This window comes from uncultured Winogradskyella sp. (genome assembly GCF_947498005.1).
Taxonomy (GTDB): domain Bacteria; phylum Bacteroidota; class Bacteroidia; order Flavobacteriales; family Flavobacteriaceae; genus Winogradskyella.
On record NZ_CANMIW010000002.1, the window covers coordinates 115,344 to 173,014 of the forward strand.

At 32.2% G+C, this 57,671-nt stretch carries 53 protein-coding genes (2 of these 53 cut by a window edge); 45 read left to right on the forward strand and 8 right to left on the reverse strand.

Annotation, left to right across the window (positions count from 1 at the left end; all coding sequences use genetic code 11):
• The 10 genes from Q0891_RS03865 to Q0891_RS03910 all read left to right on the forward strand — a co-directional run.
• Positions 1 to 948 carry the 3' portion of a HEPN domain-containing protein gene (locus Q0891_RS03865; RefSeq protein ID WP_299098916.1) on the forward strand. Its footprint begins 1,146 nt before the window's first position, so the window shows 948 of its 2,094 coding nt (coding positions 1,147–2,094); the start codon falls outside the window, past its left edge; its stop codon occupies positions 946 to 948.
• 4 nt (positions 949 to 952) lie between these two features.
• The gene (gene cobA / locus Q0891_RS03870) at positions 953 to 1,729 is read left to right on the forward strand and encodes a uroporphyrinogen-III C-methyltransferase (RefSeq protein ID WP_299098918.1); all 777 of its coding nucleotides are present in this window, start codon (positions 953 to 955) and stop codon (positions 1,727 to 1,729) included.
• A 53-nt stretch (positions 1,730 to 1,782) separates the two neighbouring features.
• On the forward strand, positions 1,783 to 2,832 hold the full coding sequence (locus Q0891_RS03875; RefSeq protein ID WP_299098920.1) for an NAD(P)/FAD-dependent oxidoreductase: 1,050 nt from the start codon (positions 1,783 to 1,785) through the stop codon (positions 2,830 to 2,832).
• Positions 2,832 to 3,161: a 2Fe-2S iron-sulfur cluster-binding protein gene (locus Q0891_RS03880; RefSeq protein WP_299098922.1), complete on the forward strand. Its 330-nt coding sequence runs from the start codon at positions 2,832 to 2,834 to the stop codon at positions 3,159 to 3,161. The genes Q0891_RS03875 and Q0891_RS03880 overlap by 1 nt, the downstream gene beginning before the upstream one ends.
• A 176-nt stretch (positions 3,162 to 3,337) precedes the next feature.
• On the forward strand, positions 3,338 to 4,075 hold the full coding sequence (gene epsC, locus Q0891_RS03885; protein ID WP_299098924.1) for a serine O-acetyltransferase EpsC: 738 nt from the start codon (positions 3,338 to 3,340) through the stop codon (positions 4,073 to 4,075).
• A 5-nt stretch (positions 4,076 to 4,080) separates the two neighbouring features.
• Entirely contained in the window at positions 4,081 to 4,962 is an 882-nt protein-coding gene (gene cysM / locus Q0891_RS03890; protein WP_299098926.1) for a cysteine synthase CysM, read from the forward strand.
• Positions 4,963 to 5,211: 249 nt separating this feature from the next.
• Positions 5,212 to 6,303 carry an acyloxyacyl hydrolase gene (locus tag Q0891_RS03895; RefSeq protein WP_299098928.1) on the forward strand — a complete coding sequence of 364 codons (1,092 nt, stop codon included), beginning with the start codon at positions 5,212 to 5,214 and terminating at the stop codon, positions 6,301 to 6,303.
• 2 nt (positions 6,304 to 6,305) lie between these two features.
• A complete protein-coding gene (locus Q0891_RS03900) occupies positions 6,306 to 7,049 on the forward strand; it encodes a head GIN domain-containing protein (RefSeq protein ID WP_299098930.1) in 744 nt (247 codons plus the stop codon).
• A 92-nt stretch (positions 7,050 to 7,141) separates the two neighbouring features.
• Positions 7,142 to 8,143, forward strand: coding sequence for a DNA cytosine methyltransferase (locus Q0891_RS03905; RefSeq protein ID WP_299098932.1), 1,002 nt, complete (start codon positions 7,142 to 7,144; stop codon positions 8,141 to 8,143).
• A gap of 44 nt (positions 8,144 to 8,187) precedes the next feature.
• Positions 8,188 to 8,682 (forward strand): hypothetical protein, encoded by a 495-nt coding sequence (locus tag Q0891_RS03910; RefSeq protein WP_299098934.1) that lies wholly within the window; start codon positions 8,188 to 8,190, stop codon positions 8,680 to 8,682.
• Here Q0891_RS03910 and gldA read toward each other — a convergent pair.
• Positions 8,679 to 9,572 (reverse strand): gliding motility-associated ABC transporter ATP-binding subunit GldA, encoded by an 894-nt coding sequence (gene gldA / locus Q0891_RS03915; protein ID WP_299099676.1) that lies wholly within the window; start codon positions 9,570 to 9,572, stop codon positions 8,679 to 8,681. The genes Q0891_RS03910 and gldA overlap by 4 nt on opposite strands.
• A 340-nt stretch (positions 9,573 to 9,912) precedes the next feature.
• On the opposite strand from gldA, the gene Q0891_RS03920 reads away from it, so the two are divergent.
• The 16 genes from Q0891_RS03920 (at position 9,913) to rlmN (ending at position 25,437) form a co-directional block, all read left to right on the forward strand.
• Positions 9,913 to 10,740 carry a prephenate dehydratase gene (locus Q0891_RS03920; protein ID WP_299098936.1) on the forward strand — a complete coding sequence of 276 codons (828 nt, stop codon included), beginning with the start codon at positions 9,913 to 9,915 and terminating at the stop codon, positions 10,738 to 10,740.
• On the forward strand, positions 10,737 to 11,879 hold the full coding sequence (locus tag Q0891_RS03925) for an aminotransferase class I/II-fold pyridoxal phosphate-dependent enzyme (protein ID WP_299098937.1): 1,143 nt from the start codon (positions 10,737 to 10,739) through the stop codon (positions 11,877 to 11,879). Before Q0891_RS03920 ends, Q0891_RS03925 begins: the two co-directional genes overlap by 4 nt.
• A gap of 5 nt (positions 11,880 to 11,884) precedes the next feature.
• Complete coding sequence (locus Q0891_RS03930; RefSeq protein ID WP_299098939.1) at positions 11,885 to 12,736, forward strand: prephenate dehydrogenase; 852 nt, start codon at positions 11,885 to 11,887, stop codon at positions 12,734 to 12,736.
• Positions 12,737 to 12,822: 86 nt separating this feature from the next.
• Positions 12,823 to 13,905, forward strand: coding sequence for a bifunctional 3-deoxy-7-phosphoheptulonate synthase/chorismate mutase type II (locus Q0891_RS03935; RefSeq protein ID WP_299098941.1), 1,083 nt, complete (start codon positions 12,823 to 12,825; stop codon positions 13,903 to 13,905).
• Between the two features lie 150 nt (positions 13,906 to 14,055).
• Positions 14,056 to 14,685, forward strand: coding sequence for a carboxypeptidase-like regulatory domain-containing protein (locus Q0891_RS03940; RefSeq protein ID WP_299098943.1), 630 nt, complete (start codon positions 14,056 to 14,058; stop codon positions 14,683 to 14,685).
• Between the two features lie 63 nt (positions 14,686 to 14,748).
• Positions 14,749 to 15,699, forward strand: a complete 951-nt coding sequence (rsgA, locus tag Q0891_RS03945; protein ID WP_299099678.1) for a ribosome small subunit-dependent GTPase A — start codon at positions 14,749 to 14,751, stop codon at positions 15,697 to 15,699.
• Positions 15,696 to 16,028 (forward strand): hypothetical protein, encoded by a 333-nt coding sequence (locus Q0891_RS03950; RefSeq protein WP_299098945.1) that lies wholly within the window; start codon positions 15,696 to 15,698, stop codon positions 16,026 to 16,028. Before rsgA ends, Q0891_RS03950 begins: the two co-directional genes overlap by 4 nt.
• A 5-nt stretch (positions 16,029 to 16,033) precedes the next feature.
• Complete coding sequence (gene dtd / locus Q0891_RS03955; protein WP_299098947.1) at positions 16,034 to 16,486, forward strand: D-aminoacyl-tRNA deacylase; 453 nt, start codon at positions 16,034 to 16,036, stop codon at positions 16,484 to 16,486.
• Positions 16,486 to 17,004, forward strand: a complete 519-nt coding sequence (locus Q0891_RS03960; RefSeq protein WP_299098949.1) for a metal-dependent hydrolase — start codon at positions 16,486 to 16,488, stop codon at positions 17,002 to 17,004. The genes dtd and Q0891_RS03960 overlap by 1 nt, the downstream gene beginning before the upstream one ends.
• A 128-nt stretch (positions 17,005 to 17,132) precedes the next feature.
• Positions 17,133 to 19,037 carry a DUF3857 domain-containing protein gene (locus tag Q0891_RS03965; protein WP_299098951.1) on the forward strand — a complete coding sequence of 635 codons (1,905 nt, stop codon included), beginning with the start codon at positions 17,133 to 17,135 and terminating at the stop codon, positions 19,035 to 19,037.
• A gap of 55 nt (positions 19,038 to 19,092) precedes the next feature.
• Entirely contained in the window at positions 19,093 to 21,042 is a 1,950-nt protein-coding gene (locus Q0891_RS03970; RefSeq protein WP_299098954.1) for a DUF3857 domain-containing protein, read from the forward strand.
• 2 nt (positions 21,043 to 21,044) lie between these two features.
• The gene (locus Q0891_RS03975; protein ID WP_299098956.1) at positions 21,045 to 21,371 is read left to right on the forward strand and encodes a nucleotide pyrophosphohydrolase; all 327 of its coding nucleotides are present in this window, start codon (positions 21,045 to 21,047) and stop codon (positions 21,369 to 21,371) included.
• Positions 21,372 to 21,383: 12 nt separating this feature from the next.
• Positions 21,384 to 21,701 carry a hypothetical protein gene (locus Q0891_RS03980; RefSeq protein WP_299098958.1) on the forward strand — a complete coding sequence of 106 codons (318 nt, stop codon included), beginning with the start codon at positions 21,384 to 21,386 and terminating at the stop codon, positions 21,699 to 21,701.
• A gap of 179 nt (positions 21,702 to 21,880) precedes the next feature.
• Positions 21,881 to 23,107: a 3-phosphoshikimate 1-carboxyvinyltransferase gene (locus Q0891_RS03985; protein ID WP_299098961.1), complete on the forward strand. Its 1,227-nt coding sequence runs from the start codon at positions 21,881 to 21,883 to the stop codon at positions 23,105 to 23,107.
• A 149-nt stretch (positions 23,108 to 23,256) separates the two neighbouring features.
• A complete protein-coding gene (queA, locus tag Q0891_RS03990; protein WP_299098963.1) occupies positions 23,257 to 24,306 on the forward strand; it encodes a tRNA preQ1(34) S-adenosylmethionine ribosyltransferase-isomerase QueA in 1,050 nt (349 codons plus the stop codon).
• A 90-nt stretch (positions 24,307 to 24,396) separates the two neighbouring features.
• Entirely contained in the window at positions 24,397 to 25,437 is a 1,041-nt protein-coding gene (gene rlmN, locus Q0891_RS03995; protein ID WP_299098965.1) for a 23S rRNA (adenine(2503)-C(2))-methyltransferase RlmN, read from the forward strand.
• Between the two features lie 93 nt (positions 25,438 to 25,530).
• On the opposite strand, the gene Q0891_RS04000 is transcribed toward rlmN, so the two are convergent.
• From Q0891_RS04000 to Q0891_RS04030, 7 genes are all read right to left on the reverse strand, one after another.
• Positions 25,531 to 26,106 (reverse strand): outer membrane beta-barrel protein, encoded by a 576-nt coding sequence (locus tag Q0891_RS04000; protein WP_299098967.1) that lies wholly within the window; start codon positions 26,104 to 26,106, stop codon positions 25,531 to 25,533.
• Positions 26,107 to 26,315: 209 nt separating this feature from the next.
• On the reverse strand, positions 26,316 to 27,353 hold the full coding sequence (locus tag Q0891_RS04005) for a nucleotidyltransferase family protein (RefSeq protein WP_299098969.1): 1,038 nt from the start codon (positions 27,351 to 27,353) through the stop codon (positions 26,316 to 26,318).
• Positions 27,354 to 27,389: 36 nt separating this feature from the next.
• Positions 27,390 to 28,520, reverse strand: coding sequence for a hypothetical protein (locus tag Q0891_RS04010; RefSeq protein WP_299098971.1), 1,131 nt, complete (start codon positions 28,518 to 28,520; stop codon positions 27,390 to 27,392).
• A gap of 15 nt (positions 28,521 to 28,535) precedes the next feature.
• Positions 28,536 to 28,700, reverse strand: coding sequence for a hypothetical protein (locus tag Q0891_RS04015; protein ID WP_299098973.1), 165 nt, complete (start codon positions 28,698 to 28,700; stop codon positions 28,536 to 28,538).
• Positions 28,701 to 28,997: 297 nt separating this feature from the next.
• Entirely contained in the window at positions 28,998 to 31,193 is a 2,196-nt protein-coding gene (locus Q0891_RS04020; RefSeq protein ID WP_299098975.1) for a T9SS type A sorting domain-containing protein, read from the reverse strand.
• Positions 31,194 to 31,359: 166 nt separating this feature from the next.
• Positions 31,360 to 35,019 (reverse strand): T9SS type A sorting domain-containing protein, encoded by a 3,660-nt coding sequence (locus Q0891_RS04025; protein ID WP_299098977.1) that lies wholly within the window; start codon positions 35,017 to 35,019, stop codon positions 31,360 to 31,362.
• Between the two features lie 427 nt (positions 35,020 to 35,446).
• Entirely contained in the window at positions 35,447 to 38,977 is a 3,531-nt protein-coding gene (locus Q0891_RS04030) for a T9SS type A sorting domain-containing protein (protein WP_299098979.1), read from the reverse strand.
• 518 nt (positions 38,978 to 39,495) lie between these two features.
• Between Q0891_RS04030 and Q0891_RS04035 the strand changes: the two genes are divergently transcribed.
• The 19 genes from Q0891_RS04035 to Q0891_RS04125 form a co-directional block, all read left to right on the forward strand.
• The gene (locus tag Q0891_RS04035; RefSeq protein WP_299098980.1) at positions 39,496 to 39,927 is read left to right on the forward strand and encodes a DUF2061 domain-containing protein; all 432 of its coding nucleotides are present in this window, start codon (positions 39,496 to 39,498) and stop codon (positions 39,925 to 39,927) included.
• A 6-nt stretch (positions 39,928 to 39,933) separates the two neighbouring features.
• Positions 39,934 to 40,524, forward strand: a complete 591-nt coding sequence (gene cysC / locus Q0891_RS04040; protein ID WP_299098983.1) for an adenylyl-sulfate kinase — start codon at positions 39,934 to 39,936, stop codon at positions 40,522 to 40,524.
• A gap of 5 nt (positions 40,525 to 40,529) precedes the next feature.
• Complete coding sequence (gene cysD, locus Q0891_RS04045; protein WP_299098985.1) at positions 40,530 to 41,435, forward strand: sulfate adenylyltransferase subunit CysD; 906 nt, start codon at positions 40,530 to 40,532, stop codon at positions 41,433 to 41,435.
• Positions 41,436 to 41,518: 83 nt separating this feature from the next.
• Positions 41,519 to 42,775 (forward strand): GTP-binding protein, encoded by a 1,257-nt coding sequence (locus Q0891_RS04050; RefSeq protein WP_299098987.1) that lies wholly within the window; start codon positions 41,519 to 41,521, stop codon positions 42,773 to 42,775.
• A 9-nt stretch (positions 42,776 to 42,784) separates the two neighbouring features.
• Positions 42,785 to 43,573 (forward strand): 3'(2'),5'-bisphosphate nucleotidase CysQ, encoded by a 789-nt coding sequence (cysQ, locus tag Q0891_RS04055; RefSeq protein WP_299098989.1) that lies wholly within the window; start codon positions 42,785 to 42,787, stop codon positions 43,571 to 43,573.
• A 143-nt stretch (positions 43,574 to 43,716) separates the two neighbouring features.
• Complete coding sequence (gene gmd / locus Q0891_RS04060; protein WP_299098991.1) at positions 43,717 to 44,832, forward strand: GDP-mannose 4,6-dehydratase; 1,116 nt, start codon at positions 43,717 to 43,719, stop codon at positions 44,830 to 44,832.
• 1 nt (position 44,833) lies between these two features.
• Entirely contained in the window at positions 44,834 to 45,781 is a 948-nt protein-coding gene (locus Q0891_RS04065; RefSeq protein ID WP_299098993.1) for a GDP-L-fucose synthase, read from the forward strand.
• A 63-nt stretch (positions 45,782 to 45,844) separates the two neighbouring features.
• Positions 45,845 to 46,897: a dTDP-glucose 4,6-dehydratase gene (rfbB, locus tag Q0891_RS04070; protein WP_299098995.1), complete on the forward strand. Its 1,053-nt coding sequence runs from the start codon at positions 45,845 to 45,847 to the stop codon at positions 46,895 to 46,897.
• 74 nt (positions 46,898 to 46,971) lie between these two features.
• Positions 46,972 to 47,847, forward strand: coding sequence for a glucose-1-phosphate thymidylyltransferase RfbA (gene rfbA, locus Q0891_RS04075; protein ID WP_299098997.1), 876 nt, complete (start codon positions 46,972 to 46,974; stop codon positions 47,845 to 47,847).
• Between the two features lie 154 nt (positions 47,848 to 48,001).
• On the forward strand, positions 48,002 to 49,480 hold the full coding sequence (locus Q0891_RS04080; RefSeq protein WP_299098999.1) for a lipopolysaccharide biosynthesis protein: 1,479 nt from the start codon (positions 48,002 to 48,004) through the stop codon (positions 49,478 to 49,480).
• Positions 49,480 to 50,325, forward strand: a complete 846-nt coding sequence (locus Q0891_RS04085) for a hypothetical protein (RefSeq protein ID WP_299099001.1) — start codon at positions 49,480 to 49,482, stop codon at positions 50,323 to 50,325. The genes Q0891_RS04080 and Q0891_RS04085 overlap by 1 nt, the downstream gene beginning before the upstream one ends.
• Positions 50,326 to 51,210, forward strand: coding sequence for an alpha-1,2-fucosyltransferase (locus Q0891_RS04090; protein WP_299099003.1), 885 nt, complete (start codon positions 50,326 to 50,328; stop codon positions 51,208 to 51,210).
• Positions 51,195 to 52,277, forward strand: coding sequence for a DegT/DnrJ/EryC1/StrS family aminotransferase (locus tag Q0891_RS04095; RefSeq protein ID WP_367179557.1), 1,083 nt, complete (start codon positions 51,195 to 51,197; stop codon positions 52,275 to 52,277). The genes Q0891_RS04090 and Q0891_RS04095 overlap by 16 nt, the downstream gene beginning before the upstream one ends.
• Complete coding sequence (locus tag Q0891_RS04100) at positions 52,274 to 52,945, forward strand: NeuD/PglB/VioB family sugar acetyltransferase (protein WP_299099005.1); 672 nt, start codon at positions 52,274 to 52,276, stop codon at positions 52,943 to 52,945. Before Q0891_RS04095 ends, Q0891_RS04100 begins: the two co-directional genes overlap by 4 nt.
• Positions 52,945 to 53,823 carry a glycosyltransferase gene (locus Q0891_RS04105; RefSeq protein ID WP_299099007.1) on the forward strand — a complete coding sequence of 293 codons (879 nt, stop codon included), beginning with the start codon at positions 52,945 to 52,947 and terminating at the stop codon, positions 53,821 to 53,823. The genes Q0891_RS04100 and Q0891_RS04105 overlap by 1 nt, the downstream gene beginning before the upstream one ends.
• Positions 53,820 to 55,004 (forward strand): SDR family oxidoreductase, encoded by a 1,185-nt coding sequence (locus Q0891_RS04110; RefSeq protein ID WP_299099009.1) that lies wholly within the window; start codon positions 53,820 to 53,822, stop codon positions 55,002 to 55,004. The genes Q0891_RS04105 and Q0891_RS04110 overlap by 4 nt, the downstream gene beginning before the upstream one ends.
• Positions 55,005 to 55,039: 35 nt before the next feature.
• The gene (locus Q0891_RS04115) at positions 55,040 to 56,770 is read left to right on the forward strand and encodes an HAD family hydrolase (protein WP_299099011.1); all 1,731 of its coding nucleotides are present in this window, start codon (positions 55,040 to 55,042) and stop codon (positions 56,768 to 56,770) included.
• Entirely contained in the window at positions 56,763 to 57,002 is a 240-nt protein-coding gene (locus tag Q0891_RS04120; RefSeq protein ID WP_299099013.1) for an acyl carrier protein, read from the forward strand. Before Q0891_RS04115 ends, Q0891_RS04120 begins: the two co-directional genes overlap by 8 nt.
• 94 nt (positions 57,003 to 57,096) lie before the next feature.
• Positions 57,097 to 57,671: the 5' portion of a hypothetical protein gene (locus tag Q0891_RS04125; protein ID WP_299099015.1), read on the forward strand. The gene runs 334 nt beyond the window's last position; only the first 575 of its 909 coding nucleotides appear in the window; its start codon is at positions 57,097 to 57,099; its stop codon lies beyond the right edge, outside the window.

The following is a 57,671-nucleotide window of genomic DNA, read 5'->3' on the forward strand; positions in this document are numbered from 1 at the left end:
GAGAAATTAGGTTTTGTAGAAGCTGGTTATAATAAGGCAGTAGATATCACAGCTTGTCCAGGAACAGATACGTGTAACTTAGGTATAGCAAGTAGTACAGGTATTTCTGTAGAATTAGAGAAAGTGATAAAAGCAGAATATCCTCAATATTTAAAAAATGAAGATCTTATTATAAAGATAAGTGGTTGTATGAACGCTTGTGGACAACACAACATGGCAAACATAGGTTTTCAAGGTATGACTGTGAGAACTCCAGAAAAATTAGTGGCACCAGCATTACAAGTATTATTAGGTGGAGGAAATTTAGGAAATGGTAATGGTGCATTTGCAGATAAGGTTGTAAAAGTGCCAAGTAAAAGAGCTCCTGAAGCTTTACGAAGAGTCTTAGATGATTTTGAAGCGAATGCAAATGGTAAACAGTTTGTTGACTATTATAAGGAAAAAGGAGAAAAATACTTTTACAATTTCTTAAGCGACTTACAAGACGTTACCAATTTAACTCAAGATGATTTTATTGATTGGGGAGAAGAAGAAAAATATGTAAAAGAGATTGGTATTGGTGAATGTGCAGGTGTTGTAATTGACTTAATCGCAACATTATTTTTAGAAAGTGATGAAAAAATAGATAATGCAAAAGAGGCTTTCGAGAACAAAGTATATTCTGGTGCTATTTATTATGCATATCAATCCATGGTCAATTCTGCAAAAGCATCATTGTTAGCAGAAAACAAGAAAACAAATACACATGCTAATATAATCTCTCAATTTGATGAATTATTTGTTGAAACAGGAGGTATAGATTTAGGAAGTTCTTTCGCAGATATTATCTATCAAATAAAAGAGTTTGCACCAAAGGAAGAATTTGCAAGTAGCTATATAAAAGCAGCAGAGCAATTTTTGAAAGCTGTTAGAGATTATAGAGAATCGCAAGTTGAAGTTAAAATTTAATAGTATGACACCAAGATTAACCATAGTTGGCGCAGGTCCAGGAGATATAGATCTAATTACAGTGAAAGCTATAAAAGTAATTAAGTCGGCAAATGTAATTTTATATGATGCATTAGTTAATGTAGAATTATTAGAATATGCAGCACCAAATGCTGAGTTAATCTTTGTAGGAAAACAAAAAGGATGCTACGCGTATCATCAAAATCAAATCAATGAATTAATTGTAGAGCGTGCACTTAAGTTCGGTCATGTGGTACGTTTAAAAGGAGGTGATCCATTTATTTTTGGTCGCGGTTCAGAAGAATTAGAGTATGCTAAAGAATATGCAATAGAAGTTGCATTTGTACCAGGTGTGTCATCTTCTGCAGCTGTACCTGCATCACAAGGAATTCCATTAACTAAACGACATGTATCTGAAAGTTTTTGGGTAATTACAGGAACTACACAATCTCATAAAATATCAGGAGATATTGCTTTGGCAGCGAAATCTACAGCAACAGTTGTTATTTTAATGGGAATGAGCAAACTCTCAGAAATTGTGCAGATCTTTTCAAATGAAGGGAAATCTGAAACAGCAATAGCTATTATTCAAAACGGAACAAGAGCAAATGAAAAAGTTGGTATAGGAACAATTTCAAATATTGAATCTATAGTTGAAGAAAAGCAATTAACAAATCCAGCAATAATTATTATTGGGGAAGTTGTAAACCAACGAGTAGATCTCTCAGACATATATTCTAGAGCAGATTTAGCGCAACAAAATGCAAAAAGAAGTGCTTAATTAAGCCAAAAAAATAAACAAATTCGAAATGAATTAGTTGAAAAATTAAGATTATGATTAAAACAGATATACTAATAATAGGAGCAGGACCAACAGGTTTATTTACAGTATTTGAAGCCGGTTTGTTAAAATTAAAGTGCCATTTAATTGATGCATTACCACAACCTGGTGGTCAATGTTCTGAATTATATCCCAAAAAACCAATTTATGATATACCTGGATTTCCAGAGATATTGGCTGGTGATTTAACTTCAAATTTATTAGAGCAAGGAAAACAATTTCAACCAGGTTTTACCTTGGGAGAACGAGCAGAAACTATTGATAAGCAAGAGGATGGTAGTTTTATAGTAACAACGAATAAAGGTACACAACACCATGCGCCAATTATTGCTATTGCAGGTGGATTAGGTAGTTTTGAGCCGAGAAAACCTAAGTTAGAAGGCATTGAAAAATACGAAGATAAAGGTGTTGCTTATTTCATTAAAGATCCAGAAGTGTATCGTGATAAAAAAGTAGTCATTGCTGGTGGAGGTGATTCTGCGTTAGATTGGAGTATTTTTTTAGCAGATGTAGCATCAGAAGTAACATTAGTTCATAGACGAAATGAATTTAGAGGTGCATTAGATTCTGTAGAAAAAGTACAAGAATTAAAATTGCTGAACAAAATAAATTTAATCACACCAGCAGAAATTACAGATTTACATGGAGAAGATCATTTAACAGGTGTTTCTGTAACTAAAGATGGCGAAACAGAAATTTTAGAAGCAGATGAGTTTATCCCATTGTTTGGTTTATCTCCTAAATTGGGTCCAATAGGAGATTGGGGACTTGAGATAGAAAAAAATGCCATAAAAGTAGATACTTTAGATTACCAGACTAACATTCCTGGTATATATGCTATTGGTGATGTAAATACATATGAAGGAAAACTAAAGTTAATTCTATGTGGTTTTCATGAAGCAACTTTAATGTGTCAATCGGCTTATAAATTATTAAATCCTGGAAAGAAATTTGTACTGAAATACACTACGGTAAGCGGTATAAATGGTTTTGATGGTACAAGAAAAGAATCGCCTAAAGCGGTTGTAAAAGCTATAGTATAATGCAAGATGTTACCATTCATATAACAGATAGAGAAGGTGAAAAACATACCGTTTTAGCTCCAACAGACATGGCCATGAATCTCATGGAAGTTGTTAGGTCTTATGAGTTAGCACCAGAAGGAACTATTGGTGTCTGTGGCGGAATGGCAATGTGCGCATCATGTCAGTGTTACGTCAATTCAGATAATGATATAAATGCTATGGAAGATGAAGAAGATGCCATGTTATCTGAGGCATTTAATGTAAAAGAAAACAGCAGACTAAGTTGTCAAATTCCTATTACCGAAGCTCTAAATGAGTTAGAAATAGAATTGGCTCCAGACGTTTAAGTTCATATAAATTAATTTAAATTTGCCAGTTGTCATATCTAAGTGAATAACTGGCTTTTTTAGTTTTACGGCATTACATTAATGATGAATCAGATAAAACTAAATTTTGTACAGTAATGTATGTTGCTAGATAGCGACAGAGTTAGCAAAACTTATTAAATTCAAGATTATAAAGTATGGATGTTTCTATGCATATACCAAATGGTTTTAAAGAACAGGTTGAGGAATTAGCTAAGGCATTATTCTATTGTGTTGTAGAAACTTCGGTTGATGAAGATGAACAATTAGAGTTATTAAAAGCTTCTTTTTTTGAAATTTCTAAGGGACTGCAATGTGGTGTTTGCGATACTAAATGGGCACAGTTTAAGGAAGGGCTAAAAACATTAAGACCAATTTTAAGGTTAGATGCGGAAGCTGCTTTTAATAATGATCCAGCAGCAAAAAGTTTAAGAGAAATTTACTTAGCATATCCTGGATTTTATGCCATCACAATGTATAGAATTAGCCATGTGTTATGGCATCTAAATATTCCTATTTTACCTAGAATGATTAGCGAGTATGCACATGGTGTTACAGGTACAGATATTCATCCAGGAGCTAAAATAGGGACATCCTTTTTTATTGATCATGCTACAGGTGTTGTTATTGGTGAGACTGCAATAATTCACAATAATGTTATTATTTATCAAGGTGTAACGTTAGGAGGAATTAAGGTTGAAAAAGAAATGAAAGGCGAAAAACGACATCCTACAATCATGGATAATGTTACCATTTATGCAAACGCAACAATTTTAGGTGGCGACGTGGTAATTGGGAAAAATAGTACGATAGGTGCCAACGTTTGGATTACGCAATCTATTCCGGAAGAATCATTAGTGACCTACAAATCAGATATACGAATTTCTAATAAATAAAAGTAATGAGCATTTTAAACCAAATAGGTAATACACCTTTAGTTGAGACTATTAATTTAGTGGCTAAACCCAATGTAAAATTACTTTTAAAGTTAGAAGGAAATAATCCTGGAGGAAGCGTAAAAGATAGACCAGCATATAATATGATATCTGAGGCCATAAAAAGAGGAGATATTAAAAAAGGTGATCGTTTAGTCGAGGCTACAAGCGGTAATACTGGGATTGCTTTAGCTTATGTTGCACAATCTTTTGGTTTAAAAATGTCATTGGTAATGCCAGAGAATTCAACAGAAGAGCGAGTAAAAACAATGCGAGCTTATGGCGCAGAAGTAATTTTAACGTCAGCAGATTTAGGTATTGAAGGCTCAAGAGATGTTGCATTTAATATGAGAGATAACGAAGGTTATACTTTGCTTAATCAATTTGAAAATAATGACAACTGGATGGCACATTATAAAACCACAGGACCAGAAATTTGGAGAGACACTGACGGTAAAATAACTCATTTTGTCTCTGCTATGGGAACGACAGGAACGATTATGGGAACCTCTACATTTTTAAAAGAACAGAACAAGGATATTCAGATTATTGGTGCTCAGCCAGAAGATGGATCTCGAATTCCTGGAATAAGAAAATGGTCTCCAGAATATGTGCCTAGTATTTTTAATAAATCTAAAGTAGATCGGGTTATAGAAGTTAGTGAACAAATTGCAAAAGCTACTACGAAAAGACTCGCCAAAGAAGAAGGCATTTTTGCAGGTATGAGTAGTGGAGGTTCTGTGGCAACAGCTTTAAAGTTGATAGAAACAATAGATGAAGGTATTGTTGTTGCTATTGTTTGTGATAGTGGTGATCGTTATTTGTCATCCACACTTTTTGATGACTAACTTTTAATAACAATTTGATTGATTTTACTTAACAATGAAGTCATTTTATAGTAAGTAATTTGCATCATAATTAAAACCCCAAAAAAATGAGATTGCTTAGAAAAAACAATAAAGAATTTAAATTTTTTGTTCAAATTTTAATGTTAGCAGTTGTATCTTTAATTGTAGCCTATTTTGTAAAATAGACTTCTTTTGTCTAAGTGCAATTAATTGTAATTATTGATTATTTTTACTCATCAATAATTACCAATGCAAAAACTAATTGTTTCATTTGTTATACTCTCATCTTTAGTGTTGAGTGCCCAACAAGAAGCAAACAACACATATATAGATTTCAATTATTTTGGAGGCAATATTGCCCTTCACAACAACGATATTCTACATTTAATAAAAGGCCATCCAGAAGGTTTTATCTTTAGTTGGAACAAGAAAACATTTGGTAACCAAGATTGGGAACAACGTTATGGCTATCCAGACTATGGTGTTTCTTTTTCATATCAAGATTTTAAAAATGAAGTTTTAGGCAACAATTACGCCTTATACGCTCATTATAATTTTTACTTTTTTAAACGTAATGTAATGTTACGGATAGCTCAAGGTTTAGCGTATAGCACTAATCCTTATGATAAGTATCAAAATCCAAAAAATATTGCATTTGGCTCAGATGTATTAAGTGCGACTTATTTAATGCTTAATTACAAAAAAGAGCGAATTTTTAATCGTTTTGGTTTACAGGTAGGCTTGTCCTTAACGCATTATTCTAATGCCAATACAAAAGCGCCAAATACTAGTGTTAACACTACTGTTTTTAATGCAGGTATAACCTATAATCTTGATACAGAAGAACCAGAATTTATAAAGGATTTGGATACTGATAAATTCAGTGAAAAAGTAAAATTTAATTTTGCATTTAGATCTGGCATAAATCAGAGTGATGTTATAGATACTAAACAATATCCGTTTTACATATTTTCTGGTTATGCAGATAAAAGATTAAGCCACATAAGTGCAATACAGTTTGGTACAGATGTCTTTTTCTCTAATTTTTTAAAAGAATTAATATATTATAAATCCATAGCGTTTCCAGAAGATAATATCTCTGGAGATGAAGATTATAAGCGTGTAGGTGTCTTTCTCGGTCATGAATTATTTATAAATAAGCTCTCTGTTATTTCCCAATTAGGCTACTATGTGTATTATCCTTACGATTTTGAAGGACGATCATATATCAGAGTAGGTTTAAAGCGCTATTTTGGTAAAAAATTATTTGGCGCTGTAACCTTAAAATCACATGGAGCTAAGGCTGAGGCTGTAGAATTAGGACTAGGCGTTAGACTTTAATTATGAAAAAAATAGTTTATATATTTCTTTTTACACTTTTTGCTTGTAATAGTGAAGATGGTAATGATTGTTTTCAAACGACTGGCACTATTGTTCAAGAAGAAATTTTAGTATCAAATTTTGAACGCATTTTAGTAAACAGAAATATTGAATTAGTTATTACTGAGGCTTCAGAATATAAAGTAATTATAGAAACTGGTGAGAATTTATTAAATGATATAAACGTTGAGGTTATAGCGAATCAATTAGTATTAAGCGATAATAACTCCTGTAATTTTGTGAGAGAATATGGTATCACAAAAATTTACGTAGATGCCCCTAATCTCAATGAAATAAGAACATCTTCACAATATGAAATCTCTTCTAACGGAGTCCTTAATTATAGTACGCTATCATTATTTTCTGAAGATTTTAATGAAGGTAGTGAGTTTACAGTAGGTGATTTTAGATTAAACGTCAACTCAAATAGTTTAAACATTGTATCTAATAATATTTCATTCTTTTATCTTGAAGGTGCAGTACAAAATTTATCTGTTGGTTTTTATTCTGGAGTAGGACGCGTTGAAGGGGAAAACCTAATTGCAGAAAATGTTTCAGTATATCATCGTGGTAGTAATGATATGGTTGTAAATCCGCAACAATCGTTGTCAGGTCAACTATTAGGAACAGGAGATTTAATTTCTGTAAACCAACCACCAAATATAGATGTAGAACAGATATACACGGGCGAGCTAATTTTTAATTGAATCATTTTCCCTTAAATTTGCTTAAAGAGGCACAAATTATTAATTTGCTTTTATTCAAACTTTATCAAAACGGAATAGTCTGAAATAGATTTATGAAGAAGAATTTAAAATATATTGACTTATTTTCTGGAGCAGGAGGATTCTCTCTAGGCTTTGATAATTTGGGTTTTCAGAATGTTTTTTCAGTTGATATAGAACCTAATTTTTGTAAAACCTACAAGCATAATTTTGCAGATCATCAACTCATAGAAAAAGATATTTGTGAAGTGTCTAATGCTGAAATAGAATACCTTAAAGAGGACAATGATATTGATGTCATTATAGGTGGACCACCTTGTCAAGGCTTTAGCATGGCAGGTAATATCGGTCGAAAGTTTATAGATGATCCTAGAAATAGATTATTCAAAGAGTTTGTTAGAGTTGTTAAAGTCGTAAAGCCAAAGTTCTTTGTGATGGAAAACGTCGCAAGATTATACACCTATAATAAAGGAACTATTAGAGAAGAGATTATCAATGATTTTGAAAAATTAGGTTACACTGTAGATTGTAAGATTCTTAATTCTGCAGATTATGGCGTGCCACAGGTTAGAAACCGAGTTATTTTTATTGGTTCAATAAAAAAGCAAGACATTCAATTTCCGCCTGCAGAAGTAGAAACATATATTTCGGTAAAAGAAGCACTATCCGTATATCCTAAATTGGCTTCTGGTGAGGAATCATCTAAAGTACCAAATCACATTGCGATGTCACATTCAGAACAAATGCTCACTAAAATGAGTTATGTTACTGATGGAGGTGATCGCAATGAAATACCAGAACATATTAGACCTAAGTCTGGTGATATTAGAAAATACATTAAATATGCTAGTGATAAACCTTCGGTTTGTGTCACTGGTGATATGCGTAAAATCTTTCATTACGATCAAAATAGAGCATTAACCGTTAGAGAGCTTGCTAAACTGCAGTCTTTCCCAGACGATTTTGTTTTTAAAGGCACAAGAATATCGCAACAACAACAAGTAGGAAATTCAGTGCCTCCAAAAATGGCGGAAGCCATTGCAAGAACCATTATTAAAATGAGCGATAAGGTTTAGTAAATGGATTAGAGTATTTTATACATTTTTTTAGCGTTCTATCTATGATAAAAATACAAGTAACAGAAAAGGACAAGGAATTTGCGAAACAGCAAATAGAAGCTTTTAAGAAAATAAAAGCAGGCAGTTGGCGCTATAAAAATGTTGAAGCTTGGCGAGGAATTGTTTGCGAAATGTTAGCAAGCAAATGGTTCGCAGAAAAATTTAGAATAGACAAGTTAGCAAAAGGACTTGATGATTCAGGTATTATTGATGATTGCGATATGATCATCAATTCTAAAAAGGTTGAAATAAAATCGGCAACTAAAAACTACTTTAAATACCTAATGCCAAAAATTCATGATGTTAGAGATCAGCCAAAAGACATTTATATTGGAGTAAAATACAATGAAACCGTTGAGCCTAATGAAATTCAAATTTTAGGTTCTATAAAACGATCAGAGATTTTAAATTTTCCTGTAAAACAAAACAAAGGAGCACCATATTATGAAGTGCCTTTAGCTAAATTATTACCAATAAGACCAAGCACATTTAATTAGCTAGTCATTTCTCTAAACAAGCTTTCTAAACTAGCGTTTTTCTGATTCAGTTGTAAAATCTTCAATTCGTTGTCATGTGCAAAATCAAAAACATGAGAACGCATATCTTCTTTAGTAGAGAAAGTAATTTCATATACAAAACTATGCGTGTTTTTTACAGTAACGACTTTTGGTAATTTTAAAAGAAAAGCATCTTCAACTCTGTAGTCAAACTCAACGATAACAATTTGTTCTTGTCCAGCTCTTAAATCTTTTAAATATTTATCGGCAACTACTTCTCCTTTGTTAATTATGATTACACGGTCGCACATAGCTTCAACCTCTTGCATAATGTGTGTAGATAGAAAAACCGTTTTTTCTTTACCAATAGTTTTAATAAGATTTCTAATATCAACTAATTGATTTGGGTCTAAACCTGTGGTTGGTTCATCTAATATTAAAACCTCAGGATTGTGCAACATAGCATTAGCTAAACCAACACGTTGTCTATACCCTTTAGAAAGTTGATTAATTTTTTTGTGAGCTTCAGGTGTTAAGCCTGTTAATTCTATTACTTCTTCAATACGAGATTTTGGCGTGCCATAAACATTAGCATTAAAATTTAAATACTCTTTTACATACAAATCTGTGTAAAGCGGATTGTGCTCTGGTAAATAACCAACACTACTTTGTACATTTTTTTTATCGGAAGCGACATCAAAACCATTGACTATAGCAGACCCTTCAGAGGCATCAACGTAAGTTGTTAAGATTTTCATCATCGTAGATTTTCCAGCACCATTTGGACCTAAAAAACCAACAATCTCAGCATCTTTTACTTTAAAGGACACGTCGTTAAGTGCCTTTTGATCTTTGTATATTTTTGTAATGTTTTGAACTTCAATAGCCATGTTAGAAGAGTTTTGTTCAAAAATAGGTAAATCAGAATATTGAACCACTTTTTTTGACAATTCTTTAAAATTTTAAAATATTCTTTAAAAAATCAATTCAACTATTTTGATTTGTAAAAATAATAATTACATTAGCGATATAATTACAATAATGAACATATCTAAAGCATATTATAACTGGTTTTATTTCTTTTTTAGCTAAAGGAACGAGACTGAATATGTATTATTTAAATATAAATTATAAAGTCTCGATTTAATCGAGACTTTTTTTTGTTTAACCATTAACAATGATTGTATTTTGAATTGATTCGAGATTTAAAAACAATTAAGATTATAAAATTTGAAAAAGCCAATTGCCATACAAGGAATAAAGGGATCATTTCATCATTTGGTGGTTCAGAATTATTTTAATGTAGATTCTGAAGTAGTAGAATGCATGTCTTTTGATAGTGTTGTAGACTCATTATTAGAAAAGAAAACTGATGAGGTTGTAATGGCATTAGAAAATTCTATTGCAGGTTCAATAATTCCTAATTATGCGCTTATTGATAGTCATAACTTAAGTATTGTTGGTGAATATTATTTGGGTATAGAACATTGTTTAATGGCTTTAAATGGTCAAACAATAGAAGATATAAAGGAAGTACATTCTCACCCAATGGCATTATTGCAATGCAAGGCATTTTTTAGAACGTATCCGCATATTAAATTGGTAGAAGCTAAAGATACAGCAGATGTTGCCAAGCAGATTTCGGAACAAAATATAAAAGGAATTGCAGCTATTGCGAGTAAAAACGCTGCTGAATTATATGGTATTAACTTATTAGCAGAAAGTATTCAAACTATAAAACATAACGAAACACGGTTTGTAATTGTTAGACGAGAGGATGAGCAAAAGGCTACAACTGTTATAAATAAAGCATCTTTAAAATTTGAATTAGATCACAAAAGAGGGAGTTTAGCTACAATATTAAATGTTCTAAGTGATTGCAAATTGAACCTTACAAAAATACAGTCGTTACCTAAAATTGAAACACCTTGGAAATATGCCTTTTTTGTAGACGTTACATTTGATGTGTATACAGACTATGAAAAAGCCGTTTCTATTTTAAAATTGATGGCAGAAAATTTTAAAACTTTAGGAGAATATAAAAACGCAAGACGATGATAGAAGTTGCAAAACGTTTACAAAATGTAGAAGAATACTACTTTTCTAAAAAGTTGAGGGAAGTTGCGCTTTTAAAAGCACAGGGAAAACCAATTATTAGTTTAGCAATTGGTAGTCCAGATTTAGAACCGCCATTTAAAGCATCTATGACGCTTCAAGATAGTTTAGCAGATGAAAAAGCGCATCAATATCAAAGCTATCAAGGTTTGCCAGAATTGCGTCAGGAAATTGCGAATTTTTATAAAAAACAATACAAGGTAGATTTAAGTGCACAAACCGAAGTTTTACCATTAATGGGAAGCAAGGAAGGTATTATGCATATCTCTATGGCTTTTTTAAACAAAGGAGATAAAGTTTTAGTGCCTAATCCAGGTTATCCAACCTATGCTGCAGTAACTAAATTATTAGAGGCAAAGCCCGTTTTTTATGACTTAACTGAAAAGAATAATTGGCAACCAGATTTTAGTGCGTTAGAGCGTTTAGATTTAAAACGTGTAAAAATAATGTGGATTAATTATCCTCATATGCCAACAGGTAGTAATGCAGATAATAAATTTTATGATAAGGTCATTGCCTTTGGTAAACGACACGATATTTTAATTGTAAACGACAATCCCTACAGTTTTATTTTAAATGAAAAACCAATTAGTATTTTAAGATACAAGGACGCCAAAAATGTTTGTTTAGAGTTAAATTCATTGAGTAAAACCTTTAATATGGCAGGTTGGCGTGTTGGTATGCTAGCTGGTAACTACGATTTTGTAAGCGCTGTGTTACGTGTAAAAAGCAATATGGACTCTGGTATGTTTTATGGCATTCAAAAAGGAGCTATTGAAGCGTTAAAGTGTTCAGATATGTGGTTTCAAAGTTTAAATAGTGTGTACCAAACACGACGAGATTTAATATGGGAATTAGCAGATAATCTTAATTGTACCTATGATAAAGATGCCACAGGCTTATTTGTTTGGGCAAAATTACCACCTCATTATAAGTCCGAAGAATTTACAGATATGGTATTAAAAGAGCATTCTATATTTATTACACCAGGAACAGTTTTTGGAAGTAATGGGGAAGGCTATGTGCGTTTTTCACTGTGTGCATCAGAAGAGATTATTAAAGAAGCAATAGCAAGAGTTTAGTTAAAATGAATAATATTTTTATCATAGGAGTCGGGTTAATTGGCGGAAGCTTTGCTTTGGATATCAAGAAATTGAATCCCGAAAGTACCATATACGGAATTGACAAAAGTGAAGCGCATTTAGAAGAAGCAATGGCACTTAAAGTAATTGATAAAACGGCTCAATTTGAAGATTTGCAGCATGCCGATTTGGTAATATTATCAATACCAGTTGATGCAGCTATTAATGTTTTACCAAAAGTGTTAGATCATGTCTCTGATAACGCTATTGTGTTTGATGTCGGATCTACCAAAGAAGATATTTGTGCTAAAGTAAAAAACCATCCGAAAAGAAGAAATTATCTAGCAGTGCATCCTATTGCTGGTACAGAGCATTCTGGTCCAAAAGCAGCACTGCATGGCTTGTATAAAAACAAAACGAATATTATTTGTGAGGTTGAAGACACCGCGTTTAAGCTTCAAGAAAAAGCATTAAAGTTGTTTTTAGATTTAGGTATGAGAATACGCTATATGAATCCTAAAGCACACGATAAACATATTGCTTACGTCTCTCATTTATCTCACATAAGTGCCTTTATGCTTGGTAAAACAGTTATTGATAAAGAGAAAAACGAACGCGATATTTTTGATATGGCTGGCAGTGGGTTTGAAAGCACAGTACGTTTGGCAAAAAGTTCGCCAGCCATGTGGACACCAATTTTTCAGCAGAATAAGGCTAATGTTATTGAAACATTAGAGGAGTTTATTTCAAATTTAAACCACTTTAAAAAATTGATGCAAGACGATGATTTTGAGTCAGTTTATAACGAAATGGAATCTACAAATTATATAAAAGACATATTAAACGGAATTAAATAATTAAAAAAACACTAATTGATTATTAGGCTAAAAAAGTAAAACCTGATAAAAAAAGCAATTAAAACTTAGTAAAAACTAATAGCAAAATGGAAAACAAGAAAGAAATGAGAACATGGTTGGATGATATGAAATTAGATCATCCACTAGTAATAGCAGGACCATGTAGTGCAGAGACAGAAGAGCAAGTATTAAAAATAGCACACCAGCTAAAAGATACAGACGTTAATTATTATAGAGCAGGTATTTGGAAACCAAGAACAAGACCAGGAAATTTTGAAGGTGTTGGTGCTTTAGGTTTAAAATGGTTACAAAAAGTAAAGGAAGAAACAGGAATGAAAACCTGTACGGAAGTTGCCAATGCTGCCCACGTAAAATTAGCTTTAGAGCACGACGTAGATTTATTATGGATTGGTGCACGTTCTACTGTAAGTCCATTTATAATGCAAGAAATTGCAGATGCTTTGCAAGGTACTGATAAAATTGTATTGGTTAAAAATCCGGTAAATCCAGATTTATCTTTATGGTTAGGTGGTATTGAGAGATTGTACACTGCTGGTATCAAAAACTTAGGAGCTATCCACAGAGGATTCTCAACGTACGAGAAAACGAAATATAGAAATATTCCAGAATGGCAATTAGCTATTGAGTTTCAAAACAAGTTTCCAGATCTACCATTAATCAACGATCCTTCTCATATTACAGGAAATAGAGATATGATTTTTGATGTATCTCAAACAGCATTAGATCTTAATTTTGATGGTTTAATGATTGAAACACATTTTGATCCAGAAAATGCTTGGAGTGATGCTGCGCAGCAAGTGACGCCAAGTAGCTTAGTGCAGATTATGAATGATTTAAAAATCAGAAAAGAAACAGATTCTGAAGCTGCTTATAATTCTGAATTAAATAATTTGAGAGCTCAGATTGATGTTGTAGATAACCAGGTTTTAGATCTATTAGGTAAGCGGATGAAAGTTGCTGAAGGTATAGGCGCTCTTAAAAAGCAAAAGAATGTTGCCGTGTTACAAAGTAAACGCTGGAACGAGATTTTAGGTAAAATGGTTTTAGAAGGTGAAGAAAGAGGTTTGAGCGAAGAATTTATTTTACGCATGTTTAAAGCTGTGCATCAAGAATCAATTAACCGTCAAGAAAAGATTATAAACGGCTAATTAAATTTAGTGATTATTTATAAAGGCTCGCCATTGGCGAGCCTTTTTTATGAGGAGCGTTTACTCACTGAAAAGGAGCATTCACGTATTGTTGGTTTTTAAAAATAGAGTTTCAAGCTAAGTTTGAGGTATGAACCAAAACCAATAACCATGAAAAAAATGACTTTATTTACCGTTGTGCTTTGTTTTAACTTAGTAGCCATGGCGCAAATTTCAATTACAGGAATTGTAACTAATGATTCTATTCCACTTGAATCCGCTAACATTTTTATTAAAAGTTCTCTCAAAGGCATTGCAACTGATAGTATTGGCGAATTTAAACTCCAAGCTAAAAAAGGAGATACCTTATCTATTTCATATTTAGGCTACAAAACCAAAGAGGTGGTTTTAGATAAAACTCATAACTTAGATATAAAACTTGAAGAGGATAGTTTTGATGAGGTTGTAGTGATAGCTTATGGAAATCAAACGTGTACAACATTATGCTGTGGAGGTATAAGAATATGTGAGACTCATATAGAAAGTAAATCAAATAATAAAAACAAATTCTTTCCAAATCCGTCATCTAACGGTATATTTCAATTGCAATTAAATGAAAATTATGATAACGTTGAGATTTCAATAGCAAATATGTCTGGAAGAATTATTCAAAATTCAATTCATCAAAAATTAGATAAAAATGTTGAGATAGACTTGTCACAATACCAATCAGGAATCTACATTATAAATATTATTGCAGATGGAAATCGTTTAGAACCGATTAAAGCGGTTAGAGGATAAAAAGTAGACCTAATTATTCGGCCTTTTTTGTTCCATTAAACAATAATGACCATCTTTGTAGTAATGACAGGAACAGTATATAAATCTACAGGAAGTTGGTACACCGTAAAAACCATGAATGGAAAATTCTATGAATGTAGAATAAAAGGCCGTTTTAGGTTAGAAGGAATTAAAAGTACAAATCCTATTGCTGTAGGCGATGTTGTAGAGTTTCAGCTCGAAACTAAAAACAATACTGAAACAGGTGTCATTAACCGCATTGAAGAACGTAAAAATTACATTGTACGTAAGTCTGTAAATTTATCTAAGCAAACCCATATTATTGCTTCTAATATTGACCAAGTGTTTTTGTTGGTCACTATAGATAATCCACCAACATTTACAACCTTTATAGACCGGTTTTTAGTTACAGCAGAGGCATACTCTATTAACACCGTTTTGTTATTTAATAAGGTAGATACTTATGATGAAGAAACAATGTTAGAGGTAAAGTATCTGGCAAGTATCTACAGAAAAATAGGCTATGAGTGTATTGGTATTTCAGCAGCCACAGGGAAAAATATAGATAAGGTAAAAACCATTATGGAAGGCAAAGTAAGCATGTTTGCAGGCCATTCTGGTGTGGGTAAATCTACTTTAGTCAATGCTATAGAACCATCTTTAGATTTAAAGACAAAAGCAATTTCTACGCAACATAGTCAAGGGCAACATACCACTACTTTTGCAGAAATGTTCGATTTAAGTTTCGATGCTAAAATTATAGATACACCTGGTATTAAGGGTTTTGGTGTTGTAGATATGGAAAAAGAAGAAGTTGGTGATTATTTCCCTGAATTTTTTGCTCTAAAACAAGATTGTAAGTTTAACAATTGTATTCACTTTAACGAGCCAAAATGCGCCGTAAAAGATGCTTTAGAAGCTAATGAAATTTCGTATTCGAGATACAAGAGTTATGTTCAGATTTTAGAAGGCGAAGATGAACATTACAGAACAGATAATTATGATAACGAATGAAATGTATTGTTACATTAGTTATAGGAATGTTTTTAATTTCATGTGGATTAGATGAGCCTTATTTCATGTCGGTAAAAATCACAAATTGTGACATAGTTGTAATAAATGAATCTTTTATGGAATTGTCTGCTCAAGCATTACAGTCTGAGATTTATAGGAAAACTAAGGGTTTGGATTCATTACAACTCTCTAAGTTTTTCGTAAAGTTAAGTATATCGCCTAATACACCAATGGAAAAAGTATCACTAGTTAAAAGTGAACTTCAAAAAGCGAATATTTTAAAAATTAGGTTCTACGAGATTGAAAATGTAATTTGTGGAGGATTATAGATAATATGAAAATAGTTATTCAAAGAGTATCAGAAGCTAGTGTTACTATTGAAGGTAATAAAGTCGCAGAAATAGGTAAAGGGCTTTTAGTTCTGCTTGGTATTGTAAATGAAGATACACAAGAAGATATCAGTTGGCTTTGTAATAAAATAATAAACCTGCGTATTTTTCCAGATGAAAATGGTGTGATGAATACATCACTTAAAGCGTCTCATGGCGATGTTATTTTGGTAAGCCAGTTTACACTGCATGCAAGTACAAAAAAAGGAAATCGTCCAAGTTATATTAAAGCGGCCAAACCAGATGTTGCCATTCCTCTCTACGAAAAATTTAAAGAGACGCTTCAACTTGCTTTAGAAAAACCAATACAAACTGGTGTGTTTGGTGCAGATATGAAAGTGAGGTTGCTCAATGATGGTCCCGTAACCATAATAATTGATTCTAAAAATAAAGAATAATGGCCTCAGTTTTTGGTCATGGTTTTCTAGCCTTTACAATTGCAAAAGTTTTAGATTCAAAATCTAATAAATTACTTTTATTTTTAGCAATAGGTTCTGCTGTGTTGCCAGATTTAGATGTTTTAACGTTCAGTTTTAATATTAGCTATGCAGATCCATTTGGCCATAGAGGTTTTACACATTCTGTCTTATTTGCTCTAATTTGGAGTCTAATTTTGGCGTTCATATTTGGGAAATCTAGAAAGCTGATATTTACAATAGTCTTATTTTTAGCTACTATTTCTCATGGTGTTTTAGATGCTATGACAACAGGAGGTAAAGGTGTTGGTTTTTTTATTCCTTTTGATAATACAAGATATTTCTTTCCATTTAGGCCTATAAAAGTTTCTCCTATTGGTGTAGAAAAGTTTTTATCTGAATGGGGAATTAATGTTATTTTAAGCGAGTTTAAATATATTGCGTTACCATGTTTGGTTGTCTTAATTGTAATTTCCGCGAGTAGAAAAATAAATTTTTAGTTTACGTTTCAAAATCAATTCTGTAGATCGTCGAAAAAAAATATTTCGTAGGAATTTTATGATAAAAATTATTGCTAGAAATAAATTAACTTTCTATATTGTAGCACCTAACAAATTTATTATCAAGTATGCCGCAATTAAAATCTACGCTTTTATTCCCTTTTTTAATTCTTTCATTTTTTAGTTTTTCTCAATCAGCCGACGTTTATAATGCGCTTTTAGTTCCTACGGAGTTAAAAGAAAAGGCTAATGCTGTTGTAAGATTTGAGAAGAAAACAGTTGAAATCTTAAGTTTAGATAGAATAAAAGTGACTACTAAACGTATTACAACTGTTTACAATAAATACGGGAAAAAACACATAAATGCAGTAGAATATTATGATAGCCATAGAGATGTACAGGCAATGGAAGCACGTGTTTATGATGCTTTAGGAGAAGAAATAAAAAAAATAAAAAAGAGAGATTTTGTAGATGTTAGTGCAGTAAGTGATTTTTCTATTTATGAAGATGATCGCGTAAAATATCTAGAGTATATTCCTCTAAACTATCCATATACAGTAGAGTATACTTCGGAGGTGGTACATAAGAGTTCAGCCTTTTTTCCAGGTTGGTATCCTATAGATGGTTATTATGTAAGTGTTCAACATTCTGATTATGAAATTATTAATTCAGCAGGTATAGATTTGAAATCCAAACAAATAAATTTTGGTGATTATAAAATAAAAGAAATTTCAGAAAATCATTTTGTTGCTGAAGATATCAACGGCATTAAGTACGAAGCCTACACGCCAGATTTTCAAAATATGATTCCCCATTATAAAGTGGCTCTTAAAAATTTTGAGATGGTTGGTGTTGAAGGGTCCAATGAAAATTGGAGTGATTTTGGTAAATGGATGTATGATAAACTATTAACTGGTACAGATTACATTCCTGAAGAAACCAAAGCACATGCAAAAAAAATAACGGAAGGTGTAGACGATAAAATAGAGCGTGCAAAAATTATCTACAAGTACATGCAAGATAAAACACGTTACATTAGTATACAAGTTGGTATTGGTGGATGGAAACCAATGTTGGCAAATGATGTAGATAAGTTAGGTTATGCAGATTGTAAAGGTTTAACCAATTATACTAAAGCATTGTTAGAGGCTGTAGATGTTCCGTCTTATTACACGGTCGTTTATGGTGGGCGAAGCCTTAGAGATATTGATAGTAAATTTTCTTCAGTTGAAGGGAACCATGTTATTCTTTGTGTGCCTAATGAAGACGAAAACATTTTTTTAGAGTGCACCAGTCAAACTAATCCATTTGGCTTTACTGCAGGTTTTACAGATGATAGAGATGTTTTATTGGTTAAGCCAGAAGGTGGCGAAATTGTGCATACAAAAATATATAATGCAGATGATAGTGTGCAAAACACAACGGCTAACGTAATTATGGATGCTTCAGGCAGCTTCACTGCAGATGTAAATATTGTAACTACAGGTTTTCAGTATGACATTCATCAAGGTATAGAAAATAATACAGAACGTGATCAACATCTTCACTATAAAGATTATTGGGATAATATTAATAATTTAACTATTGATAATATTAATATTTCTAATGATAAGGATGCTATAGTTTATAAGGAAGCAGTAAAAATGTCTTCTAGTAATTATGCCTCAAAAAGTGGAACGCGACTTATTTTTCAGCCTAATTTGTTTAATAAAGTAACTGATATTCCACCTAGATATACTGAGCGAAAATTAGAGTTTAAAATTGATAGGGCTTTTAAGGATACAGATGAATTTATAATTCAATTACCAGAAGGGTTAAAGGTAGAAGCCATGACAGATGCTAAAGAGATAACAACCAAATTTGGAAGTTATAGTTTTAAAATCGAAGTCTTAGAAGGAAACAAATTGAAATATACTAGACAATATATGTTGTTAAAAGGAAACTATCCTAAAGAAGAATACAAAGCCTTTAGAAGCTTTAGAAAACAAATTGTGAAATACGACAAAAGTAAAGTAGTGCTAGTGCAATCATAAATATTCTTCAAAATACCCAATTACTAAATTAATCCAAACTTTAAAATCATTTTTAATGAAACAGCTATTAATTTTAACTGCAGTTATTTTAGGCTTTAGCCTCAACGCTCAAAATTTTGATTTTGGCAAAATTTCAAAAGCAGAATTACAAGAAAAATTTCATCCTAAAGATTCGGCGGCATCTGCAGCAATCTTATATCGAAGTGAAAAAATAGATTTTTATTTTGTACAAGGGCAAGGTTTTATGCAGAGTCGTAAAGTACACGAACGCATTAAAATTTATAATAAGGACGGTTTTGACTTCGCAACGGAAAAAGTGTACTTGTATAGTGGCACAAGTCAAAAAGAGAAGTTAACAGGTCTAAAGGGTGTGTCTTATAACCTTGTAAATGGAAAAATTGAAAAGGATAAATTAAAAAGTGATGGTCAATTTTCAGAAGAATATACCGAATATACAGATATAAACTCTTTCACTTTACCAAATGTTAAAGAAGGTACGGTTATAGAATATAAGTATACTATTACATCACCTAGGTTTAGTATTGATGATGTTATATTTCAATATAATATTCCGGTAAATAGATTAGAGGTTAGAATAGCAACACCAGAATACTACATTTATAACAAACAATTAAATTTTCAGGCGGCTTACTTGCCTAAGGTGGTAGAAACAAGTAAAAATACAACAGTCCCATTTAGTTATAAAATTGATATTTCTACAATTAATGAATTTGATATTCCGGCATTACGAAAGGAGGCTTATTCTGGTAATATGAACAATTACCGAAGCAAAATGGCAATTGAACTTACAGCGTATTTAAATGCCGATAAAATAATAGAAAAAACACTTTCTACCTCATGGGAGAAGGTATCAGAAATTATATACGATAGTGAAAACTTTGGAGGTCAATTAGGTAAGTTTAATATTTATAAGGATGATCTTGAAGCTGTTTTAACAGGCGTGGATGATGATTTTGAAAAAGCCTTTTTAGTTGAAAAATTAGTGAAATCTAAAGTAAAGTGGAATGGACGCTATGGTAAATATGCCCAAAATGGAGTTAGAACAGCTTACAAAAATGGAGAAGGGAATGATGCTGATATTAATTTAATGATCGTTTCAATGCTTCGCTCAAAAGGAGTGAATGCAAACCCGGTTGTCTTAAGTACTAGAAATAATGGTGTTCCGCTATTTCCATCTCGAGAAGGTTTTAATTATGTCATCTGCAGTGTAATAAAAGGTGATCAACTTATGCTAATAGATGCAACAGAACAATATAGTACTAATAATATCTTACCACAACGTGTTTTAAATTGGCAAGGAAGATTAATTAAGGATAAAAATAATTCTCAATGGATTGACCTAAAACCGCGTAAAGTATCTGTAGAATCAACAATGTTGAATGCTACTATAGATGAAGATTTCACTGTTACTGGTAAAGTGTCTAAACAATTAACAAATTATAATGCCTTCTATTATAGAAATAAGTATGCAACTATGACCACTGAAGATCACATAAAATCTTTAGAAAATAATAAAGGCGCCATTGAAATAAGTGAATTAAATGTAGAGAACATAAAAAATGCAAGCCAACCCGTTAAATTAAAATACGTTTATGAAATTTCAGATGGAATAGATGAAGTAGGCGATAAGGTTTATTTTTCTCCATTATTATTTTTAGCCATAAAAGAAAACCCTTTTAAATTAGAGGAACGTCAGTATCCTATTGATTTTGTAATTCCACATGAAGATAAATATCTAGTTAATATAAAATTGCCAGATGGCTATGTTATTGAGTCATTGCCAAAATCTGAAGGACTAGCGTTTAAGGATGCTAACGTAAAATTTACTTACCTTTTAAAACAAAATGGAAATTATTTGCAATTAAAAGCAGAATTAAACATTATTAATCCCTTAATTTTGGCAGAAGACTATAAGGATTTTAAAGCCTTTTATAGTAAAATAGTGGAAAAACATGTTGAGCAAGTAGTACTAACTAAAGGATAGATATGGATATTAAAAATGCACAGAAAGAAGTAGATAACTGGATAAAGGATCATGGTGTACGCTATTTTAACGAACTTACCAATATGGCTCAGTTAACCGAAGAGGTTGGCGAAGTAGCACGTATTATCGCAAGACGCTATGGAGAACAAAGTGAAAAGGAAAGCGACAAAAACAAAGATTTAGGCGAAGAACTCTCTGATGTGATGTTTGTAGTATTATGCTTGGCGAACCAAACAGGTATAGATCTACAAGATGCATTTGATAAAAAGATGGATAAAAAGACTAAGCGAGATCATGATCGTCACCATAACAATGAGAAACTAAAATAAACCTAAAATGCCATGCTCATCTATGCTGTAGTATTAATCATTGTAGTGGCTATAATTACTGGTTATGTTTATGTCCGAAAAAACAAATTAAAGGATAAAACGAATCTAGAAAATCATTGGCAAAAATTTTTAAGAGCAGATTCATTAAATGACATTAATGGAATAGATTTTTATGGTAATAAATTAATTTATAATAAATATCTTAGGATAGAACAATTAGATGTCATCTCTAAAGTAGCTAATTCTAAAGTGAACAACTATCCAAAGTTGAATAAATTAAAAGAAGCAGCATTTAATAAGCAATTATATTATAAGCGTCAATTAGCTTAAACAGTACTTTGTCTATGTACAGAGAAGGTCGCAGAATACTAGGAGTAATTAATTTTTATAATTTACATTAGAGGTTCTTCATTTACTAATTGTAATTCTTTACACTTTTATTATCTTGGCGCTTTATTAGGGAAATCGATAGATTTTCTCTGTACCATTTTATAAGCAAACATCTTTTTATGGACATTAGTATCCAATTATCAAAGTTAGAAAATCATAAAAGCGTTCAAATAACAGGATCAAAAAGCGAATCAAATCGTTTATTGTTGTTACAAGCATTGTATCCACAAATTGAAATTAAAAATGTTTCAAATTCGGATGATTCTGTACTCATGCAAAAGGCTTTAGGATCAAAAGAAAGTTTAATTGATATTCATCATGCTGGCACAGCAATGCGATTTCTAACAGCTTATTTTTCTATTCAAAATGATAGAGAAGTTACAATTACTGGGTCTAAACGAATGAAAGAACGACCAATAGGTATTTTGGTTGATGCCTTAAAAACCTTAGGAGCAGATATTTCTTATTTAGAAAACGATGGTTATCCTCCTTTAAAAATTACAGGAAAAAAGTTAACGGTAAACAAAGTTACATTAGAGGCAAATGTAAGTAGTCAATATATTTCAGCACTGCTTCTAATAGCTTCAAAATTAGACAATGGATTAGAATTAACATTGAAAGGAGAAATTACATCAGTTCCTTATATAAAAATGACTTTAGCGTTGTTGGCATCTATAGGTATTGATACAACTTTTAATGGTAATGTCATAACTGTAAAAACAGCAACCCAAAAGATTGAAAAGCAAACATTAGTTGTAGAATCAGATTGGTCTTCGGCATCTTATTTCTATAGTTTAATTGCATTAAGTGATGTTGGTACTGAAATTTCAATTGCATCTTATAAAAAGGAAAGTTTACAAGGAGACTCGGTTTTAGCATCTATTTATAAGAGTTTTGGTGTTGTTACGACTTACAAAGAGCATAAAATAACATTAGAAAAAACGGATGTAATAGATCAAAAAGCATTAACCGAACTAGATTTAAGAAATGCGCCAGATATTGCACAAACAATAGCAGCTACAGCATTTGGTTTAGGCTTAGAGTGCTATATGGTTGGTTTGCATACTTTAAAAATTAAAGAAACAGATCGTTTAGTAGCCTTAAAAACAGAAATAGAAAAATTAGGAGGCGAAGTAATTATCACAGATGCTTCTTTGCATTTAAAACCTTCAAATACTATCTTATCTAATATTATTATATCAACGTATAACGACCATAGAATGGCAATGGCGTTTGCACCATTAGGTTTAAAAACAGATATTAATATCGAAAATGCAGATGTAGTTAGTAAGTCTTATCCTCAATTTTGGGAAGATTTTAAAGCTATTGGTTTTCAATTAAAATAGTTAATTAATAGTTTTAATTACAGGTTTATCCTTTATTCGTTTATATAAATAAATTCAATTAGTCTTTATAATTTAAAATAAACAGTCATTTACTTGACAAGGCCTATGTTGAGATTGTATATTTGCAATTCGTAAAAAAAATAAAATACATGAAATTATCACACTTTAGTTTTGACCTTCCAGACGAATTACTTGCCGAGCATCCTGCAGAACACAGAGATGAGTCGCGATTAATGGTACTTAACAGAGAAAAACAAACTATAGAACACAAGCTTTTTAAAGATATTATAGATTATTTTGATGAAGGTGATGTGATGATTATGAATGACACTAAAGTTTTTCCTGCACGACTTTATGGAAATAAAGAAAAAACAGGAGCACGTATAGAAGTGTTTTTATTACGTGAGTTAAATCAAGAACAACGCCTTTGGGATGTATTAGTAGATCCTGCTCGTAAAATTAGAATAGGAAATAAATTATATTTTGGTGACGATGAAACCTTAGTTGCTGAGGTAATTGATAATACAACGTCTAGAGGTAGAACGTTACGTTTTCTTTATGACGGTTCTTATATTGATTTTAGAGCAAAATTAACGCAGTTAGGTGAAACACCTTTACCAAAGTATATTAATAGAGAGGTTGAGCCAGAAGATGAAGAGCGATACCAAACTATCTATGCTAAAAACGAAGGTGCAGTAGCAGCACCAACAGCTGGTTTACACTTTTCTAAACATTTATTAAAGCGATTAGAAATTAAAGGTGTAGAAACTGCTGAGGTAACTTTACATGTTGGTTTAGGTACTTTTAACCCTGTTGAAGTAGAAGATTTATCTAAGCACAAAATGGATAGTGAAGAAATTATCATAACTAAACAAGCTGCAGATATTGTAAATAAAGGTATAGAGAATAAAAGACGTGTTTGTGCAGTTGGTACAACATCCATGCGTACAGTAGAGAGTTCAGTGTCTTCTAACGGAAGATTAAATGAATTTGAAGGATGGACAAATAAATTTATTTTCCCTCCTTATGATTTTAGTATAGCTAATTGCATGATTACTAATTTTCATACGCCTAAGTCAACGTTATTAATGATGACTTCTGCTTTTGCTGGTCATGATTTTATGAAGAAAGCTTATGAAGAAGCCGTTAAAGAAAAATATAAATTCTATTCTTATGGTGATGCAATGTTAATCATCTAAGTAAAATTAATATTAATAAAAAAAGCCTCTTAATTGAGGCTTTTTTTATTTAAACCAGAAACCAAATTCATTTAAGTACTTTTGCATTTCATGGACGTAAAAAAGAAAGACATACGAGCATTAACAAAAGAGCAACTCAGAGACTTTTTTGTAAACCAAGGTGATAAAGCATTTCGAGGGAACCAGGTATATGAATGGTTATGGCAAAAGTCTGCCTATAGCTTTGAGGATATGACTAATGTATCTTTAGAAACAAGGCAAATGTTAGAGGACAATTTTGTAATAAACCATATTAAGGTAGATCAAATGCAAAGAAGTTCAGATGGTACAATAAAAAATGCTGTTCGCTTGCACGATGATTTAATTGTAGAGTCTGTTCTAATACCTACGGCTACTAGAACAACAGCGTGCGTATCTTCTCAAGTCGGTTGTAGTTTAGACTGTAGATTTTGCGCAACCGCAAGGTTAAAGCGCATGCGTAATCTTAATCCTGATGAAATTTATGATCAAGTCGTGGCTATAGATAATGAAAGCAGATTATATCATAATAGGCCTTTGAGCAATATTGTTTTTATGGGAATGGGTGAACCTCTTATGAATTATAACAATGTCTTAAAAGCTATTGAAAAAATAACATCTCCAGAAGGTTTAGGTATGTCGCCAAAACGGATTGTAGTCTCAACATCTGGAGTGCCAAAAATGATTAAAAAAATGGCAGATGATAAGGTTAAATTTAAGTTGGCCGTTTCGCTACATTCTGCTATTGATGAAATTCGTACATCAATAATGCCCTTTAATGCTACATTTCCTTTAAACGACTTAAGAGAGGCGTTACAATATTGGTATGCAGCCACAAAAAATAGAATTACCTATGAGTATGTTGTTTGGGATGGTATAAACGACAAACGTAAGGATGCCCAAGCATTAGTAGATTTCTGTAAGTTTGCGCCAAGCAAGGTCAATCTTATTGAATATAACCCTATTGATGATGGCGAGTTTCAACAAGCCAACTCAAATGCCATTGATATGTATGTTAGTGTTCTCGAAGCTAATAATATCACAGTAACCGTAAGAAGAAGTAGAGGTAAAGATATTGATGCAGCATGCGGACAACTTGCAAACAAAAGTTAAACCATAACATCTTCAGTAAAGCTGCTTTTAATGATAAGCATAAAAAAAGGGTAACAATAAATGTTACCCTTTTTTTCTATACTAAGTTTATACTTATAATTTGAATATCGCTTGTAAGTGATATTGATAATGATTGTTATCAAATCCACTGTCTTTGTGGTTAAAAGCGAACTTACCTATGGTTTGAGCTCTCAATCCAAAAGTCCTATTTTTGTTTAACCAAAATAAAACACCTCCACCAAGGTTTGCAGAAATATTTGTTTCATCAATGTGAAAAAATCCTATACCTGCATTAGCGTAAAAATCTATCCAATCTGCATCTCTAAAGATGTGGCGACCAAAATAATATTTTAAATGTGTATCTAATGAAACGTAGTTATAGTCTTTAGGTAAAGGACCAAAAGGGACTACATCAATTTTACTGCTTTCAGCAAAACCATTGAAAGTAATTGATTGTTCAATAGCAAAATCTTCTGACCAATTGAATTCAACTGCTGCTGAAATTGGGAACTCAAACGTCCAATCACCTGGTTGATAAATAGGGTTTCGAGATCCTAAACTATTGATTGCATTTACACCAATACTTAAATACCAATCATTATCGCTTCTTTGAGCGAAAGATGATAAACTAAAAGATGCAATTAATACAATTAAAAATATTTTTTTCATGCTAAAATAATTTTGACCAAAGGTAAACTTTATGGATTATAAAACAAATATTGAAGTAAATTATTACAATAAATGTAGAAATAAGTTAAAAATAGTTCAAATTTGAAATAAAAAGTAGAGAAATATTAAGGAAAATCTTAAAATTTTCATTTTGAAAACTCGTTATTAGAGTTTTATGGTTAAAATGGTTTGCTAATTACGTGTGATTTTTAATTGATTTTCTTGGAAAAAATCATATTCCATAAATGTTTAGAATAGTATTTGTTAGTGAAAATTAGATTTAATCGTGTTCTAATATAGTTATAAGTAGATTTAGTGATATTTTGAATGACTCTAATTGGCTTATATTTCATGTTTACCTTATGTAAAGATTGAATATATTTCATATATCGATTAGCCTTTATATATGAAAATTCGTTAAAGTAGATTTGAGCAATAGCGATAAACGATTGTCCGTATTTTAATTTGAAAAGGGTTGAAATAAGATCCTTGTTTTTATGAGAGTCAGTTACAATGACATCATATAATACTTTAAAGCTTGGAAAGTTATAAAAATGTCCTTTATCATTGAGTTGCCAGCCTAAAATTTGATGTAGACTTAAATCCTGAAAAGAAGGAATTGAAATATGATTAACTTCTATTTTTGAATTTAAAACAGATTGAATATCTATTAAATGTCGATCGTTTTTATTTAATAAATTGGAATGAATTTCAATCGCAGCCAATTCGTTTTCAGATATTAAACGATCTAAATGTCGAAAGTCTTTTTTCTCGTAAGCATAACCAAATGTTTTTGAGTAACCTTTAGATTTTAAAAGATTAAAAGCCTGCTCAGTCTGTGAATTATCCACTAATATGTCTATGTCACCAATCATGCGTTCTGCTATATCTTCATATTTTCCACTAACGAGTAATGCAGTGCCTTTTAAAAACACATGATCAATATTGTGTTCTTTTAAAACTTTAGAGATAAAGTGTACTTGTTTTAAAATAGAAGCGTTTCTATTTCTATTTATCGATGAAATCTCTTGTAAATAGTTAACTAAATCTTCTGGCAGAAGATGTAATAGCTCACGTGATTTTAATCTACAATAAATCGTAGTGAGTACTAAGTATTTACTGCCTTCGATAACTATAGAATCCCAATTAAATTTTGGATGACTGATAGTTTCTTCTATGGTTGTATTCGGAGTTTTATAACTCAGAATTGCAGCAATATATTGAAATGTTTTCGCGTAGTTGTCCATAAATGATTAATACACTTCTAAGATAGAATATAATAATTATTTATACTGTGATTTAAACAAATTTGAAATTTCTTGAACTGCGGAATCTATATCACTATATGTTAATTCAAGAATTTCAAGATTTTCTAACCAGTTCAAAAATGCTTTTGCATAATCAGGGTTTGGAGAAATCCATGAATCCGGAATTAAGGTTTCTAACATCTCTTTTACTGTAACCTTTCTAACCGCTGTTGTAGTGTTCGCCTTATAATTGACTAAAATGGTTGCGAAACAAGGATAATGCAATTTATTTGGATGCTCACATGGTAGATATTTTAAATTACCTTTTGCTTTATTAAATTTTACAATTGGTAAGTTATCAAAACCTTGGATGTCTTTTTCAAGTATTTTAAAAGCACCTTCCTTAATAGAAATTGCTGCTGGATTAAAGTAGAAATCCTGGTTTTTATATAGCATTGGCGAAACATCATCTGCTAATAAATGAAATCCTTTTGTTGTCAACAAAGCGCACAATGTGCTCTTGCCTTTCCCTGAGTTTCCTGCAAAAAGAATAGAAGAGTTGCCATCTGTTAAGGTTGATCCATGGAATGTACTAATCCAATCATCTTCTACTTTGTCATGAATAGCACATAGTAAAAGCATTGTGAATTTACCTTGAATTTTATGATACTCGCGCTTAGGTACACTGGTAATTAATTGTTGATCTTCAAATAGAAATAAGTAATCGTCCTCTAAATAAATATCATAAATAATATCAGTTAGTTGAGTTTCTTTTATAGAATAGTGCGCAATTGCTGGGTGAATGGTTTTTTGTACAAGTTCAGAGTCATAATTAATCTGAACTATTTTATTGTTAATTCTATAGAGAACTGTAATAGTTTGCTTTTTACCATTGAAGGTCGATGTACGTATTACATCTTTAACCTTAGGTATGTTGCAATTGTTTAGATATTGCTCAATGGTATTCGTAATTTGATCTATATCTACGTTGGGTTCTTCTTTAGATAAAATAGAATTAAATTCTATTTTAGAACATGCTTTTAAATATGAATCTATTAGAAATTTAAAATCAGTATCAACGATACTATAACTGTTGGATACTGAATACCACAATACCCACATCCTACCAATCAGTTTCTGATAAGTTGGCGCTAAGCTATTGTTCAAAATATAAAGTGAATATTAATCGAAAGGGTTTCCTCCTGGATCTGCAGGTACTGAACCTACTTGTGCTTTAAGAGGATTTAATATCACGAAAGTTCCGACCGCTGTTAATGCAGCATACTTTCCCATTTTTGAAATGGCTTCCTTACGTGTAATTTTATCTGTGTTGTTCTTTTTCTTCATGGCTTTTGCCCTAAATTTGAGTTCAAAAATAGTAAATTATTTTATTTATTAAAGTAAAATACGAAAAGGTTTACAAAATTTTTCTTTATTCCTTTTAAAATCAAGTAACAGCTACTAAATATGCAATATATAGGCTTGTTTTTAGCAGTATACTTAAATAAAACATTCTAAGTTACTTACGATTTTATGGATTGTATGGTTTTCTTTAGGTAATCTTTACGGTTTTACAAACAAATCCACCACTCTATACTCACTATTATAGGCATATTAAGAATAGAGTAGTAGTTTGATAAAAGTTTAGTTACTGATAATAACTTTTTGGGTTTTGTTTTGAATACTATTACTTAGTTTAACTACATAAATTCCTGTAGATAAATTGCTAACATCAATTTTTTGTGATTGATTTTGTAATGATAGTATTGAAGTTTTTACAACACGCCCTTGAATATCAATTATACTTACAGTAGTGTTTTCAAATAAAACTCCAGATACTATTAAAGTTTTATCAGACCTGTCATTAAAAAGAGTAATCTTATTACCATCATTCTCAGTTATTGATAATGTACTATCTGTTGTTCTTAAATAAAAACGGCCTACACCATTTAAGTCTTCTGTAGGTGTTATTGTATAATCTCCAGATGTTAATAATGTACTAGTACTTTCTAATGTATCATCTAAATAAATTTCTGTAGTACTAGGTAAGGTGTTTGCTGAAATTGAAAATGTAATTTGTTCTGCCTGTGCTGCATTAACACCTAATGGTATAGTAACATCGCCATAGTCGGTTTCGCCTAAGGCTTGTATAGACATTGGTACACCTGTATTATCCATTAATAATTCTGAATATATTGAAAAGTCTGGTGCAGTTCCACCAAATAAACTACTATCAAATCCAGGATCTAAACCTTGTGTAGAATATTCTGTAAAATAAATATCTGTTACAAAATCTGTAGTGGAATTACTTAAAGTTAATTCTAGGTTAGTTACTGCTGTTGTACTTCTACCAGCAATAAAGTCATCACTATTACCTATTGTTCTAAGTGAAGGATCAAAAGTAACAGTTCCTCCTCCAGATTTTGAAGCCACAAAGAAACCTTGACCAGGTGCAATAACCTCACCGTCATTTGCAGGATCAAAAGCATACGCAAGATTCCAAGTAGTCCATCCATCAGATGCCGTACCATCGTAACCATAAACACCAGCACTTCCTGAGTTAAATTCTCCGTTATTTGCTAATAAAAATTCTTTCAATTTAATGTATGAAGGATATGGATTTCCTATTAAGTTCCATACACTAGAATTAGGTCCAACTGGCGCTATTATACCTTTTGTGACAATGCCAGATTCAGCATTTCCTGTGAAGGTATAGGTTCCACCGCCATTTGATCCGGTTCTGTAGCCATTACCAGCCGCTAATATTTCGGAATCATCTGCTGAACTATACAATGAATATTCATTGGTATTTGGGTCAAAAGGGCCAAATAAATAGAATGTTGTTGTCCCACCTCCAATTGTTCCAGATAAAATATCGGTATCTACATCGTTTCTTAAAATACCAAATGTACTTCCAGATAATGGAGAACTTACTAAGTCGTTTGCACCAGTTGTTGTACCTGTACCTGCAGCACCATTTACATAACGTTTGTAATTTACTGTTCCGGTAATTGTACCATCAGATATTAAACTAGAGTATAAGTTAGATGTTGAATTTAAAGTAAGATCATCTGTTAATGTTAAAGTAGCACCAGAGTTTACTTGAATATTACCACCAGCTTCAACTGTGATCGATTTTACAGCACATGTGCCATCGATTTCTATAGTAGCTCCAGCTTTTACAGTAACGTCTGAGTTGGTTAGGTTGCCGCTTAAAATTAATAAACCATCATTTATAGTTGTTGTACCAGAATGTGTGTTATCTCCAGATAAAACGAGTGTGTTAGGACCAACTTTAGTAACATTTCCTGTACCTTCCATTGCGCCTCCAACAGTTATAATTCCTGTACCTGTATTGCCAAATTCAACAGTATTACTATTGATGAAAATGGTTTCATTAAGAGTCAATCCACCAGTGTCGTTTGCGTGTATTTGAACATTTACCCCATCAATACCTATTGGTGTATTAAAAGTGTGAGTTGCACTAGATGCATTATAAATTCCTCCAGATGCAGATAATCCACCACCTGAATTGTTTATAGTTCTATCTGCGGTAATACTTGCTTGAAAATCCAATGAAGCCACTAAATAATATCTACCATTTGTGATCATCGTTGTGTTATTGTCGTGACCAATCTTCACAAAATTCCTAGTCGTGTTTCCGCTATCTGGATCACCTTGACTATTGTTGTCAGTAGCGTAATACCAAGGAAGTTCGCCATCACCAAAATTTCCTGTGGACACCTCGCTTCGGCTAAAAACATCTTGTTGCGAGAATGCTGAAGGCATAAAAAATACACATACGAGCATTAGAATAAAATAAGAGTAATTTTTTGTCATTATTATATAGTTATTAAGTTTAGTCTGATTTTTAGACAGTTGCAAATATAATAACTTTAAACTAATTATTGACCAGTATGCATCATTACGAAAATATTTTAAGGTACAAAAAAAACGCACTAAAATAATTTTAGTGCGTTTTTAATTCTATTAGTTGTTATAAAAATTATTGCAAAATAACTTTTTGAGTTTTGTTTTGTGTACCACTAACAAGCTCTACAACATATACTCCAATACTTAAAGTACTAACATCAATAGCTTGAGATCGTTTAGAGCTGTGTAATAATGTAGAACTTACTTTACGTCCTTGTATGTCATAAATAGTAGCAGTTGTTGTTTCAGTTAATTGACCTGCAACTACAATAGTTTTGTCACTTGCGTTACTGTAGATGTTTATATTATCTAAAGTAGTTTCAGCAGTAGATAACGTTGTATTGGTAAATCTTAAATAGAAACGACCAATACCATCTAAATTAGTGTTTGGTGTAATTGTATAATCACCATCAGTTAATAATGTAAATGTATTGGTTACATTATCTTCTAAGTAAACTTCTACAGTACTTGGTAAAGTAGACTGATCTATACTAAAGGTAATTTGCTCTAATTGATTAGCATTTACACCTAAAGGTACAATAACATCTGTAAGGTCTATTTCATTTAATGATTGTATGGTCATTTTTCTTCCGTTGTTGTTTTCAACTAAATGCGAATACATATAAAAATCTGATAATTGACCGTTAAATAGAGCAGCATCATAACCTGGATCTAAAGATCTTGTTGAGTTATTATTAAAATAAAAATCGGTTTTGTATTGATCATCTCCGTTTTCTATTTTTAAGCTTAAGTGACTATTAGAGTCTGCAGTTCTACCAACAATAAAATCATCGCCTCCAGATACCGTTCTCATAATAGGTGTGAAATTAAGAGTTGCACTTGCAGCTTCAGCTGCTACCATAAACCCTTGACCTGGAGCTATGTCAGTTGTTGTGTTTAAATTGTTAAAGTTAATCACTGTCCAACCATTTGCTGCATCGCCATCATAGCCATATATACCAATAGCATCTTGATCTAAATTGGCTGCATTTAATATTAAAAAATCGCCACTATTAATATATGAAGGGTAAGGGTTACCTATTAAGTTCCATTCGTTATCAGTTCCTTGTGAGATGGCAACAGGTACAGTACCTGTTAAAACATCTCCTGTAAAAGTAAATGTAGACGTATCGGTAGATGCTGTTCTATAACCAGTACCCGCAGTGATTGCTGTTGCATCATCTGCGTCAGAATACAAAGTATAGGGATTAGAAGCTGCATGGTTGTCATATGGCCCAAATAAGTAAAATGTAGTTGGTCCACCACCAACTGTACCAGAAGGTATATTAGTATTAGCAGCTCTAAATGCACCAAAAGTTTGCGATGCATTTGTTACAGGTGCAGAAATAAGATCGTTTTGTCCATTAGTACTTCCTGTAGTTGAATTAAACGTATTCACATGGCGCTTATAAATTACAGTACCAGTAATAGTACCATCAGAAATTAAACTTGCATAACTTGCAGACGTTGACTCTAAAGTTAAATCTGTAGTCAGTGTTAAAGTTACACCAGCATCTATAGTTAAACTAGCACCAGGATTTATCACTACAGTGTTGATGTCTGTATTTGTAGTAAGCGATGGATTACCAGCTTCAATAACAATGGCTTCATTAGATAATGAAACACCATCGGGATCACTTGGTGACCAAGCCGCACCATCGTAAGTATATATTGTTGGTGGATTGAAAGTCACTTTAATATCATCTAATGCAAATTCATCTCGACTTCCAGAGCCTCCATTATCAAAGCCAGCCCAATTTAAATAAAAGAAATCGTTATCTGCAATACTTAAACCTGTAATTGTTGTGCTTCTTTGTTCCGCTACCCAAGTTGGGCTAGAATCTGATCCAATAGGAGTAATAACATCTAAATCTGTAACATAATTATAACTGCCAAAATTCTCATCTTCACCGTAATAAAATTCAATAGCTGTACTTCTCCCTTCATTGTTATATACATACACTGTGTATTCAACCAAGATACTAGTTACGACTTGTGTGGTTTTGTTTTGAGATTTTAATACAATATCTCCAGGCGTCCAATCACTAGCGGTAGGTTGTGCTCCAAAACCATAATTTCCGGTAGCGACTTCAAATGCATAAAAACCACCTGATGTTACGCCGCCTGACGTATTACCACGTGAAAAATCCCCACTAGTTTCTGTATCTCCAAAATTACTATCACCTTCTGACATGCCTGTTGTTGCCCAAGCGCTTGAGTTTAATTCTCCTGCTGCAGGTGAGGCACTAATACCGTTACCACTGAACTGTCCTTCGTTAACAAAAGCAACTGTAGAATCAAAATTAATAAGAAACTCAACATTCTCTGCTGTAATTTGCCACCCTGAGGCTGGTAAGTCTATTACGTTAAATGTATCAGAATCATATGTGCCTGCAATAAAAGTGCTATCGTCACTAGCTGTTAATTTAATTCCCGTACCTAAAGTGTCAAAAATTAAGTTATCAAAAACCGCAATACCATTTGTAGCCTCAGCGGTTATTATTGCTGTAGCATCAAAACTGCCATCAGTCGTTAAAGAAATGTCAAAGCCTGTACCTGTATAATCGCTGTCTATATTTCCATTTACATCTGCATATGCGATTTCTACACTTGGAGCCATTATAGTACTAATTACAACTTCTGTTGGTTGAACAGCATATGCTAATGTGGTTGCATCTACGTCTATTATGAAATCATTACCAATAACATCACCTAGCGTATATGGGTTGCTAAAATTAGAGCCTGATGTTTCTGCATCAAAACTACCTAGTTCAGCAATTTGAATTTGTATTACATTTCCATCAACGATATTGGTAGTATTTAGATATAGCCCTAAAGAAAACTCTAACGCCGAATTATCTGTAACCGAAATAGGCGAACTAAACGCTAATTCAATTTCAGAGTCTGTTATAGTTACGGTTGGAGTATGTGTAACTAAGTTACCATCTAATAATGTAACACCTTGTATAAAATCTGTCCAATCGGCAGTGTTGTTTGCACCAGGCACAAAACGCATTGTCGTAATATCTGTTGGTAATGCATCTCCACTTCCTTGGTCCTCTACTTCAAAACTTAGTACTTCGAAAGCGTTACCAACAGTTGTAGTGTTTGCAGCTGTGATGGTTGCTCCTGAAATTTGAGGAGTCGTTGCATAAACCTCTGTGTCTGAATCATTAGTCGATACTGCTGTGCCTTTAATTATAAAATTATCCAACCCAGCATAATCACTACCACCATTTTGAAACGCGATTAACACAATGTAAGCGGAGTTAGCCGTGTTTGGAATATTCTCAGTAATAGTCGTCCAAGAATTTGTGTTTTTATTAAGTGATACTCTTCCTTGACCTACTTCAGATCCTGATACACCATAGAAAACTTCATATTCTAAATAATCAGTACTATCAAAACCTACAGTATAGAAATCGAATTCAATACTAACACTTTCATATGCGGTAACATCTGTTGCTGTAAAAGTCAGTGTATGCTCAAAATTACCTCCACCATTACCATTATCAATATCTTGTATACCCCAAAAATTACCAGTAGTGCCAGATGGATTTGCATTTGTTGATAGTATATCCCAATCATCTGATCCAGTACTATACGGAGTTGGATTTGATACATAGGTCCAAGTTGGCGTGCCTGAATCGAAGTCTTGTTGGCTTATTGTTGTCTGCGAAAACCCAAAATTTCCAATTAAAATAAGCAGTAAAAACGCGTAAAAATTTCTCATTGTAATATTTAATTATTGTTAAAACGCGAGTTTTAAGGAAAAAGAAGAATAACCTTTTATGGAAATATCTTACAGTATTTTACTCAAAACCGTTGCACAGTGTTTGTTAATCGTTTATTGATTAAAAATGTGGTTAAGTCTGTAAGGATGAGGGATGGCAAATATAGTAAAACTGATGTTTTATGATATATTTAAATATTAACAAACGGTTAATATCAATAGTTAGACACCTATTGTTTAGTAAGGTCACTTATGAAGTATGTAGTAATCACCTTATTGTAGCAAGGAGAAATAAGAATTATGAGAATTTTACTTCTTTCTGTTGCGAATTTCCTAAATATTCTTATTTGGAAGTATTTTTATAAAAATGTGCAAAAAAAAGCGCATCTAAAATAGATGCGCTTCAATAATAAGTGTTTTATTAAGGTTATTTAATAATAACTTTTTGAGTTCTGTTACCAATGTTGCTTTGTAATTGAACAACATAGATACCAGCAGAAAGATTAGATACATCTACATTATTTTCTGTGTTACGAGAATTTAGTGCTGTTGTATTTACAATTCTTCCTTGTATATCAAATACATTTAAAGTAGTATCTTCTTCTAGTTGACCTTTTACAACAATCGTTTTAGAGATTGCGTAAATTTCTAAACCATTTAAGATATTATCCGTTATACCAAGTGCATTAGTCGCATTGAAATGAATATAAAAACGACCCGTTTCTGTTAACGTTGTACTCGGTGTAAATGTATAATCACCTTCTAATAAATTAGTAAACGTGTTAGTTACGTTATCTTCTAATGTTACTTCAACATTTTCAGGGATAAAGCTTTCACTAATACTTACAGTAGCTTGCTCACCTTGAATAATATTAATTCCTAAAGGAATAGTAACATTATCTAAATCTGAATAGCTCACCGATTGTGCAGCCATATCTTTACCTAAGTTATCTTGCACTAAGTGTGAGTAGATAGAGAATTCTGGTGATGTAGATTCAAACATCTCAGAATCATAGCCAGGATCCATGCTTAATGATGCGTCATCATTAAAATATAAATCTGTACCATAAATAGCACCTTCTTTTTCAACTTGTAACCTTACGTTAGCTAAGTTTTGAGTTTCAGATCTTCCAACAATAAAGTCATCAGTTGTACCAATGGTTCTCATCACTGGAGTAAAGTTAATTGTTGCACCTCCTGTTTTTGAAGCTACAAAGAAACCTTGTCCTGGAGCAATTTTTGCAGTAGGATTAGCATCGGAGTATGCTTGGTTCCATACAATAAATCCGTCAATTACATCGCCTCTATAACCATATACACCATAATTGGTTGGATTAAATGCTAAGGCATTTTCTGATAAAAATTCAGATAATAAAATATAAGAAGGGTAAGGGTTACCAATTAAATTTTGACTGCTAATTGCACCGATGTTAATGGCAACACTTTTAGATCCTGTTTCAACGTTACCAACAAATTCAAAAGTAGAACCTGTTGCAGCTGTAGACGCTGTTCTGTATCCAATACCAGACTCAATTAACGATGGATCGTCTGAAGCTGTATAATTAATATATTCATAAGCGTCATTATCAAAAGGACCAAATAAATAAGAAGGCACACCTCCAATTGTTCCTGATGGAATTTGTGTGTTAGCTGTTCTTAATGCTAAGAACGTTTGGCTACTATTTGTTACAGGAGCTGAAACCAAATCATTCTTTCCAGTTGTAGAGCCTGAGTCAGCAAACTGATTTACATGACGAAAATAAGTAACCTCACCTTGAATATTATCTGTAATTAAACTAGAATAAGACGTCGATGAAGAATTCAGTTCTAACGCACCATTATTTATAATACCAGAATTTGTTGTTATTGATTGACCTGCAGCAATACTTGCTGTTGCGCCATCATTAACATAGAAATTATTAATTTGAATATTAGAACCTGCAGTATAAGTACCGTCTAATATATAAGCGTCATCAGCACCTGTTGAACTAGATGGTGCATTTGGTGACCATCCATTATCTGTATATAATAAACCGTCAAAAACACTTGTTAATTTAAAGTTGTCAAAACCAGAATATCCAGTTACACCGTTGTTTCTTACACGAACTTGCAGTGCAATAGTATTCACTGAGTTTGGTATACTAACTTTAAGCGTTCCTTCATCGGATACAGGTACACCATTACCATCAAATAAAAAGACTAATGGCTCATTAGCTCCATCGTATATTAAACGGTATTGAACATCATCAGCGTTAGCTTCGTATCCATCAACGTCCCAATCAAAACTTAAAGAAACATTATTATATGCGCTAATATCAATAGTATCGAAGGTTATTGTGACATAGCCAGATGTACCTCCAGAGGTGTTGTTTAAATCGTTTTCTCCAAATATATTGTTTGAAAAAGAAGCATTATCTAAAGGTGATGCAACAGCGCTATCTATAACACCAAAATAACTTGTGCCCCAACCATTATCAAAACTAGGGATACTAGTAGAATATGTCCATTCTGGTGTGCTACCATCGAAATCTTGTTGTGCAATAGAAATTAAAGGCCCATTAACATCAAATGCGTTACTAGTTGCGAAACCAACGCCACCAATTAATGCAGCAATTGTGGTAACTGTTTCTTTTTCTGTAAATGTAACGGTGTTTAAAGTTGCTAAACCATTAATCACAGAGTAACTAATTGATGAAGGGTTCATAGATCCTGCAGCTAAAATAGTTACAGTGCCATTATAATCTTCGTCTAAATTACCATTACTATCAACAGTTAAAACTGTAGGAAATGGTGTCATAATTTCAAATTGATTTGTGTCCGTTGGTTGTTGACCAAAAACAACAGCATTTGCAATTACTTCTATTCTATTGTCATCACCTGCAATCGGTGTTTGCGCACCACCTGCATTGAAATCTTCAAAACTAGATCCAACAGCTACATTAGCAGATGCAGAGTTTACAGTTAATTGAAATTGAGTATTATCTGATACAGCTGTGTTAAAGGTAGCATAAACATCAAATGTTTTAGAACTGTTATCTAATGCACTTAGCCCTGTAACTCCTGTGAAAGTTGCAGTTTCATCTACCACAGAAACTTCAGCAACATTTAACGTTCCGTCAAATAAAGCTAAAGTAGAAATAACATCGCTGTTAGAGATTCCAAATTCTAAATCAGTTAAAACTGTTGCTAACAAATCAGTATCTACAAGTGAAGCACCTCCATCTCTAATAGAAAATTCTCCAACTTTAATAGAGTTTGATATGGTTAATCCTGAAGAAGCACTATAAGATGCATAATCTATATTATCCGTTGGATTATAGCTTGTTGCAATAATATCAGAGTTTGTACTGTTAAGGGTTGTAGAATTGATATTACCTTGTAATCTAAAACCAGGTGAAGCAATTCCGTATTGCGACCATGCGCCTCTTCCGCCAATTCTAATCCAGCCACCAGTTGTTGGTGCATTCCATGCATATAATCTGAAGGTAATAGTACCACCTGCTCCTGTTGGAACACTTAAACTTCCTAAGTTAAAGTTGGTAAACGTAGATGATGTAGTTTGAACCGTTGTTAATGCTATACCTGCAGTTGCAAAATTATCTAAACTGTAGAATATTTGCCAGTTGGCTGGGCCATTAGCATTTTTTCGTAATCTTAAATCAATTTCTGTTAATTCAATTTCATTGTCAGCACTTGCAATTGCGGACCATTCAATAAAATCATTATTTATTTCAGCTTGTGCTTGTGTTGTCGCATCCCACTGGCTTGTCGTGAAATTTGTGCTAGTAGAGGCCAAGTTAACTCCAGAGCCTCTTGTAAATCCTGTTGAAGAAATCGAAGGATCATTTCCAGTGTCTGTAGGGCCTACAATGTTTGCACGATCTACAGTAACAATGGTTTGACTAAATCCAAGTGAAAATATGGATAAAGCCAATAAAAAAAAGTAAGTTTTTTTCATAATTTATTTTAATTAAATCATTAAAACACTTGGGTATCCTCTTGATAGGTAAGTGTTTTTGGGGATTTTAGATGGCGCAAATATAACAAATTTTGCGAATTAAAAAATTTCAGAGCGCGATTTCTTAGGTGAAAGGTATTGTTTACGTAGGTCTTTTCGTATAAAATGTTAATTTTTTTAGAATAGTGATGATGTTCTTGTGATTATATTACAAATCTTGTAATTATTGAGTGAATTTTATTGATTTAATAATGATTTAATCTTAAAATTTAAAATAAAGTATTTATTGCTATAATTATAACGAACTATGATAAAGTCAAAATCTTATTATTTATATTTGCCAAAATAAACCGACATATAAGCTGTTTATGTTTAATGAAGTAAAATCTTAGTTAATGCTAGATTCAATGTGCACACTACTAAAATGTTAAGTAATTGAGTAATAATTTTAACAGAACGTTCAGCTTGTATTCTTCTCAAATAGTTTGTTGTTTCTTGTTGTTTAAAGTTTTTAAATTTTGAGATTTAGTAAAAGGCATTTAGCTAAGACGATCACTTGGCGTCTAATCGGTACTTTAGATACACTTCTGCTATCATGGTTTATTTCTAGCGATTTAAGTGTAGGGGTTTTAATGGGAGCTTGTGAACTCTTGACTAAAATGGTATTGTATTACATCCACGAAAGGGTTTGGTTTAAGTCTACTATAAAATCATCGAACAAGAGACATATATTAAAAACGTTTTCATGGCGAGGTGTTGGTACAATTGATACTATTATATTAGGGTGGGTAATTACTGGTAACCCTCTAACAGGATTAAAAATCGGAGGAGCAGAGGTAATTACTAAAATGCTGTTGTATTTTGGTCACGAAAAATTATGGTATCGTATTAATTTTGGGTTGGACAAACGAAATAAAAGAAAGCAGTTAGAAAAACTAAATAATCAATAAGTAATAATGAGTTCTAATACTGTAAAACATAACTTCACGGTTTCAAAAGCTGATCGCGTAAAATTGAACAATCATAACTCAATGTTATTGTGGTTCACTGGTTTATCGGGTTCAGGAAAGTCTACTTTGGCAAATTTGGTAGAATTACAACTTCACAAAAAAGGGATATCAACTTTTACATTGGATGGCGATAATATAAGACAAGGTATAAATAAAGACCTTACATTTGCGCCAGAGGATAGAACAGAGAATATAAGACGAATAGCTGAAGTTGGGAATCTTATGGTTGAAGCAGGCGTAGTAACTTTAGCCGCTTTTGTGTCGCCATATATTCAAGATAGAGAGAATATAAAAACGATTGTAGGCGTAGAAAATTTCATTGAAATATATGTCAATACTTCTCTAGAAGAATGTGAACGTAGAGATGTTAAAGGCTTGTATAAAAAAGCGAGAGCAGGCGAAATTAAAAACATGACAGGTATTTCGGCACCATACGAAGCACCATTGCATCCAGATTTAGAAATAGTAACAGATAATCAGTCAATTGAAGAATCGGTTGAAATTATCTTAGACTTTATAATACAAAAATTAAAATAAGGAATATGAGTAATTACGTAATTAATCATTTAAAAGAGTTAGAGTCAGAGGCCATTTTTGTTATTAGAGAAATTGCGGCTCAATTTGAGAATCCGGTTTTACTCTTTTCAGGAGGTAAAGATTCTATTTTGCTAACACATTTAGCAAAGAAGGCATTTTACCCAGCAAAAATTCCATTTCCATTAATTCATATTGATACAGGTCATAATTTTCCAGAGACTATTGCATTTAGAGATGCTTTAGTAGAAAAGTTAGGTGTTAAACTTATTGTTGGTTCAGTACAAGAAGCTATTGATAAAGGTAGAGCGAAAGAAGAGACAGGTGCAGATGCGTCGCGTAATTCACTTCAAATTGTTTCCTTGTTGGATACTTTAGAAGAATATAAGGTAGATGCAGCAATGGGTGGCGCAAGACGTGATGAAGAAAAAGCCAGAGCAAAAGAGCGTTTCTTTTCGCATAGAGATGAGTTTGGGCAATGGGACCCAAAAAATCAAAGACCAGAACTTTGGAATCTCTTTAATGGCCGAAAAAATTACGGCGAACATTTTAGAGTGTTTCCAATTTCTAATTGGACAGAAATGGATGTTTGGGAATATATTAAATTAGAAAATATTGATTTGCCATCACTTTATTTTTCTCATCAGCGCGATTGTGTTGTAAGAGATGGTGTGATTTTGGCAAATTCAGAATTTATAAAGCTGAAGGAAAATGAAGAGGTTGTGAATATGACAATTCGTTACCGAACGTGTGGAGATATGCCAATTACAGGTGCTGTTGAATCTGAAGCAGATGATTTAGAGAAAATTATCGAGGAGATTGCTACGACTAGAACAACAGAACGAGGTGGTAGAGCTGATGATAAACGTGCAGAAACGGCAATGGAAGATCGTAAAAAACAAGGTTATTTTTAAAATACGATTTTCAAGAATAAAAGAGATATTAGAATATAGTAAATGCGCTAAAGCGAGATAGCAAATAGCAAAAAAATAAATAAATGGATTATCAAGATATAGAATTATTGCGTTTCACAACGGCAGGAAGTGTAGATGATGGAAAAAGTACTTTAATAGGACGCTTGTTATACGATAGTAAATCAATTTTTCAAGATCAATTAGAAGCTGTAGAAGAGTCTAGTAAATCTAAAGGATTTGATTATGTAGATTTATCATTGCTTACCGATGGTTTAAAATCTGAACGTGAACAAGGTATTACTATTGATGTGGCTTACCGTTATTTTGCTACTCCAAAACGTAAATTTATTATTGCAGATACACCAGGACATATTCAGTATACAAGAAACATGGTTACTGGAGCATCTACGGCAAATTTAGCCATTATACTTATTGATGCTAGAAAAGGAATGTTAGAGCAAACACATCGTCACGCATTTATTGCATCTCTTTTGCGAATTCCTCATGCCATAGTATGTGTAAATAAAATGGATTTAGTAGATTATAGTGAAGACGTTTACAATGGTATTGTGTCTGACTTTAATGCGTTTTCTTCAAAATTAGGAATTAATGATATTCAGTTTATTCCTATTTCTGCATTAAATGGCGACAACGTTGTTAATCGTTCTGAAAACATGGATTGGTATCAAGGTAGTACATTAATGTACCATTTAGAAACTGTTCATATCTCAAGTGATCATAACTTAGTAGATTGTCGTTTTCCTATTCAATCCGTAATTCGTCCTCATACATTAGAAAATCAAGACTATAGAGGTTTTGCTGGTCGTATAGATGGTGGTGTTTTTAAACCAGGAGATAAAGTGAAGTCTTTACCATCAGGTTTTGTGTCTACTATAAAAACAATAGAACTTAATGGCGAGCAAATATCAGAAGCATTTGCGCCAATGTCAGTAACCATGACATTAGAAGATGAGATTGATAACAGTCGTGGTGATATGATTGTTAGAGAAAATAATGTTCCTGAAATCGGACAAGATTTAGAAGTTTTAGTAACTTGGATGAGTTCTAAACCAATTCAAGCACGTACTAAAGTAGTTATAAAGCATACGACCAATGAATCTATTGGTATGGTAAAAGAATTAAAGTATAAAATAGATATCAACACCTTACATCGCATAGAAGATATTACTAGTGTTGAAATGAATGATATCGCTCGTTTATCTATAAGAACAGCTAAACCTATGTTCTATGATGCTTATAAAAGAAACAGACAAACTGGAAGTATTATTATAATTGACGAACAAACCAATGAGACCATTGGAGCAGGAATGATTATATAATTATTTTAAATGGACAACAATTTAAAGATTGCAATTGAAGCAGCCCTCGAAGCTGGTAAAGAAATTTTAGAAATTTATCATTCTAATGATTTTGAAGTAGAAATGAAAGGCGATAATTCGCCATTAACCAAAGCAGATTTAGCGTCACATAAAGTTATAATGTCTCATTTGAGAACTACTGATATTCCAGTATTATCTGAAGAAGGAAAATCAATACCATATGAGGACCGAAAAGATTGGAGTCAATTATGGATCGTAGATCCTATTGATGGAACTAAGGAGTTTATAAAACGGAATGGCGAGTTTACTGTTAATATAGCTTTAATTGAAAATCAGAAAACGGTAATAGGTGTTATTTATGTACCTGTTTTAGGGGATTTGTATTTTTCTACCAGAGACATGGGTGCTTTTAAAGTTAAAGTTAATCTCGATGATTACAATGTAGACGTTTTAATGAACGAAGGAGAAAAATTACCTTTAGAACGCGACGATAAAACGTTTACAGTTGTTGCTAGTAGGTCTCATATGTCGCCAGAGACAGAAGCGTATGTTAATGATATGCGTAACGCGCATGGCGAAGTAAATTTAATATCAAAAGGAAGTTCTCTTAAATTGTGTATGGTAGCTGAAGGAAAAGCAGACTGTTATCCAAGATTTGCGCCTACAATGGAATGGGATACAGCTGCAGGACAAGCTATTTGTGAGCATGCAGGTTTTCAAGTAATAGATTGGAGCACTAAGGAGGATATGTTATACAATAGGAAGGAATTGTTGAATTCTTGGTTTTTAGTTAAGTAAATTAAAGAATATATTATTTGGTTGAAGTTTTTTTGAATACATTATAATTTTAAAAATTGTGTAGATTATTTAAGTCTTCTTATTTTTTTAAATTTGTATTACAATTAGCTTGAGCATTTAAACATTTATATACAAAGTTATTAATGAGTAAAGTTGCATTTATTACAGGAGTTACAGGGCAAGATGGTGCCTATTTAAGTGAGTTTTTATTAAAGAAAGGGTATGAAGTCCACGGACTTAAACGTCGTTCTTCATTGTTTAATACAGACAGAATAGATCATTTATATCAAGATCCACATGTAGATCATCAAAATTTCTACTTGCATTATGGTGATATGACGGATAGTACTAACCTTATCCGGTTGATAAAAGAAATTCAACCTGATGAAATTTACAACCTAGCGGCTATGAGTCATGTTGCAGTTTCTTTTGAAATTCCTGAGTATACTGGTAATGCAGATGGTTTAGGTACCTTAAGAATTTTGGATGCTGTACGATTATTAGGTTTAGAAAATAAAACCAGAATTTATCAGGCTTCAACGTCAGAATTGTATGGTAAGGTTCAAGAAGTACCTCAATCTGAAACAACACCTTTTTACCCAAGATCGCCTTATGCTGTTGCTAAGATGTATGCGTATTGGATAACTGTGAATTATCGTGAAGCCTATAATATGTATGCTTGTAATGGTATTTTATTTAATCACGAATCGCCAATACGAGGAGAAACGTTTGTAACACGTAAAATTACTAGAGCAGTCTCTAGAATAGCCTTAGGGTTACAAGATAAATTCCATTTAGGAAATTTAGATGCACAAAGAGATTGGGGACATGCTAAGGATTATGTTCGTATGATGTGGATGATTCTTCAGGCGGATGAAGCAGAAGACTGGGTAATCGCTACTGGGAAAACTACAAGAATTAGGGATTTCGTTCATATGAGTTTTGCTGAAGTTGGTATTGAACTAGAGTTTAAAGGTAGTGGCGAAGATGAAAAAGCGTACGTGACTAAATGTAATAATCCTAAATATCAAGTTGAAATAGGAAAAGAGGTTTTAGCGGTAGATCCACGTTACTTCAGACCTACTGAAGTAGAATTGCTAATTGGAGATGCGTCTAAGGCCAAAGAAAAATTAGGTTGGGAATGTCAGTATGACTTAGCTGATTTAGTTAAAGATATGATGCAAGGTGACATTAAGGTTATGCAAGAACAGCAATACCTTGAGAAGGGAGGTTTTAAAACCATGAATTATTTTGAGTAATATGGGGAAAGATTCAAAAATATACATAGCAGGTCATCGCGGTATGGTCGGCTCTGCGGTTTGGCGAGCTTTAGAAGCCAAAGGCTACACTAATATTGTAGGTAAAACAAGTAAAGAATTAGATTTACGAAACCAACAAGCCGTAATTGATTTTATTGATAATTATAGGCCAGACATTATTATTGATGCGGCAGCAAGAGTTGGTGGTATATTAGCGAATAATGAGAATCCGTATCCATTTTTAATGGAAAATCTTCAGATTCAGAATAACTTAATAGATGCCGCTCACAATGCAGATGTATCTAAATTTATATTCTTAGGGAGTTCTTGTATTTATCCAAAATTTGCGCCTCAACCTCTAAAAGAAGAATATCTGCTTACAGATAGTTTAGAGCCAACAAATGAATGGTATGCCATTGCAAAGATAGCGGGTGTTAAAGCTTGTGAGGCAATAAGGAAACAGTATGGTAAGGATTTTGTAAGCCTAATGCCTACAAATTTATATGGGCCAAATGATAATTTTGATTTAAAAAGTTCTCATGTATTACCTGCTATGATGCGTAAATTTCATGAGGCAAAACCAACTGATGCTTCTGTAGAGTTATGGGGAAGCGGTACGCCAATGAGAGAGTTTTTACACGTCGATGATTTAGCACAAGCCGTAATATTTGCAGTAGAAAACAAATTGCCAGAACATCTTTATAATGTTGGTACAGGTACAGATGTTACAATTAAAGAATTGGCCGAAACCATTAAGGATATCGTAGGACATAATGGTGTTATCAATTGGGATAGTTCTAAGCCAGATGGCACACCACGTAAATTGATGGACAGTTCTAAATTACAATCTTTAGGTTGGTTGCCAAAATACAGTTTAGATAAAGGTATTCGTGATACTTATGCTTGGTTTAAAGCAAATCAATCTGCTTACAAAAGTGTAAAAATATAAGCATCAGTTATTGTCTTTTCTTGGGAAATTATAGCTATAAACTTAAAGTAAAATTAATATAGAATGAAGAATATTTTAGTAACTGGAGGTGCTGGATTTATCGGTTGTCATGTTGTTAAGTTATTTGTAGAAAAGTATTCAGACTACAATATTATAAATTTAGATGCGCTTACTTATGCAGGAAATCTTGAGAACTTAAGAGATATTGAGGACAAAGCGAACTACAAATTTATCAAAGGAGATATTTGCGATCAAAATTTAGTAAAGGAAATATTTGAAAAGTATGATATAGACTCTGTATTACATTTAGCTGCAGAATCACATGTAGATCGATCTATCACAAATCCATTTGAGTTCGCACACACAAATATAATGGGCACGTTAACCTTACTGAATCAAGCAAAGGAAAGTTGGAAAGGTGATTATTCTAATAAATTGTTTTATCATATTTCAACAGATGAGGTATTTGGTTCACTAGGACAGGAAGGCTATTTTTTAGAAGAAACATCGTATGATCCAAAATCGCCATATTCTGCCTCAAAAGCGAGTTCAGATCACTTTGTAAGAGCATATCAAAACACCTATGGTTTACCTGTAGTGATAACAAATTGCTCTAATAATTACGGGCCAAATCAATTTCCAGAAAAATTAATACCGCTATTTATAAATAATATTAGAAATAATAAGCCACTACCAGTTTATGGAGAAGGTCTTAATATTAGAGACTGGTTATACGTTAAGGATCATGCAAGAGCTATTGATGTTGTGTTTCATAACGGAACTATCGGTGATACTTATAATATTGGCGGATTTAATGAATGGAAAAATATTGACCTTATAAAAGTAATTTGTAAGGTGATGGATAAAAAGCTAGGCAGAGAAGAAAAAACGTCTGAAAAGTTAATTACTTATGTAAAAGACAGGGCAGGTCATGACATGCGCTACGCTATAGACTCTACAAAATTGAAAGAAGAACTAGGTTGGGAGCCATCATTACAATTTGAAGAAGGTATAGAGAAAACTATAGATTGGTATCTAGATAATGAAGTTTGGCTAAATAATATAGTTTCAGGAGATTATAAGGATTATTACAATAAGCAGTATTCAACGCATTAAATTTTAGTGTTTTTTGGTTGAAGTAAGAGATAAATTTTTAAGTTTAGATTAAGGTTTATTATAAAATAAGATAGATGAAAGGAATTGTATTAGCAGGTGGGTCAGGCACAAGGTTACACCCATTAACCATTAGTGTGAGTAAACAGTTATTGCCAATTTATGATAAACCAATGATTTACTATCCAATATCAGTTCTGATGCTCGCTGGTATAAGAGATATTTTAATAATTTCTACACCAGTCGATCTTCCAAATTTTAAAAAACTGTTGGGATCAGGAGAAAAATTTGGTGTTAATTTTGAATATGCAGAGCAACCATCTCCAGATGGCTTAGCCCAAGCATTTATTATAGGAGAAGAATTTATTGGTAATGATGATGTGTGTTTGGTCTTAGGTGATAATATTTTTTATGGTGCTGGTCTTCAAAATATATTAAAAGAGTCTGTGAAAACCGTAGAAGAGTTTGGTAAAGCCATTGTTTTTGGGAATTACGTTAGTGATCCAGAGCGTTACGGAGTAGCAGAATTTGATACTGATAAGAATGTAATTAGTATTGAGGAAAAACCCAAAGTGCCAAAATCAAATTATGCAGTTGTTGGGTTATATTTTTATCCGAACTCTGTAATTGAAGTGGCTAAAAATGTAACACCATCAAGTCGTGGAGAATTAGAAATTACATCAGTAAATCAAAGCTATCTAGAAGAAGAGAACTTAAAACTGCAAATACTAAGTCGAGGTTTTGCTTGGTTAGATACTGGCACGCACGAAGCACTTACAGAAGCTACAGAATTCGTGAAAGCGGTAGAAAAACGCACAGGACTTAAAATTGCTTGTTTAGAAGAGATCGCAATGAATTATGATTGGGTTACAAAGGAGTCAATTATAGAATCAACTGCGAGCCTAAAAGGTGATTATTATGATTATTTGAAAAAGATTACGGCAAGGGGATAGTAATATAAAGTTTATTACTTGATAATAGATTATATAAAAGCTCTCGAGAGATTAACTTTGAAGCATTGTTTTAGGCTAGTTCTACTTGAAATAATGGTGTTGATTTAAAAATTACAACAAAAAAAAGTTGTTATTGAACTTTAATTAAAATCATGTGGCAGACAATCTTAAAAACAAAGTAGTAAGTGGTATTTCATGGAGTTTATTAGGGCAGGTAACTAATCAACTACTCACATTTATAATTTCAATAGTTTTAGCTAGACTTTTAGGGCCAGAAGCATTTGGTCTCATAGGCCTAGTTATGGGAATTACTACTGTACTTAATGTAATTCAAGATTTTGGATTAGGTAGTGCGATAATTCAAAAAAGTGGTGTAAATAAAAAAGATTTTTCTAGTATATTTTTGTTTAACCTTGGGATTGGAGTAATACTTTTCGTTTTTCTCTTTTTTACGTCTGGATTATTTGCCGATTTTTTTAAAGATAATCAACTTGAGTTTTTATTTCAATTATCTGCAGTAGGTCTAATCTTTGGCTCAATGAGCAGTAGCCTAGGAAGCTTAATTAGAAAAGACTTAGATTTTAAGAAATTAACTATGATTGGCGTCTTTGTCAATGTTGTTACTGGAGGCTTAGGATTGTATTTGGCATACGATGGTTTTGGTGTTTTGAGTTTGGTAATAAGGAATTTAGTAAGCGCAGGATTGACCACTATAATTTATTGGGTAGTCTCACCATTAAAACCGAGTTTATATTTTAGTTTAAATAAGGTAAAAGGGTATCTAAAGTTCGGAGCGAATATGTTAGGCATTAATTTTGTTGCGCGTATTTTTGAACAAATTGATGTTTTAATAATCGGTAGATTTTACAACCCTGCAAGCGTTGGGTTTTATAATAGAGCGAAATCAATGAAGGTGTTGCCTTTGCTTACTATCACGTCAGTCCTTAATAAAGTGCTTTTTCCTGTATATTCAAAAATTAAACATGACGAGAATAGACTAAAAAAGTACTTTTCATTTTCAATAGGTCTGCTTAGCATTGTCTACGTGCCTATAATGTTATTACTAGCTTTTTATTCTAAAGAAGTTATCTTATTGCTATTAACAGACGAGTGGGCAGAAACAATTCCTTACTTACAAATACTTTGCATTACAGGTTTTTTTATGCCAATTAGTAGCGTGAGTAACAATATTTTAATATCTAGGGGGAAATCTCGATTTAGTTTAAGGTATATATTGATAAAACGTACAATCTATACTATTACACTTTTAATAGCTGCTCCGTTTGGTATTTTTAGTTTTGTATTGGTAAGTGGTGCTTACGCTGGTGTAACAGGTATAACTGATTTGTTTTTTGCATCAAAAGAAATCAACTTGAAAATTAGTATCCCATTAAAGAAAATATTCTTACAAGTGGCTTATACTGTCGTTGCATTAGGATTGGTATATGTGCTAGTTTATTTTCTTAAAGATTATTATTTACTCAATCTAATATTTGGAAGTATCGTGTTTGGCATATTATTTATATATTTTAATTATAAATCTAAAAATGAGGATTGGATTGAAACTATGGTTTTTTTGAATCCGTATATTCGCAACATTAAGAAAAAAATTAAAGTTATTTTTGTAAAATAATGAAAAGACCTATTATAATACTTTGTTATGCGCGTTCAGGTGGTACAATACTTAATAAGTGTTTGTCAAGTTTAACTGACACCGTAGTGATGTCTGAAGTGAATTCTTCAGGTGGAGGATCAGGCGTAGATATGTTAAATCCTTTATATGATATTAAGAGCCAGGCGCATACTTGGTACGATATAGATCTAAAATCTGATTCTTTTTCTGAATTAGCTACAGAATTAAATGCGCATTGTATTAATAACAATAAGCAATTAATCATTCGAGATTGGTCTATTGTTGATTTTGAACCGCTCAGAGAAAATAATAATAATCCAAGTAATACATTTAGCATACTTGAAGATTTAAAACACCTCGACCCAATTGTAATAGGATTCGTTAGAAATGCTATAGATGTATGGATTTCTAGAGGTCAACCAGACCACATCAGCTTTTTTAAATATTATGAAAATTATATTACTGCTTTAAAGCAACTTAATATTCCTATCTTTAAATATGAAGATTTTACTGAATCGCCAGAATTAGTATTTAATAAGATGTGTGACGAAATGGGGATAGAATATGAGAACGTTATAAGCAATGCTACGTCATATAATAAAGTTAATGGAGATATTCAAAAAGGACAAAATAGTAGAGGCCAAAAGATTAGTAAAATCCGTCCAATGAATCGACAGATTATACCATATAAGAGAGTAAAGAATTTAAATGCTAATGCTTTAATGAAAAAAGTGAATAGCGAAATGGGATATGGTATTAATTATTTTGATAATGTTACATTTTTAACATACATAGGTAAGAGAATCGGGCAATTTTATTTTAGACAAAAAAGAAAATTAAAATAAATGGTAGTCATTAATTTAAAAGGTGGTTTAGGTAATCAATTATTTGAATATGCTGCTAGCTTAGCAATTGCGAAACAAAGGAATCAAGAATTAAAAATAGATATCAAGTCTTTTGAGAGCGATCCTTATGGAAGAAAGTTTGGATTATGTTCATTTAAAATTGACAATAAAATCTATTCTAAAAAAGAAGTAGATGCGTTTTTAAATCTTTCTATATTTGAAAGAATAACTAACGCTTTAAAACCAAGAAACTCTAAGCGTTATTATAGTTTAGGAGATCGAGAATTAGATTTATCTATTTTAGAAGCAACGCCAAAAGATCAATATCTTAATGGTTATTTTGCTAATTCTGGATATTTTAAAAATATAAGGACTGAACTTTTACAAAATATTGAATTAAAAGAAGATTTAAAAACAGATCTATTCAAGAAAAAAATCGAATGGATAAAACAAAATAAGTTTATTTCAATTCATATTCGTCGTGCAGATTATATATCTGATAAAGGAGCGAATCAATTATTTGAAACTTTAGATCGTAATTATTATGATAGATGTATTGACTATTTTAAATCTAACAAAGAGACCTCAAATAAATTTCTTTTTTTTTCTGATGATATAGAATGGGTTAAGAATGAATTCAAGACTTTAGAAAACACTTATTTTATAGAAGAAAAAGAGCTTTATAAAGATTATTTTGATTTAATGTTTATGGCAGCATGTGAGCATAATATCATTGCTAACTCAACCTTCAGTTGGTGGTCTGCTTGGCTAAATAAAAACCCAAATAAAACTGTATTAGCGCCAAAGGCTTGGTATCGAAATCAAGATTATCAGGCGTTCTTTGAAAAAACAAAATTTATACCTGAAACTTGGATATTAATATGATACCTGTAACCAAACCATTTTTACCGCCAAAACAAGAGTTGTACGCCTTATTAGATGAAGTGTACGAGAGAAATTGGCTTACCAATAGTGGACCTTTAGTTAACTTATTAGAATCTGAAATCCCAAAGTTTTTAAACTATAAAGGTCATTTTAGTTATGTAAATAACGGGACAATTGCTATACAGATTGCTATTAAAGCATTAGAACTCACAGGAGAAATTATAACAACGCCGTTTTCTTATGTAGCCACAACAAGTAGTATTGTATGGGAAGGGTGTAAGCCTGTTTTTGTAGATATAGAAAAAGGATCTTGTAATATTAATCCTAAAAAAATTGAAGCTGCCATAACACCGCAAACTACAGGTGTTCTTGCAACGCATGTTTATGGTAACCCTTGTGATGTAGAAGCCATTGAAGTTATTGCTAAAAAACATAATTTAAAGGTCATTTATGATGCAGCCCATTGTTTCGGAACTACATATAAAGGGAAATCAATTTTTGAGTATGGAGATATTAGCACTACTAGTTTTCATGCTACCAAATTATTTCATACCGTAGAAGGAGGTGCGTTATTCACTAACAATAAAGATGTCGCTCATAAAATAAACTATATGCGCAACTTTGGCCATAATGGGCAAGAGGATTTTTGGGGCATAGGAATAAATGGTAAAAATTCAGAGTTCCATGCCGCTATGGGAATAGCAAATTTAAAGCATATGTCTTCTGTTCTAGAAAAGCGCAAGGAGCAATGGTTAATGTATAGAGAGCATCTTAGTCAAGACTTTAAAGTATTAGAACTTATTGATGAGCCTGGTTTTAATTTCGCCTACTTTCCAATATATTTTAAAACGGAAGAAGACTTGTTAGAAAAGAAAAAATTACTGGATGATAATCATATTTATTGTAGACGTTATTTTTTTCCAAGTTTGAACACTTTAAATTACACAGAAAGCGAAAATGTTTTTGAAGTGTCTGAACAGCAATCTAAGCTTGTGTTAACGCTTCCTTTATTTGATAAATTGAGTAAGGAAAATCAATTATTAATTATCAAAAATTTATTAAGTTGAAAACAACAAATATTGTCATATGCTGTGCAGGACCTCAAACAAGGGTAATAATAGATATTCTTAGAGATCGACCAGAATATTCGATTGTTGGGATAATTGACTCAGTTATTAATATAGGAGATAGTTTTTATGGCTATAAAGTTATTGGTAGACAAAATGAGATTCAAAAATTATCTAAACAATATAATTTTAATGCAGGACTTGTTGGTTTAGGTGATAATTATTTGCGAGAAAAAGTGGTTTCAGAAATTTTGGAACAAAGTGAAGATTTTAAATTCATAAACGCTATATCTAAATTCGCCTACATAAGTCCAACCGCAAAAATGGGTGTTGGAAATGTTATCATGCCAGGTGTTGTTATTAATTCTGAAGCCAACATGTCAAACCATTGCGTCATAAATACAAACAGTTCCTTAGAGCACAATTGTACAATGGCAGATTTTTCATCATTATCAGCTGGTGTTACAACTGGTGGATATTTTAATTTGGGTAGATATTCTGCGATAGCATTAGGTGTGACTATTTTAGATAGAACTTCTATTGGAGAAAATGTTGTAGTAGGCAGTGGTTCTTTAGTCGTTAAGGATTTAGAGAGTCATGGCCTTTATTACGGATCACCAGCAAAACGTATTAGAGAAAGAAAACCATTTGAAAGATTTTTAAAATAATGGCAGATAAAAATCTCAATCCTATTGTGTCTGTATGCGTTATCACCTATAATCAGGAGGCTTACATAAAAAAAAGTTTGGAAAGTATTATTGGGCAAAACACCAATTTCGATTTTGAAATTGTTATTGGTGAAGATTGCTCCACTGATAGTACTGCTTTAATTATTAAAGAATTAGCAGCATCGAATAATAAAATTACACTTTTAGACAATAGTGTTAATTTAGGTGTTTTACCAAATTTTTTAAGAACTTTAAAAGCGTGTAAGGGTAAATATATTGCATTTTGTGAAGGTGATGATTACTGGATTGATGAAAACAAACTTCAAAAACAAGTCGATTTTTTAGAACAACAACCAAGTTATGGAGGTGTGTCTACAAACAACCGTTGGTTCTTTGAAAATGAAAATACATATAATGACAGTATCTTAGAGGAAGGAGAGATTTCTTTTGAATCATTAGCGCAGTCAAATAAAATAAATTCTCAAACGATTCTTTTTAAAAAAGAACTTATATCTAATTTAGATTGGATGACTAATCTAAAAATTGGAGATTGGCCTTTAAATTTATTAATAACGAGTCAACAGCCTTATTATAGACTTCCGGATGTAACAACAATTTATCGTGTTCATGAAGGTGGTGTTCATTCATTATTAAAGAAGGAGGCTAAATTACGAAATGTAGTAGAGGTTTTAATAAGTGTATTAGTCCATGTAGACTTATCTCATGAACGACAAGGATTGTTGAAAAAATCTATTATAAATACGCTAATAAAGCTTATAGCCTATAGGCCAAATGATATTAAAAAGTTGAGGAAAAAATACTTCGAATATGGAGGTTCTTTTTTCAATAAAACAGTACTTAAAAGTTATATTAAATGACATATTCTGAAATTTTTATAGGGCAAACAGCCGAAGTAGTACATACTATTACCGCAAAAGATATAGATAAATTTGCAGAATTAACAGGTGATGATAATCGTCTACATGTTGATGCGACCTATGCAAAAAAAACAGCTTTTAAAAAACAAGTAGCACATGGTATGTTGGGTGCATCATTTATTTCTACTGTAATTGGAACGAAATTACCTGGAGATGGAGCGCTTTGGTTTTCTCAAAGTTTAGAGTTTTTATTACCGGTTAGAATCGGAGATACCATAACTGTAATTGCAGAAGTACTTAAAAAGAATGATAGAGAAGAGAGTATAGAGTTATCTACTGTAATTTTTAATCAGAACAAACAGAAAGTAACTACAGGTAACGCTAAAGTTAAAATCATTCCGTTTGAAAAAGTAGAAGAACAATCTATAGAACAATTAAAAGATACACCCAAAATAGCTTTGATTGTTGGAGCATCTGGTGGAATAGGCCTAGAAGTTACAAGGCAATTACTTGATGCCGGATTTCATGTTATTGGACATTACAATAGTAATAAAACTGGTTTACTAAATCTAAGAAATACGCTTAAAGAACCAGAGCGTTTAAGAATTATACAAAGTGATTTAACGTCAAAGGATGGAGTAGAACATATTTTAGATGCTGTCAATAGATACACAGATGTTTTAGATGCTTTAGTGTATACATCAAGCCCTTCAATCCCTAATATAGATTTTCAATTATTAGATTGGAGTGATTTTGCAATACAAATAAAATTGCACGTAGAAATACCGTTCTTATTAACTCAAAAGTTAGAAAATCATCTTGCTAAAAGGCAAGCAGGTGTTGTGTTTATTACGACTCAGTCAATAGAACAACCCTTTGCTAAATTAGCACATTATACAACAGCAAAAGGAGCTTTGTTGGGTTTAACTAAGTCTTTGGCTACAGATTTAGCTAGCAAAAAAATTAGAGTAAATGCAGTTTCTCCAAGTATCGCTGATACAGATTTAAATGCTGATTTGCCTAAAAAAATAAAATTGTTAACGGCTGCAAAAACACCACTTAAACGCTTGGCTGCACCAGATGATATTGCTCAAGCAATCGTGTTTTTAGCAGATTCGTCTAAAAGTGGTTTTATAACAGGAGAAACCATTCGTATCAATGGTGGTCAAGTGATGCGGTAAACACATTAAGGAAAATCATATAATATACCTTTATTATGAACAGTTATTTAGAGCTCTTAAAAGCTAAAGCTAATTTAGAACAGAAAAGTTACTCACATAATATTGAGCTTGTAGTGCTTAATAATATTACTACAAACCCAATAAAAGATTACCTAGAATATAATTGTGCAGTAAACAATATTAATATTGATATTACTTTTGGAGACTATGATAATATCTCTCAAAATGCGCAAGAATTTGATTTAAACAATAAAATTGTTCTTATATTTTGGGAGCTTGCCAATTGTTTACACGGCTTGGAATATAAAATTGATAGTTTTGATACTGAGCATATTTATGCATTAGAACAAAAAATACAAGCCGAGTTGCAACTTACTTTTGCAGCGTTAGCTAATGCATCTTTAGTCATAATGAATCGTTTTACAGCATTACCATTTAGTTATTTACAAACCCAAACGGGAGAACTTGAAGAATTAGCAATAAGGCTAAATAGATTTTGTGAAGAGCATGCACCTAAATCAATTAAATGGGTTAATACGGATAAATGTCTAGTACAATCAGGCATAGAAAACACCATTGACTTTAAAGGGTATCTAAAGAATAAATTGTTATATAAACACGGGTTTTATATGAGTTATATGAAACTTATTCAGCCTTATTTTAACGCAGTAACAGGACAAGTTAAAAAATTGCTAGCATTAGATTGTGATAATACGTTGTGGAAAGGTATTTTAGGAGAAGATGGCTTTGATCATATAGCCATGGATGAAAACACATACAAAGGTCAGGCGTTTGCGGCAGCACAATATAGAGCAATGTCTTTAGGTAAAAAGGGTGTTCTTTTGGCTCTAGCAAGTAAGAACAATGAAGAAGATGTCGATAAAGTATTAGAGAACCACGCAGATTTAACAATAAAGCAAGACGTATTAGTTGCTAAAAAAGTGAATTGGGAAGCAAAAAGTGAAAACCTTAAGCAATTGGCTTCAGAACTAAATATAGGTGTAGACTCTTTTGTTTTTGTTGATGATAGTGACTTTGAAGTTCAATTAATGCGAGATCAAGTCCCTTCTGTAGAGACGATACAAGTTCCAAAAAATGCGGTGCAGTACTATGTGGATCAGCAGCAATGGACAAACTATTTTTTACAACTCAATGAAAGCCAAGAAGACGGTAAAAAACTAGATCAATATAAGCAGAACGTAGCGCGTTCTAAGGCTGAAGGAAAATCACAAAGTTTTGAGGATTTTTTGAAGGCATTAAATTTAGAGTTGACTATTTATAAGAATGACGAGCAACTCATTTCTCGAATGGCTCAAATGACACAAAAAACCAATCAGTTTAATTTAACTACACCAAGATATACTGAGGCTCAAATAACACAATTTGTAAATGACGAAGCTTATGATTGTTTTGCGTTTGGTGTAAAAGACAAATTTGGAGATAGTGGTATTACTGGTCTATGTATAGTAAACTATGTAGATGAAAACACTGCACATATAGATGCGCTTTTAATGAGTTGCAGAATACTGGGAAGAACAGTAGAATATAGATTTTTAGAAGAAGTATTAACTCAAGTGTTCGCTAAAACACAACACCTAGAAGGGTCTTATATTGTAACTAAAAAGAATGCACAAGTTGCTGATTTTTATCCTAAAATTGGTTTTCAGCTCAAAGAACAATCTGAAACAATGACCGTATATTCAATGAAAAAGGCTACTTTTGCAGCCGCTAACGCGTATAATTATATAACATTACATTATGCCTAATATTGAAGAAAAACTTAAAGAAATTATGGCTCTCGTGTTTGATGTATCAACAGAAGAGATTAACGAAGACACAAGCCCAGATGATTTAGACAATTGGGATTCTATAGGATCCATTAATCTTGTAACTGCATTAGAAGACGAGTTTGATATTGAATTCGAAGAAGAAGATATTATTGAAATGCTTAATTTTCAATTAATAAAAATAAAGATTGAAGAGAAAATAGAAGCTTAATAAGTAACTAAATTTCTTCAGTTTTAAATAGGAACGAGCTGTTCAGTGCTTTATAATCTATTTATTATTATAACTACGATAATTATTAATAACCATGACTGTTAGAGAGGCGACTCAGTTAGATTTTGAAGCCGTTTATAAGCTTCTCGCTAGACTTAATAATACAAGTTTGAGCAAAACAGATTGGAAAAAGATTACCGAAGTGAATTTTAATGCAGCTCATAATCACTATGGATATGTGTTAGAAGTCGATAATAAGCTATTAGGATTTATAGGAACAATTTTTTCTGAGCGATTAGTAAATGGAGAAGTTAAAAAATTTTGTAATACGCACAGCTGGATTGTAGATCCTTCTGTAAAAATGGGAGGTATGGCATTATTGCTTAAAGTTCTAAGATTGAAAGACCATGTAATTACAAATTTTACGGCATCTGAAGGGCCTTTCAAGATATTTAAGAGTTTGAAATTTAATGAAGTGGCTTATAAAAATTATAAAATACTTCCAGTGCAAGGTGCAAAAGGGCTAGTAAAATTTGAAATTGAAAAAGTCACAGATAAGAATGCGGTAAAGCTGCTTAGTCCGCAAGATTTGAAGTTGTATAATGATCATAGAGATTTTAAAAACGCTCAGTTTTTATATCTAAAAGCTGACAATTTAGATTGTTTTAT

What these genes read in the sequence shown, in the direction of transcription:
- cobA (WP_299098918.1), top strand. Translation starts at nt 953, where the DNA reads ATGACACCAAGATTAACCATAGTTGGCGCAGGTCCAGGAGATATAGAT.
- Q0891_RS03875 (WP_299098920.1), top strand. Translation starts at nt 1,783, where the DNA reads ATGATTAAAACAGATATACTAATAATAGGAGCAGGACCAACAGGTTTA.
- Q0891_RS03880 (WP_299098922.1), top strand. Translation starts at nt 2,832, where the DNA reads ATGCAAGATGTTACCATTCATATAACAGATAGAGAAGGTGAAAAACAT.
- epsC (WP_299098924.1), top strand. Translation starts at nt 3,338, where the DNA reads ATGGATGTTTCTATGCATATACCAAATGGTTTTAAAGAACAGGTTGAG.
- cysM (WP_299098926.1), top strand. Translation starts at nt 4,081, where the DNA reads ATGAGCATTTTAAACCAAATAGGTAATACACCTTTAGTTGAGACTATT.
- Q0891_RS03895 (WP_299098928.1), top strand. Translation starts at nt 5,212, where the DNA reads ATGCAAAAACTAATTGTTTCATTTGTTATACTCTCATCTTTAGTGTTG.
- Q0891_RS03900 (WP_299098930.1), top strand. Translation starts at nt 6,306, where the DNA reads ATGAAAAAAATAGTTTATATATTTCTTTTTACACTTTTTGCTTGTAAT.
- Q0891_RS03905 (WP_299098932.1), top strand. Translation starts at nt 7,142, where the DNA reads ATGAAGAAGAATTTAAAATATATTGACTTATTTTCTGGAGCAGGAGGA.
- Q0891_RS03910 (WP_299098934.1), top strand. Translation starts at nt 8,188, where the DNA reads ATGATAAAAATACAAGTAACAGAAAAGGACAAGGAATTTGCGAAACAG.
- gldA (WP_299099676.1), bottom strand. Translation starts at nt 9,572, where the DNA reads ATGGCTATTGAAGTTCAAAACATTACAAAAATATACAAAGATCAAAAG.
- Q0891_RS03925 (WP_299098937.1), top strand. Translation starts at nt 10,737, where the DNA reads ATGATAGAAGTTGCAAAACGTTTACAAAATGTAGAAGAATACTACTTT.
- Q0891_RS03930 (WP_299098939.1), top strand. Translation starts at nt 11,885, where the DNA reads ATGAATAATATTTTTATCATAGGAGTCGGGTTAATTGGCGGAAGCTTT.
- Q0891_RS03935 (WP_299098941.1), top strand. Translation starts at nt 12,823, where the DNA reads ATGGAAAACAAGAAAGAAATGAGAACATGGTTGGATGATATGAAATTA.
- Q0891_RS03940 (WP_299098943.1), top strand. Translation starts at nt 14,056, where the DNA reads ATGAAAAAAATGACTTTATTTACCGTTGTGCTTTGTTTTAACTTAGTA.
- rsgA (WP_299099678.1), top strand. Translation starts at nt 14,749, where the DNA reads ATGACAGGAACAGTATATAAATCTACAGGAAGTTGGTACACCGTAAAA.
- Q0891_RS03950 (WP_299098945.1), top strand. Translation starts at nt 15,696, where the DNA reads ATGAAATGTATTGTTACATTAGTTATAGGAATGTTTTTAATTTCATGT.
- dtd (WP_299098947.1), top strand. Translation starts at nt 16,034, where the DNA reads ATGAAAATAGTTATTCAAAGAGTATCAGAAGCTAGTGTTACTATTGAA.
- Q0891_RS03960 (WP_299098949.1), top strand. Translation starts at nt 16,486, where the DNA reads ATGGCCTCAGTTTTTGGTCATGGTTTTCTAGCCTTTACAATTGCAAAA.
- Q0891_RS03965 (WP_299098951.1), top strand. Translation starts at nt 17,133, where the DNA reads ATGCCGCAATTAAAATCTACGCTTTTATTCCCTTTTTTAATTCTTTCA.
- Q0891_RS03970 (WP_299098954.1), top strand. Translation starts at nt 19,093, where the DNA reads ATGAAACAGCTATTAATTTTAACTGCAGTTATTTTAGGCTTTAGCCTC.
- Q0891_RS03975 (WP_299098956.1), top strand. Translation starts at nt 21,045, where the DNA reads ATGGATATTAAAAATGCACAGAAAGAAGTAGATAACTGGATAAAGGAT.
- Q0891_RS03980 (WP_299098958.1), top strand. Translation starts at nt 21,384, where the DNA reads ATGCTCATCTATGCTGTAGTATTAATCATTGTAGTGGCTATAATTACT.
- Q0891_RS03985 (WP_299098961.1), top strand. Translation starts at nt 21,881, where the DNA reads ATGGACATTAGTATCCAATTATCAAAGTTAGAAAATCATAAAAGCGTT.
- queA (WP_299098963.1), top strand. Translation starts at nt 23,257, where the DNA reads ATGAAATTATCACACTTTAGTTTTGACCTTCCAGACGAATTACTTGCC.
- rlmN (WP_299098965.1), top strand. Translation starts at nt 24,397, where the DNA reads ATGGACGTAAAAAAGAAAGACATACGAGCATTAACAAAAGAGCAACTC.
- Q0891_RS04000 (WP_299098967.1), bottom strand. Translation starts at nt 26,106, where the DNA reads ATGAAAAAAATATTTTTAATTGTATTAATTGCATCTTTTAGTTTATCA.
- Q0891_RS04005 (WP_299098969.1), bottom strand. Translation starts at nt 27,353, where the DNA reads ATGGACAACTACGCGAAAACATTTCAATATATTGCTGCAATTCTGAGT.
- Q0891_RS04015 (WP_299098973.1), bottom strand. Translation starts at nt 28,700, where the DNA reads ATGAAGAAAAAGAACAACACAGATAAAATTACACGTAAGGAAGCCATT.
- Q0891_RS04020 (WP_299098975.1), bottom strand. Translation starts at nt 31,193, where the DNA reads ATGACAAAAAATTACTCTTATTTTATTCTAATGCTCGTATGTGTATTT.
- Q0891_RS04025 (WP_299098977.1), bottom strand. Translation starts at nt 35,019, where the DNA reads ATGAGAAATTTTTACGCGTTTTTACTGCTTATTTTAATTGGAAATTTT.
- Q0891_RS04030 (WP_299098979.1), bottom strand. Translation starts at nt 38,977, where the DNA reads ATGAAAAAAACTTACTTTTTTTTATTGGCTTTATCCATATTTTCACTT.
- cysC (WP_299098983.1), top strand. Translation starts at nt 39,934, where the DNA reads ATGAGTTCTAATACTGTAAAACATAACTTCACGGTTTCAAAAGCTGAT.
- cysD (WP_299098985.1), top strand. Translation starts at nt 40,530, where the DNA reads ATGAGTAATTACGTAATTAATCATTTAAAAGAGTTAGAGTCAGAGGCC.
- Q0891_RS04050 (WP_299098987.1), top strand. Translation starts at nt 41,519, where the DNA reads ATGGATTATCAAGATATAGAATTATTGCGTTTCACAACGGCAGGAAGT.
- cysQ (WP_299098989.1), top strand. Translation starts at nt 42,785, where the DNA reads ATGGACAACAATTTAAAGATTGCAATTGAAGCAGCCCTCGAAGCTGGT.
- gmd (WP_299098991.1), top strand. Translation starts at nt 43,717, where the DNA reads ATGAGTAAAGTTGCATTTATTACAGGAGTTACAGGGCAAGATGGTGCC.
- Q0891_RS04065 (WP_299098993.1), top strand. Translation starts at nt 44,834, where the DNA reads ATGGGGAAAGATTCAAAAATATACATAGCAGGTCATCGCGGTATGGTC.
- rfbB (WP_299098995.1), top strand. Translation starts at nt 45,845, where the DNA reads ATGAAGAATATTTTAGTAACTGGAGGTGCTGGATTTATCGGTTGTCAT.
- rfbA (WP_299098997.1), top strand. Translation starts at nt 46,972, where the DNA reads ATGAAAGGAATTGTATTAGCAGGTGGGTCAGGCACAAGGTTACACCCA.
- Q0891_RS04085 (WP_299099001.1), top strand. Translation starts at nt 49,480, where the DNA reads ATGAAAAGACCTATTATAATACTTTGTTATGCGCGTTCAGGTGGTACA.
- Q0891_RS04090 (WP_299099003.1), top strand. Translation starts at nt 50,326, where the DNA reads ATGGTAGTCATTAATTTAAAAGGTGGTTTAGGTAATCAATTATTTGAA.
- Q0891_RS04105 (WP_299099007.1), top strand. Translation starts at nt 52,945, where the DNA reads ATGGCAGATAAAAATCTCAATCCTATTGTGTCTGTATGCGTTATCACC.
- Q0891_RS04110 (WP_299099009.1), top strand. Translation starts at nt 53,820, where the DNA reads ATGACATATTCTGAAATTTTTATAGGGCAAACAGCCGAAGTAGTACAT.
- Q0891_RS04115 (WP_299099011.1), top strand. Translation starts at nt 55,040, where the DNA reads ATGAACAGTTATTTAGAGCTCTTAAAAGCTAAAGCTAATTTAGAACAG.
- Q0891_RS04120 (WP_299099013.1), top strand. Translation starts at nt 56,763, where the DNA reads ATGCCTAATATTGAAGAAAAACTTAAAGAAATTATGGCTCTCGTGTTT.